Here is a 57,671-nt window from a genome sequence, read left to right as displayed (position 1 = left end):
AAGACGTCTTAAGTTTAATCATTAATAAGTAAAGCCTTCCTTTATAGGGGGCTTTGTTTGTTCTTTATTCATTGTTCACTTGTTCCATAAAATAACGTAACTTCCTTCATCGATTTGTCTCAGACAACACTTAAAATTTTTTATCCCAAAGTGGTTATTATTTCCTTTTGTCTTTTTGAGATCTGCTTGTTGTAATGAAAACAATCAAAAGCGCAATAATTGCTATAAAAGCAAGGATGCTAATAATAAGTAGAAAACCTGGTAGCGCAATTGTTGGCATTATTAACCTCCATGAATTATTAAAAGATACCCTTTTAATTTACATACTAGAGATAGCTTAGTAAATAGTTTTTTAGAAACTCCCTCAATAATTTTTATTGTTTTATCAATTCAGTAGTCATAAGAATTATTTATAAAAAAAACCGTCCCCTTATAAGTAAAGGTAAGGACGATTGTAGGGCTGACTATTCGTTTACTCAGTAACTATTGTATATTTCTACTCTTCTATTTGTATACAAAACCATTTGTTATTCACTCTGCAATCCTGTAACTTTATTTGCAATCAATACATATGCAAAGACACTGCACCCAGTAGTCCAGCTTTGTTACCAAGCGACGCCTTTACTATTTCTACCTCGGAGTAGCTTCCTATTATTAGTTCTTTAACTTTACTATTTACCAATGATACTAATTTGTCCTGCTCCATTATTCCGCCACCTAAAATAATGGCGGGTGGATTAAAGATATGTGTTAATGAAACTAAGCCATAAGCTATATCAATTATCCACTCATTTAATATTTTCTCTAATTCTATATTTCCTTGTTCAAGCTCTTCAAAAATTACTCGACCATTCACATACTTTTTTTCAATCTCTTTTGCTTTTTCCACTAATGCTCTAGTGGAGGCATACATTTCGTAGCATCCAAGACGTCCACAAGTACACTTCTTGCCACCCGGTTGTAAAATTATATGACCAAACTCGGCTGCACAGCCATTAAAACCCTTGTATACTCCTGATTTTAAAACAATTGCACCGCCTATACCTGTTCCATAGGTTAAACATAAAAACTCTTCAAATTTTTTACCTACACCATAATATTTTTCTCCTAATGCAGCAGCATTAACATCATTTTCAACAAACACAGGGACATCGAACTTAGCTTCAAAAATATCCTTTAACTTCAACCCAGTAAATTTAGGTATATTTTCATTTGCATAAATGATTGAGCCATCTTTGCTATTAACTTGCCCCGCAGTACTAATTCCAATGGCTTGAAAATCCTCATAATTGCTCGTTATTAACTGCATTATTCTTGTAATTAAATGGTCTGCTCCCATGTTTGCTTCTGATTCGTATTCTCTAAAATTTGATATGCTCCCTCTTTCATCAGAAAAGCAAAGCTTAATTGATGTTCCTCCAATATCTATAGCTAATATTTTCATAAAGCTTCATCCTTACCCATTGGATTTCATCGCTTCTACAAATCTTTTAGTAATATTCATCGGTCTTGTTATTGCAGTTCCAACAACCGCTGAGTATGCTCCTAGTTCAAACACACATTTTAGTTCCTCTGGTGTCCAAATCCCACCTTCTGCAATAACTGGCATAGGAAAATCTCTCACTAGTTTTTCTATTAGCAATTTATCGGGCAGTACTGTACCTTGAGTATATTCTGTGTAACCACTAAGTGTTGTGCCTAAGCAATCAAATCCTAATTCATAAGCTTGTTTTCCTTCTTCATAAGTAGAGCAATCAGCCATGAATAGTTGATCACTATACTGTTTTCGAATAGCTGGAAAAACCTCGCTTATTACTTTACCGTCTGGTCTCAATCTATTAGTAGCATCAATCGCTATAATATCGACGCCTTCTCGATAGAGTAGGTCTATTTCTTTTTGAGTTGGTGTGATGAAAACATCTGATTTACTATAGACATTTTTTATAATTCCTATGATTGGCAAATTTACGGTTTTTTTTATTTCTTTAATATCTTCAATACTATTTGCTCTAATCCCTTTAGCGCCACCCATCATCGCTGCATAAGCTATTCTTGCCATAATGTATGGACTATGCAGCGGCTCATCAGGAAGAGCCTGACAAGAGACGATGAGTTCATGATGGATAGAATGTAAAATTTCCTGTTTAGTTTTCATTTATTAACATCCCCACACTAAATCGTTTGATATTTCACAATTGCTTCTTCAATTTTCTTTTTAATGTCGTCAATTTTTTTAATATCTTCTCCAGTTACTGCCTCTAAAGGACCTCTTACACTGCCGATATTTATTCCGCTTAGTTTTAAAACACCTTTTATAACGGAATACATTGAACCATTCAATGAACATAGTGCGATAATAATGTCATTAATATCATGTTGAATTTTTCTGGCATCTGAGAAGTTACCTGCTGAAATAAATTCCTCTGCTTTTAGGAATAACTCTGGCATCACTCCATATGTCCCACCAATCCCACCCTCTGCACCTATTAATCTACCAGACACATATTGTTCATCTGGACCATTAAAAACGATAAAGTCTTCATGGGATGCTGCTTTAAATCGCTCGATATCCATAACTGGCATAGAAGAATTTTTCACGCCGATTAGTTTGTCATTTGTTAATAATCTTTTCAGTAACGGAACAGAAAGATTATAGCCAGTTGTTTGAGGAATATTGTAAATGATAAAAGGCAAATCTGTTGAATCCATAATTTCCGTCCAGTACTTTTCAATTGCACTTTCAGGGAGCTTGAAATAGATTGGAGGAATAGCAGATAACGCATCATAACCTACTTCTTTTGCATACCTCGCTAGTTCAATGCTTTCCTTTGTTGAAGGTGCTCCGACATGTGCGATTAGTGTAATTTTTCCCTGCAGGTTTTCAGCAACACATTTTAGTGTTGCTTTTCTTTCATCAAGCGTTTGATATATACACTCTCCGGAGCTTCCTCCTACATAGAGGCCTCGGATACCTTTTTCATAGAGATGGGTACTTAAATTTTTTATTCTTTCTAGTGATACTTCTCCTGCCTCATCATAACAGGCATAAAAAGCAGGTATAATTCCTTTAAACATATTTAGTTGCATATTCTTTCACTCCTTATTTGATAGAACCCATCGTAATTCCTTGTGTAAACGACTTTTGGAATAACATGAAAATGATAATCATAGGTACTGAAGCTAATGCAGCACCTGCCATCATGACTCCATAATCTGTTTTATATTCTCCTTGCATCGTGGCAATGCCTAAGGGCAAAGTCATCATATCAGTCGAACGTGTAATTACGAGTTGACTAAAATAATCATTCCAACTTAGCATGAAAGTAAAAATCGCCAGTGCACCTATAGCTGGTTTTAGCATCGGTAGTACGATATAAAAAAAGGAACGAATTTCACCACAGCCATCTATTTTTGCTGCTTCTAAAAGTTCATTTGGTATTGTTTGCGAGAATTGCTTCATCAAAAAAACACCAAATGGCCAGCCGATTGCTGGAATGATAAGTCCTTTATATGTATCAACCCAGCCCAAATCGGTTAGCATCGTAAACAATGGAACTAAAATCACCTGTTTAGGTAGCGCCATAGCAGCGATCAGTGCGATAAAAATCAGCTTGCGACCAGGGAATACTTTTTTAGCAAGTACGAAGCCTGCAGTTGCACTTACAAAACATACGGCAATCATCTCAGCACTTGCGATAAAGAAACTATTAAACGTCCAACGCCAAACTGGATTGCTAAATAATGTTATCCAATTATCAAGTATAGGATTAAGTGGAAACCATTCTGGTGGAATCGTGATTGCTACAACTTGAGATTTGAATGCACCAGTAACAATCCAATAGAGTGGGAAAATAAAGAACAGTCCAGAGAGGACTAATATAATAGTTGAGATTATTTTAAAAACGCTTAATTTACGTAACCATTTTAAATTTCCAAGTACATTATTTTTCTTCTTAATCTTTAATGGAGATGTTATTCTCAAAACGTTCCCTCCTTTTAATACTCCACATCATTTCCTAAGTATTTAAATTGAATAATTGAAATTATTCCAATGATGATGGCTAGAATGACACCCATGGCAGAAGCTATACCAAAATTACCTAGAAGGAATGCCTGTTGGTAAACACCATACATCACTGTCGAAGTACTATAAATCGGTCCACCAGAGGTGAGTAATTGTATAAGAGCAAAGCACTGAAATGAATTTATAGTCGTAATGACAATTACATATAAGCTTGTAGGCATTAATAATGGCCAAATAATTTTCCGGAAAATTTGCCCTGGTGTAGCTCTATCAATTTGTGCCGCCTCTATATAACTTGTAGGAATATTACCTAAGGAAGCAACATATAAAATGATTGGCTGACCAACAGATGTCGTGATTAATATTACGGTTATGGCCATTAATGCAGTTTTTGGATCACCCAGCCAGGATTTTGGATCCATACCGAAAAAGTTTGTCACATAGTTAAGTAATCCAAAGTTTGGATGATAGATCCAACCCCAAACTACTGTAACACTGACGACAGAGGTAACTGCTGGTAGATAAAATATACCTCTACAAAATGATCGGATAAATTCACTTTTCTTGTAAATCGACATCGCAACAAAAATAGAAAAACCAATTACTATAGGAACTGCAACAGCAACTAATACAATCGTATTTATAACTGACTTATGGAAGGTTTCATCATGATATAGCGTTACATAATTTTCCAAACCAATGAATTCAAAATTCGTAATGCTATAATCAAAAAAACTCATGTATATCCCTCTTAACATTGGATATACAACAAAAATGAGGAAAAATGTTAACGCTGGTAACAAGAACAAATAACTCATCAACCAATCTAGCAATTTGTTTTTGTTTGGCTTACGAATAGTTGCTAACAATTTTCTACCACCCCAATCCTAATTCTTTTATAGAAAGGAGCAACACATCAAAGATGTTGCTCCTTTTTTGTTTTTCCGTTTTAGTTTGCAGACTTTGCTTTTTCAATCGTTGCATTTGCTTTTTCCGCAAAATCATCTAACGCTTCTTTTGGTGTTTTCGTTTCAAGAATTGCTTCCTGCAACGCTGGGAACCAGAAAGTACGAATCTCTGCATAACCATCTGCAGTTGTTGGAGGATCTGTTATAAACTTACGTGCTAGTTCTGAATAATCATACTCAGAACCTTCATACAGACCAGTAACTGAGTTACGAGCTGATAATCCTCCTGTTTGGATAAGGTTTTTCTTGCCCCATTCAGGATCGTTCACGATGAAATCAATTAGTTTCTTAGAAGCCTCTATTTTTTTGTCGTCCTCATTATTGAAGACAGCTAAACCCCCAAGAAATGGCTCTAGCTTCGGATCTGATCCATCAGGAGTTGGATAAGGTAGTAAAACATCTTCAAAGTCTTCTGTTTTATTTGGAGCAAACAATGATTTTAGTACAGCAGAATAGTTAATAGCGAACGCCATTTTCCCTTGTAGGAATAAATCGTTATGATCTCCTGCCTCAAGTGAAGCAGCACCAGGTGCAACTAGACCATCCTTCGAAGCCTGCACTACCCACTCAAGTCCTTTCACGCCTTCGGCAGAGTTAATCGCCACTTTACTATAATCCTCATTTAAAAATCTGCTTGCACCTAAGTTTGTAATATAGCCTCGTGTTCCCTGGTCTCCTGCTACACTCTTTGCATAAAACCCAGAGGGAATAATACCTGGTGCTTTTTCTTTAACCGCATTTAATGCTTTCTCGTATTCCTCAACCGACCATGTACGATCTGGTCGATCTAAAGGTAACAAATCTAGTTCACCGATTTCTTCGAATAATGTTTTATTAACAGCCATCATGAATGGTCCTGTATTGAATGGGTACATATATACTTGGTCACCGACCATCGATTGCTTTAATAGAGCTGGAGAAATATCGTTCATTACATCAGTTGGCATCATGTCATTCAACGGTGCAAGCAAATCTTTCTTGCCCCAGTCAATAATTCTTCCAGGAGCATCGTAAATTACATCAGGTGCTGTATTCGTAGCAATTGCTACATTCAACTTTTCAGGTCCGCCTTCAAAAGTCAGCATTTCTAAATTCACTTTAATGTCAGGATTCTTTTCCTGAAAAGCAGCTATAATTTCTTCCTCATACTTTCCTACTTTTCCATCTAAAGCCTGGAAGTTCGGGAAATTCCACCATGTTATTTCTACTGATTTGCCGTCGCTAGATACCGGAACTTTTGTTGAATCATTCTCCTTTTCATTGTCGTCCCCAGCCTCCTGACTACACGCTGCCAAAAACATTGATACGACAAATGCAATTACGATAAACAAAATGAACCTTCTTTTTGAACCTTGCATAGTATCCCCCCTAATACAATTATGGAAATATCGGTAAACGCTTTCATTTCCTGTTTTTATCTTAAAGTCAAAAATAAAACTTCACAATCCTTTGTATTTTACATTCATACACCTATTCTGACATGTATACTTGAAAAATATATAATTATTGGAATGTTCATATAATTAGTATTGGGAAAATCTTCTTTATCGTGTACACTATAGCAAATACAAAAAATGCTCTAGTTACAAAATCTTCTAAAACAATAACTACTAATTAATCATTTTGGGGGAATATGATGTATAAATTGATGATTGTTGAAGATGAACCTATCATTCGTTCTGGATTAAAGCATTATTTCGATTGGAAGGAATTAGGCATACAAACAATTGTTGAGGCAGAGAATGGCAAAGATGGTGTAGATATAGCCTTAGTTGAATTGCCTCATTTAGTCATAACAGATATTCGAATGCCGGTGATGGATGGTCTTGAGATGATCGGTAGTCTTCGAACCAAACTCCCTGAAACCTTGTTCATTATTTTAACTGGCCATAGTGAGTTTGAGTATGCACAAAGGGCCATTCAATATGGAGGTGTTCATGATTACTTACTCAAACCGTTACAATATGAAAATAGTTTTTCAGTTATTAAGGAATGTATAGAAAAAATCCGTGTCAAACAACTTGAATCCAAAGTAAATACGGAGAAAAATATAGATTTACTTGGGACATCTCAACTTTTGAAAAAGATGGAGTTCCTTACTCAAGAGGATCTACAACTTTTTAAGAAAATTGAATCCTATATAAAAAAACATATCAATCAAGAATTAACGCTCAATATGGTTGCTGAGCATTTCTTTTATAATCCATCCTATTTAAGCAGGTTATTTAAAACAAAACTAAACATGAATTACATGACCTTTGTAAGCGAAATCAGAATTGGATATGCTTTAGAATGTCTGAAAGAATCTAAATACTCCATTACCGAGGTTTCTCTTATGTGTGGATATAAAAGCTATAAGCACTTCGTAAAATTATTTAAAAGTGTCTCGCAAATGACACCTACGGAATATAGAAAACAGTTAAGGATATAATGTGATGATCCTATTGAAGCGACTTTTTCAACTTTTTCAGTTTAAGCATGTTAATTATCAAATCTTTGTCATGATGATTATAACAATTACTATTCCACTACTCATTTTGTCTGTTATTATTTATATTTTTTCTATACAATCAGCTAAAAATGAATATCAAAATAGTTCAAACCTTATTCTTAATAATTTATCATTTAATTTCGACCAATACTTACGAAGTGTAGAGATCGGTGCTCTTACGGCTCATATGGATAGTAGGCTTCAAAATGCACTAGAAAATTGGGGGAAAACTGACTCGGAAAAGGACTATGTTCAAAGTATAGAATACGAGAATGCAATTGAAAGCTTCATAAGTAGTATTGAAATGACTATTGAGAATGTTGATAGTGTGCAGATCTTTTTAGATAATCGCGTTTTTTATTCTAGCTTTAAAAGAGCTGTTTACGATGTTAGTAGCCTTTCGAGTGAGGAATGGTATCAACAAACTATGGAACAAAAAGGTAAGGTAGTTTTGTTTGGTACACATGAGCCATTTCATCGACCAAATTCGAATGAGTCAGTTATATCCATCGCCAGAGTCATAAACAAAAGCGGTACTAGAAATCCTTTAGGTGTTCTACTTATAGATATCCGTTTAGATTCATTACGGAATATCTTAAACTTATCCGAGAATAGCAATCGAAATTTTATCATTCTCGATGATATCGGCAAGGTTGTCTATGCCTCTGATCTAAATCAGATCAATTCTGATAAGACATTTAAGACACACACTTTGTTAGGCATTTCTGACTCTAAGGAGGATACCGGTAGCTTCTATGCGGAGATAGGTGGAGTTAATTCTTTTTTTAACTACGTTACTTCTCCATACTCACAGTGGACAGTTATTCAATATATTGATGAACAGGAAATGACGAAGCACGCGAACCTACTTCGTCAGGTTATTTTGTGGTTGGCACTATTTTCACTAGCAATGGCTATGTTATTCATGGTGATCTTATATTCCCGTGTTACAAAACCGATTATCTTTTTAAGTAAGCAAGTGAAAAAAATAGGGAGCGGAAAATTCGATGTAAACCTAACTAGCGACCGTCAGGATGAGTTTGGAGGCCTATATCAAGGGATTAGCAAAATGGTCACTGATTTACAGGCGTATATTGAGCGAGCCTCTTACTTAAAAGCACAACAGCAACTTGCGCATTACCGAGCACTAAAAAGTCAGGTAAATCCACATTTTTTAGCAAATGCCTTAGAATCCATTCAAATGAAAGCAGTTATAAACAAACAAAGAGAGATAGCTGAAATGATTGGATTACTAGGACAGTTATTTCGAATCACTATACAAAGTGGTAAAGAGACTATCACAGTGGAAGAAGAATTGACTCATATCCGCTTGTACATACAAGTACAGCAAATGAGGTTCGGAGATAAAATACAGTATTTAGAAAACTTAGCACCACAAAGTGGTTCAATACAAATAGTACATTTTTCTCTTCAGCCTCTAGTTGAAAATGCAATTGTCCATGGCCTAGAGCCCAAGCTTGGAGCCGGTATATTAGAAGTATCTACTACTTTCTTGGACAAGGATCTTCTCATCATGATTCGAGATGATGGAGTCGGGATAGACAACAAGCAACTTCGACAATTACGAGCTTATTTAGACGAATCCTCTAACACATTAACGGAAAAGCATATCGGGCTCAAAAATGTACATGAACAAATTCGCTATTATTTTGGAAACAAATATGGAATTACCATTGATAGCGTTTTAGGTGAAGGCACTACTATAACTGTACGAATTCCAGCACTTTCGTGATACGAAAACTCTATTATGGATTCTATTCTTCATTTATGGGGACCAATTATTAAGAAGTGACCTATATATTCGATATTAAATAAAAAAGCGCAAACACTTGAAGTTCAAGCGTTTGCGCTTTTAGGATTCTATTGGTTCCATTATTTTATTTAAATAGATTAATTGTTGTAATAATAATTGGCATTCCGAAAACATCGATTAAGAATGCTCCTACAATCGGCACGATTAGGAATGCTTTGCGTGATGGACCAAATTTAGAAACAACTGCAGACATATTGGCCATTGCGTTAGGCGTTGCTCCTAGGCCATGTCCAAGGAAACCCGATACCATAATTGCTGCATCGTAATTTTTTCCGAGCAATCGAAAAAGAACGAACACTGCGAATAATACGATGAAGATTACTTGTACTAAAACGATGATAAATAACGGTAAGGCTAAATCTGCGATTTCCCATAGCTTTATGCTCATTAATGCCATAGAAAGGAAAATACCGAGGGAAATATCACCAATTAAATTGATTTCTTTCATGTTGATTAATTCAGGCTTGAAACGATCAACGATATTACGAACGATTACTGCTATGAACATAGCACCTACATAACCAGGTAATACAAACCCTGTTAAAGTAGAGAACAATTCCCCTGCATATGTACCTGCCGCCATACAAAAAGTGATTAAGAAAACTTGCATCATGAATGATTTTTCTGTAATCGGATGTTCTGATTTCTCAACATATGCTTCCGTTTCTTCTGAAGATGGCTTTAAGTTAAATTTGCGGATTAAGTACCCGATAACAGGACCACCAACAAGTCCACCAGCTACTAGTCCACATGTAGCTGCTGCCATTCCAATTGATACGGCAGAAGGAACGCCTAAGCCTTCAATTGTTTCCCCAAAAGCAGCAGCGGCACCATGTCCCCCTTCCATGGATACAGCTCCAGCCATAACACCGATTAATGGATGAAGATCCATTACTTTCGCTAAAGAAACGCCAATCACATTTTGCATTAAGGCTAAGAATCCACAAGCCAACCAATAGATTACTAGCAATTTTCCACCTAACTTAACAAGTTTAAAACTCGCGCCGAGTCCAATGGTTGTAAAAAATGTAATCATGAAAATAGATTGTAGTGAAGTATCTAATGTAATTTCGATAATGTCGAAACCCTTCAAAATCGTCGCTAAAATAGCGAATAGTAAACCTCCCACAACAGGAGCTGGAATACAAAAACGATTTAAAAACCCAACTCTTTTAACTAAAAATGAACCTATTAGAAATAATGTTACTGCTAGACATAGTGTTGTAATTTGATTTATAGCCATATACATTCCCCTTTGGTTATTCGAAGCTATTCATAATTACTTCATTAATAAAGTAAGCCCCCAATTTTGCTGTTTGATTGTTTATATCGAGTGTCGGATTAACTTCACAGATACTGAAACTTACAGTGTTTTTATGCGAAATCATCTGACGTAAAATGTCACGAACCTTTAAAGTGGATAAACCAAATGGAGATGGTGCACTGACGCCTGGAGCTTCTGCAGCACTTAAGACATCCATACAAAGAGTAACGAGTAATACATCATACGCATCCATGAACTTATTTAAATCCTTAGTAAACTGAGGTGAATCCAATTGTTCATCTAAAAAATACTGAACATTATAATTAGCCGCTGTATCAAATAATGCCGTCGTGTTTCCATATTGTTGGATGCCACACACAAAATAATGTGCATTTGGATCCTCGTCTAAAATTTGCTTAAACATAGTGCCAGAAGAGGTTTGATTGTCATAAGAACGCATATCAAAGTGCGCATCAATATTAAGCAAACCTATGGAAGCGTCTGGGCCTACTGCTTTACGCACCCCTAAATATTGCCCGTATAATGTTTCATGCCCGCCTCCAAGTACAATTGCCTTTCCCTTAGTTAAAATGTCAGAAACTTTATCTCCTAGTTCCCGCTGCGCCTGCTCTAGTTCATGGCCCTCACAAACGATATCTCCCAAATCGAATAAGGAATTTATATGAATATGATTACGCCATGGCAACGATGATAACTGCTTGCGTAAAGCAAGAGGAGCTTCTTTTGCACCAGTACGCCCATTGTTACGTCGAACACCTTCATCGCAAGAAAAACCTATCAATCCAACTATTCCTTGTTTAGTTATGGATTCCGTTTTAACAATTTGATGATAACGAAAGTAAGTCGGTTCCGTTTCATGATCTATGCGGCCTTGCCAAACACTCAAATCAGTTTTTTTTAACAATATGTTTCGACTCCTTATAAACTGAAAAATTCATGTTTTCATTATATTTATATATATTTATAATAACAAATACTATTTTTTTATATTATAATAGTTTAAAACTATAAATGAGGTGTGAAATGGATTTACGAAGGATGTATTACTTCAATGCTATAGTAAAATATCAAAGCTTTTCAAGAGCAGCAAAAGCCTTACATATATCACAACCTTCATTAAGTAATGCTATAAAAACACTGGAAACAGAAATCAATGCACCGCTCATAGAACGTACAACCAAACAATTTCGATTAACAGAATTAGGTTTACAATTCTATGAACGTTCGAAAAGTTTACTTGCTCAATTCGAAGTAATGGATACCGAGTTAAAAGAGTTTGCAAAAGGCGAGCAGTTAGAAATTCGATTAGGCATGATCGAGTCAGCAAATTACTGGTTTTCACAAGTAATTATTACCTACCAAAAACAATACCCACAAAACCAAATTACATTAATGGATACATTGTATAATCAAACCGTCCGTCAAGCGTTATTGGGTTTAAACGTACATGGTGTCATAACTAATCAGTATATTGTAGATCAGGAAATAAAAAGTGAATTGTTATATACCGAGCCTTACGTCGTGTTAAGTAAAAAAGATCATCCTTTTGCTACGAAGGAGAAAATATCACTAAAAGACTTTGCAGAAGAAGCATTGATAATAGGTATGCCAGAATTTCAAACGAGTGCACAAATACTAAAAGCTTTTGAACAGGAAAATGTCACGCCGAATATTCAATATAAAATAGAAAGATTTGAAATGATAAAAGTATTGGTAGAGGAAGGGCTAGGAATTGCCCTCCTGCCTGAACACTATGTCAACCACCATTTATCAAAAAGCTTAATATCACGCCAAGTACAAAGTAAGTTTCTAAATCGAAATGTGTATTTAAGCACTATGAAAGACCGCACTTTTCCGGAGAGCATATTAAAGCTATTTGACCTAATAAAGACAATGCACTAAATAAATACAGCAATAATACAAACGCTCTAGAGAATTACTGAGCGTTTGCTTTTTTTAATGAAAATGAAAAAAATCTTACGGATTAACATAGTTAATTATATAAAAAACCCTTCAAATTTTCTTTCTTATAATGGGAGCGAGCAGAACGTTTAATATTTCAGTCTGATATTTTTAAAAAAATTTCTATTCTTTATGATTAGCTTTGCCAGAAGGCACTTTTGCCAATTGGTAGATTGCAGGAGTAATTAGATTATATTTTGGATCTAGCAATACGGAAATTTTACGTTTGCCTCCCAGAAAGAATGCAACAATAGCAAGACAAATTCACTCAATCGAAGTCAGTGTATTGTAGTATTATAGAATAACAGGCATCCTGAATAAAAACAGGGCAAAATGAAAAGTATATGTCTAAATCCACTTTTCTTACCGAAGGATGATAACAGGAAATCGCTAATGAAAAAAAGATCAGGAAATTAAAACAAGACTGTCTATTTTCACGATAAATAGATTGAACAGGAGATGATTTTGTTTGCGCTTATGGCACCAAAGTTTACTAAGGAATTTGCCAAAATCTCAGCTGTTGGCACAGTGGCGTGAGTTAAATAGTATATTTGCTAAGGAAGACAGACATATTTTGATAAATTATATTTATGACTATCCGAAAGAGGATTTGTTTGCCTATACACAACTTGTTCTAAATGAAATGCGTGCTCGCAACATTAATATTAGGACGCTAGATAAAATGGAGCGTTATTTCACAGATGTACCTTTTGAACAAATAACGGATCCATTCGTTCATCATCATAACGAGGAATATTTCGAGATATGTTATTTTAATCTAAAAGAAAAATACATGCGAGGACAAAAGGATTTTGATGCGGAGCGGTATGAGGCTTTAACGGAAAAGTATGAAGAAATTTGTTCGTCCCAGTGTAGTAAACAATCATGAAGGTTCGTTTGTTCGAACTAACACGATTGTTTCTAACACAGAGACACCTTTATGAGTGAAGTTTATTTGTTTTTCTTTTTTAATCTGTCCTCATAAAACACATTAAAGTTAGGGTCTACAACACCTATGTTTAAATATCTAGCCTTATAGTCTCTTAATAATTCAAAGAATTTTTTACTTAAAAATAACAAGACAATTAAGTTTACAAAGGTTGGAATTGCTGTAGTGATATCCGCAAAATACCATACCGCTTTACCTGGTAGATTATAAGTAACCGCATACACAACCATTAAAAACCCTGGTATTGGGTAAAGCCATTTAAACCATAGTAAAATCTTATATTTTAACGTTAACTTCTTCTCATCTCCAAAGACGTGTCTTAATAGAATTTCATAATACGTATACCAACCAGTAGATGTAGTCAGGCCAAAAAGAAATATTGAAATAGTGATAACATATCTACCTAATTCACCAATCCCTATTTCAAAAGCAGATAGCGTTAAGGCTGCCCCATCCAGTCCAGATGACCAAACACCAGTAATAATGATTGTAAATGCCGTAATAGTACAAACGATGATTGTATCTACAAATACTTCCACTGCACCCCACATTCCTTGTTTAATAGGATGACTCGTTTTAGCTGTAGAGTGAATCATTGGAGAAGTTCCCCAGCCCGCTTCATTACTGTAGACAGCACGAGCTACCCCCATCCGAATTACTTGGGCAATTGCCGCTCCAGCGAATCCACCTACAGCAGCGATACCAGTGAAGGCACTTTCAAAGATTAAACTAAACACCGGAATGATCTCCGAATAATTCTTAAAAATTATAAACAGCCCTGCCAATACGTAGAAAATACACATAAATGGAACGAGTCTACTAGCAATTTCACCAATACGTTTAATCCCACCATAGATAATAATATAAATGAGAACTAAATAAATAAAAGAAGCTGGAATCATACCAATATCAAAAGAAGAGCTTAATGCCTCAGAAATCGTATAATTTTGAAGAGTGATAAAGAATGTAGTAAAAATTCCAATTCCGAAAAGTATAGCTGGTACTTTCCAATATTTAAAGTTTTTTTCTTCACCAAGTCCCTTTTCCATATAATAAGTAGGTCCTCCAAAAGGATCACCTTTTTCATCGGTATTGCGATAATAAACCGATAGAGTTACCTCTACAGTTTTAGTAATCATCCCTAGCAATGCAGTAAGCCACATCCATAATACAGCACCTGGTCCTCCTATTGCTATAGCTGTTGCCACTCCACCTATATTCCCTACACCGACACTGCCACCAATAGCTGTACTTACAGCTTGAAAAGGTGTCAGTATACCCTTAGAATCCTCTGATTTATCTCTTTTCTTAAATAAATCGCCGAAAGTCACCTTAAAAATATGAGGCAAATAACCAAATTGGAATAGTTTACTACCAATTGAAAAGTAAACTCCTACAAACAAGACCGTGAAAATTAGTGGAAGACCCCAAAGCCAGCCTACTATTGTTTCTAATATCGCGTCCATGCTTCATCCCCCTATTAAATTATTTACATACGCTACTTTCTGTACTTGATAACACCGCCAATTACTGTCATCTCAACTTCTGTTTCTAAAAGTTCATCTGCACATTCCATACTAAATGGATTTTTGTTGAGTACTGTCATATCTCCAAGCTTTCCTCTTTCTAGCGTTCCTTTCATATTCTCTTCATTCGTAGCATAGGCACCCCCTACCGTAAAAATTTTAAAAGCTTTATACATGGAGAGTTTTTCTGCCTCATTATAACCATTATGATTTTCCCCAATTTTTTTACGGGTAACAGCTGCATGAATTCCTAATAAGGGATTTAACGGTTCGATAGGTGCATCTGAGCTTCCGGCTGTAATGACACCTTTTTCTAGCAACGTTTTAAATGGATAAGACAAATTAGCTCTTGACTCTCCTAACCTATCAACAATCCAAGGATAATCGCTTGGTACAAATCTAGGTTGTATATCGATTATGCGATTAGGACTTTTTAATCGTTCGATTAATTGGTCATTTAGAATAGACACATGGATCAATCTGTCCCTGTAGGCAACTGGCTTCAGTTTGTCGAGATTATCCAGAACATCTATCAAAGCCTGGTCACCGATGGTGTGGACAGCAATCGGCATATCAAATTCTCTACAATTTCTCATTAGTTGCAATAGCCCTTCCTTCTCATACATAGCGTTCCCGTAATTACCTGGACTATCTGCATAGGGCTCGGACAAAAGTGCCGTTCTACCTCCCAATGCACCATCTGCAAAGAACTTTATAGCACCAATCATCACTTTATTGTTTCCATACCCTGCATACATTCCTGCATCCTTTAATTCTTCCAGGTATTTATAGTCCATTAAAAGATTGCTTCTAGGACCAATCCCCTCTTGATTTATTAGTTCATTAAATAGCTTGTAAGTTTGCTTAGCACCATTCAAGTAAGTTGGGTCGTTCGTATGAATACCTGTTAAACCAACTCTTAAAGCATCCTCCAGCCCCCACTTTAAAGCATGCTTAAGCTGTTCATAGCTTTTAATAGGAATACGATCTGTAATAATAGTAGAAGCAGTTTCAAGTAATAGTCCAGTGGGTTTATTTGTTTCGGTGCTTGTAACTACTGTTCCTCCATACGGTACAGACAGCTTATCATGATAACCACTTTGCTCTAGAGCTTTTGTATTCACTAGAAATGCATGACCACAAACTCGCGGAAGAAATAATGGAGAGTCGGGTGAGACATAGTTTAGTTCGTCAATTGTTGGAATTTGTTTATCAGGAAATATATTCTCATCCCAGCCCCTCCCTAATATCCATTCTCCAGGTTGAATTGACCTAGTCTTATTGCTTATTACATTAAGAAGCTTCTCTTTTGACTCTATACCTGTCAGATCTAGCTCTTGAGCATTAATACCAACGCTCGAAATATGTAAATGACTATCTATTAACCCTGGAAACGCATATTTACCGTCCAAATCTATGACTGTTGTATTATCCCTTCCCCATTGAAGCATCATGTCTTCATTGGTTCCTAAATCTATAATTTCTTCATCTTCGATTACTATAGACTGTACAAGAGGTTCTTCTAAATTCATCGTAAAAATATTTCCGTTTGTATACATTATTCTCATATGACATTTCTCTCCCCTTTTCATCATAATTTGATTCTATTAATTTATTTTAATATTCAGATAAAATTAATTCAATTTATATTATAGAATTTATTAAGAAGAGCAGATTAGAACTAGGTAGAAATATATCTACTATAGCTAAAACACTATGCTGTTATAGGTGAATGAGGATGGGGTTTTGTTTTTCTAGCTATGAGACTAGTTGACAGAGCAACAGACAAAATGGTCATGATTGAAAGCAAAAAGGAATCCATAGACAGCAATAATCCACCTACAACTAATACTAGTGAGTCAATAACAAAAATATTTATACCTACGTTTACACCCGTCTTTGCACTTATAAACTGTGCAACTAAATCAGTCCCCCCAGTACTTGTCCGATATCTAAGCATAAAACCTATACCGATTCCCACTAGTGACCCACCAACTAAAGCACTAGGAACAGATTCCAAGATCACTAGCTGACTAAATGGTTTAAATAAGTCAATAAAGAAAGAAGAAATGATCATTCCATGTAGACTGTTATAAAAATATTCTCGATATTTATACCAAGCGACAACAAAGATGGGAATACTAAATAGAATAATTGTCGCACCAGTCTTAACTCCCCACAAATAGTTAAAAATTAACCCTATACCTATGACTCCACCATCTAGTATTTCATAGGGAACTAAAAACAGATTGATACCCAGGGCTATAAAGATACTGCCAAAAATAATAACTAAACCCTTTTTAAATAAATACATATTAACCTCCACTGTCTGGATATGTATTTAATTTATGATTGGAAAGAGGACAAAATGTCTAATTTCAAATCGTTATTCGGAATATAGGCTAATAAACCAAATAGAAAGAGATTTATATTTGTGTGTTGTAGATAAGATGCTATTAAGATATTAACTCAATTAAAAAAAGGCTAGCTGTGATAGTCACTAGCTAACCTATTAATAGCAGAAGTAATTAGATACAATCGCACTGATAGTATGCACCGAAAATGGATATTAACTTTGAATTGTTCCCCTGATAAACTTGGAGAATAAAGATCTTTCACCATTCCATAAACCCCTTTCTTTTTTTGCATAATTAGATATCAGAATTTTTTAAGATGATATCTCTTGACTGCTCGTCACTGAACTAACCTCCTAAAGCAATTTACAAAATGAATAATATATCTTTTGATGCAAGATGCTATTTTTAAATCTAAATAATGTATACATAATTTTCTATTTATTCCATCATAAAGTCAAATATTTCTATGAAAAATTGTAATATCAAAGATAGGCTAGTCAAAAAAAATTGCCTTATCCTCTATCTAAAAAAGCTTTCCATCCTTTTCAGGATGGAAAGCTGATTATTTTAATATATTCTTTTTATGCCATTTAAAGTACTTTTTATTTTCTTCTTTTCTATTAATGCGCATCTTCGAATGAATTCGATATTTATCGTAATCCCTTTCTTCTATACGGTTAGAAATATGGATTTTTCCTTGACCATCAAATGCTATATACCCCTTCTCATATAATGCCTCATGATTATAACAAAGCAATATTCCATTATAAGGGTCTAGCCTTTCTTCCTCAGTACTATCCTTCCAAGGTTTTGATGGGCAAGGATGTAATAGTTCAGGAGAGTCGATGTTGCAAATAGCACATTGGTTATCCCATAAAGGGGAAAGCGTCTGCTTAAATTTCTGAAGTCCTTTGCGAATTTTTACTTTTGCTTCAGACTCCATTACTGCAATAATTTGTAGAAGTCGATTAGTTTCCTTTAATAGAATCGAACTAATAGCAAATTCAAGCTGCTCCTGTTTTTCGAAATTTGCATTGTTGTCAGCTATTAACTCTAAAAGTTTAATGGCCAATAGTTCATTACACGGGTAAAGATATCCTTGGTTACCATCCCCGTTTTCTTGAAAGGCGTAATATTTTATCGGAAGAAATAGCTCTATCTCCTGAAAATTATCCTTAATATTTAATGGAGTATTTAGTTCCTCGTATGAAGTTTCTACCTTATTACCAACTTTTTTATAAAGAGCATCATAGGGACTTTCTGCTTCGTAACAATCTTTTTTAGCAATACTGACAGCTACAATGTCACCTTTTACGTAATGAAAAATACAATCCCCTGCTTTGACTTCCTTCATTCGCTCCCAAAAATGTGGATGCATACCACTTTTATCGACCTGTTTAGACCAAATAATGTTATGTTCTTTTTCTTCTATATACGTTTGTCCTTGCATGACGATATAAAAATTCATATATATGTACCTCTACTCTCTTAATCCATATATATATTATAGCAAAAAATTATCAATGCATTATACGATCAGCTCTCTTCCAATTTTAGTTAGATTGATTTGGTTAGAAGGCCGCCTTCGCTATAAGATATATGAACACTGTCTTTGTTGAAAAGAGCAGCTAGCGGTTATACTCTCACTTAGCTTTAGGCGGATTCATCGGATTCGCTTGACGAAAATACTGAAACAAAGGGCGAACGGTCATAAGTCTTTGTTCATTGGATTTAATACTTTTAAAGAAACAGGTTTCTCTTACCATCCTTAACAAAAATAAGTGAAAAAAATATATGAAAATAGCTTCGAGAATATGATATGGTAGAATATCTAGAACTCTAATATAGAAGGTGAAGAAGTGTTAGAAGTAAATGAAAGTAAGTTAGATCGATATATAGTGCATTATGTAGGCGATTCACTTGTTTTAGGTGACGAAATATATTTACAACCAGAGGTTATGCTAGAGGCTGCATTCACACAATTGGCATTTAACAAAGTAGATTTTGAGCAACAATATGATTTCTTCCATCAAACAGACCTAGGGCTAAATGAAGTTTACACATATGTAAATAGCATTTTTGATAACAAAAATAATTTCCTAGAGCAATCAAAAAATATTGCAGTTCATCTACAAAGCGTTTCTCAGCATCCTAATATAAAAAACGGAGAATTATTTATTGGATTGTTTGAAAACTGCATATGGAATACAGAGACTAAAAAAGCTCTTACTATCGTTAAAATCGATGAAAAAGAGATGTATTTAGATATTAAAAATGAACAAGACAAAGTAATAGTAAACGGTGTAGATGGGATAAACGTAAGGAAAATTAACAATATAGCAGTAATCATTGATATGGGTCCAGATGCAGCCCCTGCAATTTTCATGAAAACAAAGAAAAAGGAAGATGTTGTTTACTGGCAGGAACGTTTTCTAAACATTAGAGTGGCAGATGAACACTTCCATAAAACTAATTTAGCGTTAACAGAATGCAAAAAACTAATTGTTAAAGAAGAGAGCTTCACTAATACCGAAAAGCTTGGACTACTAAACAAAACGCTTGATTACTTTAGAAATGAAGAAGCATTTGAAGTTGACGAATATATTGAAACAGTATTTGACAATGCAGATCAAGCTCAAAAAGATATAATAGTTAATTCAGTGAAGCCATATGAAACTGTCATTTCAGAAAGTGCAATTGCTAAGGCAGAAAAAATTTATAAGAGAAAAATTAAGCTGGATTCCAACATTGAAATTCAAGTGAATGTTCGGGATATTGATCAGGTAGATCAGCTTATAGAAGTTGGCTATGATGAGGTTTCCAAGCGAAAGTTTTATAAGATTTATTTTCAGGAGGAAGTGTAGAATTATATTGTCACTGCTGAGAAAAGCTAGGGGCTGCCCAAGCTACAATATAATTTTAACAGAGTATTACATGGGATAAAATAATCATGATAGCTTTTCTCGAATCAGCGAAATAACCCTTTATACTTGCCATGTCAATTTCTCTCCTCGCCCGAGTTAATAACGTTAAATCTAAAAAAAAAGCTATCTCAAGGTGTGATTAAGTCATCCTTGAAATAGCTTTTTTCATATTATTACTTAATAATCGTAGAAGCAGATTCCACTGTTCCAGATTTCTGATGTTTCTTTTCACTTTCAGTTACATATAGGGCACATGTTAAGTCACCTGTACAATTGACCATTGTTCTTGTCATATCAAGTAATCGGTCTATACCTATGATTAATGCGATCCCTTCCACTGGAAGATTAACAGACTCTAGCACCATCGCTAGCATAATCATACCAGCCCCTGGGACAGCTGCTGTACCGATTGAAGCAAGCACGGCTGTCAAAACAACAGTAAGCATTTGGACAAACGATAGATCTACTCCATATACCTGAGCAATAAAAATTGTCGCAACCCCTTGCATGATTGCTGTTCCATCCATATTAACTGTCGCTCCCAGAGGCTGAACAAAACTACTGATCCCTTTTGGCACTCCCAATTTTTTTTGTGCAATCTCCATAGATATTGGTAAGGTCGCACTGCTACTAGAAGTACTAAACGCCACTGTTAAAGCAGGTAAATATTCTTTAATGACCTTCAACGGATTTTGTTTTGCTAAAAACTTAAGTGCGGAACCATAGACGATAACTGAATGAACTAGTAATGCTAAAAAGACAACTACCATATACATAAACATTACTTTTAGAGCATCAAAACCTTGCTTCCCTACAGCTGAAGCTAGTAATCCAAATGTGCCAATTGGTGCAAACTTCATCACTAATGTCACTAAAAACATCATTAATTCATTGGCCTGCTCCATAAATCTTTGGACACTTTCCACTTTGCTTCCTAAATAGCTAATTCCTAAACCAATAAATACCGCAAAGAAAATAATTTGTAGCATGTCTCCACTAGCCATTGCTTGAACAGGGTTAGCTGGAATTATTCCTAACAATGTTTCAGAAACTGGTGGTGCTTCTGCAGCTTCGTACTCAACTGATCCTACATCAAAATTTTCACTGTCCCCTGGTTGGAAAACGAGTGCTAATACTATCCCTATAGTAATCGCTACAGCGGTTGTTGCTAAAAAGAAAAGCATTGCCTTTCCGCCCATACGCCCTAACGATTTTGGATCTCCTATATTAGCAACCCCTACAGCTATTGAGAAGAATACTAAAGGCACTATTAACATCTTAATAAGATTCAAAAAGATTGTTCCTAGTGGTGTAAACAAATAACTATCTGCCGTTTTAAAAAATTCTGGTGCTACGATATTTAAAATTACTCCGACAACCGCACCAAGTACTAAAGCCCACAATATCCTAGTTGCTAATTTCATTCAATCACCCTTTACTAAATATATAATCAAAAAATTATTGGCAGCTTAATAGAATATTAGCTAAATAGATTATTCATTGTTCTAGTTGAAGTATTCTGCATTAAGTAATTTTTCCGACAAATTATTATGTAAAAATATTATAGTTGAATAAATTTCATAATTTCTGTTTTTATGAAAAAACACGAACAATTACATGCTTTTCTAACAATATAAACTATTTCATTGAGGTGAGCGATAAGCCAACACCGCCCTCCGCTACAATGAACAAATAAGAAATGTGCATGTTTAAATGCTTAAGTGTTATTTATGAAATTAACTCAGCCAACTTTACAATATTGTATTATCACCTAGAATCAACGAGTAACTAATTTTTGTAATGCTAAATTTCCATAAAAACCAATAATCTTCCAATAACAACTAAATCTATACTTACTAATATATAAGTACCACAATTAACTACAATCTAATCTAAAAATAATAAAAAAATTAGAAATCTATTGGTTACTTCATTTTTGTTAAATAAATATCTCAGTTCGATACACCTCTCTATAAAAAAATAGCATCATTCCCAATAAAGAGAGTGACGCTATTTAAGATTGAAGCTTAAATAAATATCCCAACTAAGGTTGCAGTTAAGAAAGAAACCATGGTAGAAGCGACTAATAACTTAAGACCATGTTTTGAAACGATAGAAGCTTTTTCTCCGTTGATAGCTTGTAGAGAGCCACTAACTATTCCAATAGAACTGAAATTCGCAAAGCTAATTAAGAATACCGAAACTACTGCAACTGTTTTCTCAGAAAGATTAGGAATTTGATCTCTGAACTGAAGCATTGCTACAAATTCGTTTGTTGCAAGCTTCGTACCCATCGTTTGACCAGCTACTAAAATTTCGCTTGCAGGTACACCCATTAACCAAGCAATCGGCGCAAATACATATCCTAAAATTTCCGTAAACGTTAAACCGATCGCAGCTTGGAACCCTGCGTCTATTAACGCCATTAATCCTACGTAAGCCACTAGCATAGCTGCTACAATTAAGGCCACTCTACCTCCATCTAATGCTCCCATTGAGATAGATTCAAAAAGAGATTTTGCTTGAGATGCTTCTTTAATGTCGATAACTTCTTCTTCCTTAGAAGAGTCAGGAGCAATAATTATACCAATAATCAAACCTGACAAAGCATTTAGAGCCATTGCACCTAAAACATACTTAGCAGGTAACATAGTGATATAAGAACCCATAATGGATGCAGATGCAGATGCCATAGATGTGATCGTCATGACAAACAACTTGTTTTTGTCCATTTTAAGCACGTGTGATTTAATAGCTAAAATTCCTTCTGATTGACCGAAGAAAATATTATTTACAGCATGGAATGTACTAACACGTGAAAGCCCTGTAATTTTAGACAAGAATCCTCCCAAATATTTAATAATAAGTGGTAGTACACGTAAGTAAGTTAAAACTGAAAGTAACATAGAAGTAAAAATTAAAATTACTAATACATTTATAAAGAATACTGAGCCGCCTTCTGGGACCCAACCTCCAACTACGAAGTTTACCCCTTCACGCCCTATATTAATAACTTTTGTAAAACCATTACCAATACCTTCTATTACAGTCAGTCCGACAGTTGTCTTGAACATGATTAAAGTTAATACGACTTGAAGAACTAACATAACTCCAACAGCTTTAAAATTAATCGCTTTCTTATCATTACTAATTAAGTAAGCTAATCCAAAGACTACAATTAATCCTATTATTCCTATTAAAATTGACATTCTCTATACCTCAATTTTTATTATTTTTTTTTGATCATACAACTTGTTGTATTTTCTTAGCTCGTCTTAGCATCAAGGTATCAAATGAAGAAATTATAAATTTTTAGAAAACCATTTGTGACCGCTTTCAAAATGATGTGAAATGCATATTTTTGTTGACTTAACTTTGCCTACTCGTTTCACTTATCTTGTAAGACAGCAAACAAAAACGCTTACAAATAATTCGAATGAGGCTTCCTTTAAAAACCATCATTTTACCTTCAATTGCTTTTGATACTTTTACGTCATTTTGTCATTCTACATTGCGAATATTATAGAAGTCAAATAATTGATATTTTAAAATCTTTAGAATGACTAAATGCCTAATATTCTAAATTTTCCTTTGAATTGATATAAACGAATTAGTTATTTAGTCTTTTTTCTAATTATTAGAGTATATATTAGTTCAAATTTCTCAACAAAAATAAAGGAAGAATGAGTATTTGCCATACATCATTCTTCCTTTATAGGTTTATTTTTATATTTTTTAAGCCATAACTTTTCTTTTACCAACTAGATAATATACTAAAAAGCCAAAAATATTCGATAAAGCAAATATGATAATCCAAGCAATATTTAACCTCTTCTGATGATAAGCGTTGATGGTTGCCCAAATTGTGAACAAAGTCCAATAGATTGTTACTCCTACAAATAAAATGATTGTCATCACTTTACTAAACACTCTTTGCTCCATACTAACGAACCACTGATCATCTCCATTCCCATATGGATAAAAGGCTGGCTTTAGCCATTCAGGGGACCAAACTGCTTGATTAAATTTATAGTCTGGAGTTGCTTCTTCAACATATTCAAATACATTCGAGTAGTCGCCAGGTTTCTCACCCTCTTTGACTCCCCTCACATCAAATATCTTAACAGTAGTTATGAAATCAGTTTTTATTATAGAGTTCTCTATGGCCATTATCATTTCAGGTGTAATAGTGGTTTTGTTTTCTAAAACTGTTGCTATCTCTGTTGCTACATTAGATATTTGAGACGATTGCTCTTCTGCATTTTGCCAAAGCCAACCAAAAACCGATAAAAATAAAACAAGGAAAGCTAGTGATAAATATAAAATCCATTTAGCAAATACTTGTTGGGCTTTAAACATTTCACCTAGAATGGTACGAATTTCTTTTTCCTCTCCGAATCTGGATATGGCTATTTTAACAGCTTCCTCTTCAGTTATACCTTCTTGTTTTAAATCATAGACAGCTTCTAGTAAATGAGTTCTCATCTCAGCTTTCATTTCAAGAATCTCTTTCTTATTTCCTTTTGTGTTTTGATAAACAGAATTAACAAATAAATCTACTTGTTTCAAATTAATCTCCTCCTTCCAAAAAAGAATCCATTATTTTTTTTACAAATAACCATTCATTGCATTTTTCCTTGTAGCCCACTTCTCCAAGGGAAGTAAGCTTATAATATTTTCTTCTTCCACCGGGCCCTTGTTCATCACCCCAATAGGACTCTATCCAATTGTTTTTCTCCAATCTTTTTAAAGACAAATAAAGTGTTCCTTCCTTTAGTTCAAAAAGATTGTTACTTTTCTCTCGAACGATTTTAGCGATTTCATATCCATAGCGATCGTTTTTCTGTAACAGAGATAATATGAGTGTATCAATATGCCCCTTCAACACCTCTTTATTTATTTCCATTTTTTACACCACCTTACTATTATTTATAAATTATATTACCTAATAATACAAGGTATTATTTATTTAGTACTAACCAAAAAAAATAGCATTGCGACTGCAATGCTATTTTTATTAAACTATTTTACATAAAGCCCTCTAACCACAGTCCTAAGAAAGTACCCACGTAGTTTCCAATTATATATCCCAGTGTTCCAACAATTAAGATTGGTCCTACTAGATTACTCCATCCCTTTGCAATTGCCAGTGCTGCGGCTGTAGTGGGACCCCCGATATTTGCATTTACTGCTAACAGTGTTTCCTCAAGTTCAAATTTAAAGACCTTCGCACCTACCAAAGAAACGATTAAGTTGATTGCTACAATGATAAAAGCAAAAATTAGCAATAACGGTGCATTTTCAATGATCAATGGAATGGAAGCAGGAATACCAATCACTACAAAGAAAATATGGATGAGATAAGTTCCAATCTCTTGGCTTCCACTTAATGAATCGAAGAATTTTGGAAACAATAAAAGAGCTAGGAAAGTGAATGTCGTTAACATTAAATACTGATCTCCTATTAATCCGTTTAACAGGTTTAGTAGAAAGTTTACATCTTCTCCAGAAGGAATAAGAGTATCAAACCAAGTAGATACCTTTTTTGCTAAAATAACTAATGCAAATGCCGTTCCTACTGACAAAGCTATATCCTTTAGGGATATCTCCTTCGCCTTCCAATAGGCTTTTGACTGATTAACTTGATCCTTATTACTTCGAGATTCTAACTCATCTATATGTGGCGTTTTATACTTTTTACGGAAAAAATGCATAGTAGGAATAATCATTAATATAACAAAAAGAAGCGCCATATTTAAGTTGTCTGCAACTACCGCCGATGAAACTAACTCCCCCGGCGTTTCAAACTTAGCAGACATTGCCGCAAAGTTAACCCCTCCACCTATGTAGCTAGCACTGAACATAGCAGCAAGCTTATTGAGTAATGGTATATGATCCTTTAATATAAAAAATGCTATAATTGTTCCAGCAACAGTACCTACCGAACTTATTAAAAATATCATTAAAAGTCTGCCGCTTTCCTTAAACAGCTTTTTAATATTCACATGAAATAATAGTAATGGTATTGCAAGTGGAACAATAATGCTCCATACCGAATCATAAACAGCGGATTCAGTTGGTATGATCCCCGTGTTAGATAAGAGTATGGCTATCAATAAAGCGATAATGGCACCAGTTATTTTCGCCGCCCAGCTAAATCTTTGCTCCAAAAAAATACTCAATGAAGCAACGATAACAATGATTCCCCAAAGTGTAAGTGTATCATCTGCTTGGATTAGTGTATTTCCCATAAATTCCTCCTAGTTTAGTTAATTTCATAATAGTACTTTACCAGTAAACACGAACTTTGCTCCACGAGTAATTGGAGCGGCAGGCGGTGATGGCTTATTGCTCACCCCACGGATAGCGTCCGCCTAAAGCGTAGAATCAATTACATTTTACTCGTTGACAGCATTTAGATATTATTATTCTCTTCTCGATTGTTCGTGTTCTTTATAATTATTTGAATTATGAATTTAACTCATTTGAATATAAATTTTATGTATTATACTTACCCTCTAGAAAACACCAACTTTCTTTTCCTTTTATTCTATTATATTCGTAATATTTAAATTTTCAAAATTTTATTTCCCTCGAGTTATTGGATAGCTTTCAATAGTTGTATTATAATTTAGTATGCTATATTAATGCAGAACTAAATTAGTTATATAAGGAGCAATACATATGAAAAAAATCATGAACCAACCTGAAAACCTTGTGATGGAAATGTGTAATGGTTTAGTCTTAGCACATCCAGAGCTAGAATTTTTAAAGAAGTACAAAATTATAAAAAAGAAAGCTATCGATCACAACAAGGTAAGTATTATTAGTGGTGGCGGTAGTGGACATGAGCCCGCTCACGCTGGATTTGTAGGTAAGGGTATGCTTGATGCCGCTGTGTGTGGAGATATATTTGCTTCACCATCTCAAATACAGGTTTATCAAGCCATTAAGGCTACGGCTGGCCAAAAAGGTCTTTTGATGATTCTCAAAAATTATAGTGGCGATATGATGAATTTTAAAAATGGAGCTGCTTTAGCTTCTGAAGATGGCATTCACGTTGAATACGTTAAGGTGGATGATGATATTGCAGTAGAAGACAGTCTTTATACTGTAGGTAGACGAGGAGTTGCAGGTACTGTTTTCGTTCATAAAATTGCTGGAGCAGCTGCGGAAGAAGGTAGAGAGCTATTAGAGGTCAAAAAGGTAGCTGAAAAGGCAGCAGCTAATGTAAGGAGCATAGGTGTAGCTCTTACCTCTTGTACCGTACCTGCAAAAGGTACGCCAACCTTTAAATTGGCAGAGGATGAAATAGAGTACGGAGTAGGAATTCATGGTGAGCCAGGAATAAAGAGAGAGAAAATGCTTTCCGCAGATGAATTGGCAGAACGAATGACCATGGACCTTTTAAAAGATCTCGGCGTGAATGAAAAGGATGAGATTGCGGTATTAGTCAATGGGTTCGGTGCAACTCCACTACAGGAATTGTATTTGTTAAATAATTCAGTTGTACGAGTGCTATCACGTAAAAATATTAAGGTAAATCGCATTTTTGTAGGCAATTATATGACAAGCATTGATATGGCTGGTGCCTCCCTTACTTTCATGAAGTTAGACAATGAATTAAAAAACTTACTGTCTAGTCCTAGTGATACACCCTCATTTAAAATAGTTGGACCGATTGATTCAGTCGAATATACTGAAGTTTTTGAGGAAGAAAGCGAAATGCCAGTCTCATTTAAAACAGAAACTAATGAAGATTTTTCTGTGATTCAGAATGAAAGATTATCATTACCTAACATGATCTACCTTGTAGATAAAATGAGTGAAGTAATAATAGATAATGAAGTACCTTTCTGTGAGTTAGATTCTCATGCTGGAGATGGAGATTTCGGAATGAGTGTTGCAAAAGGATTCAAGCAATTGAAGCGAGAGTGGAGTGATATTATACAACAGCCCGAACTTACGATCGGTTCCTTTTTACACTCATGCTCTCTCGTTATTATGGAGTATTGCGGTGGAGCATCAGGCCCAATTTGGGGCTCAGCTTTCCGTGCGGCTGGAAAAATAACTGATGGCAAGATGGAATTAACTATAGCTGAGTTTGCTGAAATGCTACAAGAGGCAGTGAAAGGAATTCAATCGACTGGAGAGCGTTCATTTGGTAGAGGGGCAGAAGTTGGAGATAAAACATTGATTGATGCGTTAATACCTTGTGCTGATTCATGGATGGATAGCAGTTCATCTAGCACAACATTTAAGCGAGCATTTGAACAAGGAGCTGCTGCTGCCGTCTTAGGTGCAGAAAAGACCAAAGACATTGTAGCTCGTATGGGTCGTGCTGGAACAGTAGGTGAACGAAGTCTTGGTTATCCAGATGCAGGTGCTTTTGGATTAGGGGTCATTTTTAGCGAGCTTGCTCGTTCCATTAAATAGAAAAAAATAAACAGACCTATCACTTGATTGTACTAGTGATAGGTCTTTTCTTTATATAGGAAATCTAAAGAATTAAAGCCTACTTTAAGACAGCCTCTTTAGTTACTCTAGTTTTTCTCTTTCTAGACAGAAACCTTTCTATACGAGGACGATTATACCGTTGAACTATAATAATTGGTAAGTTAAACAAAAAAGCATATGCTACCATAATCCAGCCTGCCCATGCAGGATTCCAAAGGAAAAATAGACCGGCCGGCACGATTGAAACCCAATGGGTCAACTCTGCTCTTTTAGTCTCAATAACAAAAAGTTTAAGATAACGTTTATCGTTGCTAGCCAGAATGTTCTTTTCAAATCCCTTTCGTATTATCTTTGATCCATCAGGGATTAAATGCTTCCACAGCCTTACACTAAAAAGTCGTTCCCATAATTCACCTGATTCTTCCCATTTCCTCAATTTATATAAAGAATTTTCTTTTTCAAAAAAATGAACAGGAATTAGTGCCATAGAAAGCGAAATCACAATATGGAAAAATGCCCATGCTCCAATATCTATTAAAATAGTCCAAAATACAGGGAGATGTATTATTTGCATTCAACCACCCCTACAATTTGATTTTTCTACCCTTCCATGTTACTACACGTAAAACCTTAGTTCGAAATAGGGACCACATAAAAACACCAGTAAAAAAGAAGAATAGAATAGGATAAAAGATAAATATATAAAACTGAAAATTACCCGTCCGACTAGCAAGATAATAGGCTTGAGTCATGAATCCAACATAGCAAATTAGAGCTATGGAAATCCATGTTAGAGAATTAACATAAGCAGCCGTTATAAACAAAGCTAATGGAAGGAAACCTCCACTCATCCATATGCTAATAAGTGTCATAACAAACGGATGGGTCGACTGGGAAGCTGTTCCAAAATTCTTTGACCAGCCTTCTACAAGTGACTTCATGCCTTCTGGATACATTTGAAAATGAAGTACACCCCTTCCCCCCAAACAATGAACTGGAAGACCAATTTTTCTAAAGGCTTTCGCAAGCACAAAATCATCCATTATTGCTTCTCCTACCACAAAATGTCCGCCTGACTCCATATAATCCTTTCTAGTAGTCAAAATACATGGACCAAATGCTCCTGCACCTTGTAATCGATTACTCCAAAAAGTAAATAGATTCATACCTGCCATCACCATAATATTGAAGATAGCCGAAAAGTTTTCATAAAGTTTATGGACCTTGTGATAAGGCTGAATGGATAAAATCCCTCTAGCGCCTTGCGTCTGAAAACTTATAGCCAAAGATTTCAAATTATCCTTATGTTCTAACCTTACATCAGCATCTAAAAATAATAACCATTCACCAGTAGCTGCCTCAGAACCTATCCAGCAAGCTGCGGATTTTCCTTTCCATCTTTGGTAATTTTCATGAGTTTGTTTAACTATAGTCCCAAACTTTTTTGCAATTTGTACAGTTTTATCTGTAGATTCATCATCGACTACTATAATCTCCTTTGGGATAAGTGATTGTATTTGTAAGGACTCGAGCAATGGCTGTAATCGCCCCTCCTCATTTCTTGCTGGGATTATCACAGATATAGTAGGCTGTCCAGATAGCTCTTTGTCCGTTTGTCCCGAGAGAGGGATTTTCCATAGCATAAGAAAACCACACACTATAGCCATAATGATTATTGCTAATGCAATTATGAACAGAACGTCTATCATTAGCCCCACCTCTTCCTTATGACTCTTTTCTGTCTCTCTCCAAAATCATCTCACTAACCTGCTGACCGCTAAGTGTAACCATGGGCATTCCCCCACCCGGATTGACAGTACCACCAACAAAGTACAAATTGTCATATAGCTCACTATGCTTTGCATTTTTAAACCCATGATTTTTCTTTTTAGAGGAAACCGTCCCGTAAATAGAGCCACGGTGTGAATAATACGTTCGCTCTATATCATGTGGGGTCCACATATCTTCAGTGACAATATGCTGCCGAAGACCTTCTAATCCCATATTTTCTAGCTTAATGAGCACACGTTCTCTTAAAGCCATGTAATCTTCTTCAGTAAATGGCTGGTCCTGGAGATAAGGAATATGAGGCAATATTTTAATGTTTTCGTGACCCTTTGGAGCCTGTTTCGGATCAGTCTTGTTTGTATTCACTAAGTATATTGTTGGATCCTGGGGCAGCTCATAGCGATGGAAAACTTGATCCATTTGCTCCTTTAAGTTATCGGAAAAGAAAAAGTTATGATGGGCAAGCTGTGGGTATAATTTATTCACACCTAGATGCAACACTAACCCCGAGCTCGAGGGCTCAAATTTCTTTTCTAGCTTCTCTATATACTTTGGCTCTTCCTCCAATAATTTTTCATATGCAGGAATGACCTCCATATTAGAGATAAAATAATCTGCTGTTACCTTTTTACCATCCGCTAGCTCTGCTGCAGCAATTCGTTTATCTCCATCTCTATGTAAACGTTTCACTTCTTCTCCAGTATGGAAGGATACACCAAGCTCCTTCCCAAGCTTCACCATTCCACTTGCAATTCCATGCATACCTCCTGGAACATACCAAACACCTTGTGCATGCTGCATGTAAATCATCATATTTAACACAGCTGGTGCATCATATGGGGAGGAACCAACATATTTGATAAAATAAGAAAGCATCGTACGTAAATTAGGGTTGCTTACTCTTTTCTTTATAGCATCATACATAGTCGAAAAATAATCAAAGCCTCTTAGTGACTCTATAAAACCATGCTGCCGAAACACATCCATTGTACTGTCCAACCCTTTTCCAAGATACCCTTCTTCTGTCACATCATAAATCTTTTTAGCGTAATGCAGAAATTCTTGGTATTCCCTCATATCCTTTGCTGAGAGGTTCATGTTTTCCTGTGCCATTTTTTCAAGGTCCCCGTAAAGGTCAATTGTTGTTCCGTCTGTAAAAAAAGATCGCCATTCATGCTCTAATCTATAGGCAGAAATGTAATCTGACATTTCGCGGTTGCTGCGCTTAAATAGTCTTTCAAAGATATGTGGCATAGTGAGAATGGATGGGCCTAAATCAAACCCGAATCCCTCCTGCTCCAACCGATTCAGTTTGCCTCCTAAATGTTTGTTCTTCTCATAAAGGGAAACGGAGTAACCGTTTTGAGCAAGAGAAATAGCAACAGATAACCCCCCTAGACCACCTCCTACTACAACTACAGTTTTTTTACTTTTGCTCATTAAGATGACACCTGCCCTTTCATATCATAGCAAGTTGCTTGATGAATTTTCTTCATTTCTAGAGGGGATACAAAATTTCTAGTGTGAAAACAGTCATAATCATTTTTACGGATTGTATTTAATATGCCGCGATAGATTCTAGCAGCAAGTAGCACCTGAAAACGGCTATCCTCATCAAAGTAAAAGATTGATTCATAGAAATGATCATATAATTCTTCTGCACGATGAGCTAATAACTCCCAAATTCGAATGAATTGGATGTTTATTTTTGCATTTTTCAAATCATACTCACTATATAACTCTGATTTTAATAAAGATTCTGGTAGATAAATTCGGTTCTTCCTACTGTAATCTTCCCCGATATCACGAAGAATGTTAGTAATTTGCATAGCTATTCCAAGACTGATAGACTGCTCCCTTAAATCTAATGTTGAATCCTCAGCAATTATAGGTAAAAGCATTAACCCAACTGTTCCAGCAACATAATAGCTATAATTCTCTAGTTCTAAGAGGGTTTTTGGCTTTTTAAAATCAATATCCATTCTTTGACCCTTCAATTGGTCATAGAAAGGCGCTATATCCATATTGTATCGATTAAATACATCCCGAAGCGCAAGCCACATCGGATGGTCGATTTCCTTGCCTTGCTCGAATAACCGTAACTCTGCTTCTAACTGATCTAATGATACCTTCTGGCTAACCTTTGTATTGTTTTCGTCGACACTGTCATCAGCCTTCCTACAAAAAGTATAGATTGCAAATACTGCATTTGCTTTCTCCTTTGACAATTGTTTAAATGCAAAGTAAAAACTTTTCGAGTTACGTTTAATCATTTCTTCACAATAGCGATAGGAATCTTCTATAGGTGAGACCCTTTTTGCAACCAAATCTTTCGCCTCCTTCTATCTTTTCGAAATTTGAAAACTATCAAGTATTCACTCTATTTTTATATAAATAGAATCTTTTAATTTGTCACAAGTTCTGGTAAACCAGCTTCATTTTTTTCTTTAATTCCATCATCTAAAAGCAACTCTTCGGTAGCAATTTTAGCAGATAGTAAAACTATCGGTACTCCTGCACCCGGATGAGTACTACTTCCAGTAAAGTACAGATTCTCACAGTTTTTTGCTTTGCTCTGCGGTCTCATGTGATTACTTTGTGTAAGAGTTGGTTGTAGCCCAAAGCAAGCACCATTATAAGCATTGAACTTAGACTCAAAATCCCTAGGAGTCATATAAGTTTCTGCGACTATTTCTTCTTCAATATTTTCGAATCCTTTAACATTCTTTAATGACTGCATTACTTTATTTCGATAATATTGAACCGTCTCATCGGTCCATTCATATTTCGAGGAAGATAGCTCAGAAACTGGAACAAGGATATACAGACCATCCTTTCCTTCTGGTGCCAGACTTGGGTCTAATTTAGAGCCAACGTATACATAGAAAGAAGGCTGTTCTAGCTTGTTACCATCAAAAATATCGTTTAAGTTCTTTTCTAGCTCATCGGCTATAAAGAAATTGTGTACATTGTCTAATTCCTCGTATTTCCGATCCATTCCTAAGTACATAACAAAGCACGAACACGAGTATTTCATACTATCGATTTTTTTATCTGTATATTTTCCCTTCGCTTTAGTATCCTTCACTAAATTCTTCATAGCGTAAGGAAAGTCTGCATTGCACATAACGTAATCAGCTAGAATTTCTTTTCCATTGACGCGAATACCATAAGCTTTTTGTTCTTTTATAAGCACCTCATCTACAGATGCATTGTAGTAAACTTTGCCACCTAATTCCTTGAACAAACGCTCCATCGAAGAAGCCATTGTATACATTCCACCCTTGATAAACCAAACTCCGTAGAGCATTTCAATCATTGGAATAATAGTATACAAAGAAGGTCCATTGTAAGGTGACACTCCTATGTATAAAGTTTGAAAGCTAAGAATTTGTTTAATACGCTCATTTTTTACGTATTTCCCAATAAAATGGTCTGCACTATCAAACGTTTTTAACTTAAACATTTGTCGAATCGTTTTTGGATTATAAAAATCCGTAAAATTTCGAAAAGGTCGTTGAAGAAAATGGTTTTTTGCTACAAGATAACGCTCGTATATTTCCTGTAAATATTTTAAAAATCCCTTCGAATCTTCCTCAGAAATATTCTCCAGTGTTTTCATCAACTCAATCAAATCAGAAGAAATATCATATTTTTCCTGTGCTTTTGCTCCAAAGTACGTAGAATACATTGGGTCCACTTTTTGCATAGGTATGTAATCGTCGGGATCTCTTCCAGTTAGTTCAAACACTTCTCGGTATAGCTCAGGCATCATGACAATACTTGGCCCCAGATCAAATTGATAACCATTCATGTCTATTCGGTGCATTTTCCCCCCAGGTAATGCCTCCTTTTCATATAGCTCTACTTCATATCCTGCATGCTGGAGACGAATAGCACTCGCTAAACCAGCAACACCTGCTCCTATTACCACGACTTTCTTTTTACTATTTGGCATTGTACATTCTCCTTCTCTTTTCTTTTAACCTGTCTATACTTTTAGCTTGGATGTTTGGATGTTTGGATGTTTGGATGTTTGGATGTTTGGATGTTTGGATGTTTGGATGTTTGGTTATTTTATTTAATTATTCACAAACCTTATACAAAAGTCAAACCTTTTGTATAAGGTTATTTTAAAATAAGTTATACAAACATTATATACGAATTATTAATTTATCGTGTCAGGAAAATAAAATATTTTCAAGAAGACAAAAAACACCACGCTTTTTAAAAGCATGGTGTTCTTTATAAAAGTAAGTTAACTTACCTTTTCTGTTGATCATTTTTTGATGTAGCTTTATCAGCCTTTTTAAATTCTTGCTGGTACAAAACCTCTTGAGTTGAAGTCAATCCATTGTCTTTTACGGTCAGTTGCTCATGTGGCGGCTTACGATCTGGCATTTAAACACTCCTTTCTAAGTATTCATATTATGTTGTTCTTATGGAAAGATAGATATACAAATAATATGAGGCAAATAAAAAAGGTGTAATACACATTCATTTATCTTAAAGGTGGATTAAGTTTCCTAAATAGAAAAACCATCTCCAGAAGTGTATATTAAGTGTTACGAGAGCTTAGACAACTTCGCCAAGAAACTTCAAATAAGACATAGATATATAATTACGGAGAATTTTTGTAAACATAAGTTAAAAAGTTGGTCTTTTAAAATATAGTCTTTACTGAATTTTTTTCTAAAACAAAGAATATAAACCAATCACACGAAATGGAATGAGTAGGTCTAGAAAATAAAAGATTAATCTCCAATAGAACTTTCTTTACCAATAAAATATCGAGAGGTTGTACTTTTTAAGACATAAAAAAAACACCAATTCTATTTTGATAGAATTTGGTGTTCTTTAATAAACCATTACGGTCCAATAGGGCAAGGTTTACCTGGAATGCATTTTATAGGAGTACCGCCGCCAGCTTCCGGTGCAGGTACTTGTGCGCTAGCACTTGTTCCAAACGATAAACTCAAAACTAATAAAATACCTAAAATTGAAAACATCGATTTTTTCTTTTTCATGAATTAAACACTTCCATTTCCTTGATATTTTGTCTTACACTTCTAATTTCTACATTATTCGTTAAAACCCTTTTTATTTTTAGAATATTTTTAATTTTAACTAAAAAAAGAAAACTATAACCTGTAAGCACCTTATATAAATATATTAGGTTGGTATATTCACCATGCACTCGCTTTCTTTAGTTCAGTCTTAAACTAATACAAATTTTATCTCCTAAATTTGACTTACATTTTGCTGCGAAAAGATCTCCATTACATCTCTAAGTGTTACCTTGTTTTTTAATGGGTTGTTGCCTTACTGCCTTGTAGAAATAAGCTAATTTCTGTGCTTACTTCAAAAATACTGTTTGTCTTTGATTGTGTATAACCTGACGGCGCGTAGTACCTTAGAATACATACACTCGAAAAATATCAATAATCGGCAATTTGAACACTAATTTGCGACGCTATGTTACGAACTTTGTATCATCATTCTTTAACCCTTACCTTTTTAAGGACACCCTAAAATTCTAGGGCCTAGTGCCCGCAAAAGCTGTGATTTTCTATTTTAAAGTTCCTTTAATTGTTTACTCAATGTATAATAAAACTAAACTCGAAGGGACTGAACTATGCGCAGATGGCAATATTTTTCATCCAACTGATTAAAAAATTGGAGGTAAAAGTATTGATAAATGAACTACAAACTCAAAGATTACATTTAAGGAAAATGGAAACATCAGATTCACCTAGCTTATTTAAAATTTGGTCTGACCCAGATGTTACTAAATTCATGAACATCTCTAGCTTTACACACGAAGTTCAAGCAGAAGAAATGATTGAAATGTTTAAGGAATTGGCTCAATCTAGCAAAGCTATTCGTTTCTGTATAATTGAAAAAGAATCCAGTGAAATAATTGGCACGTGTGGTTTAAATTCGATAGACTTTGAAAATGAGAAGGCCGAAATAGGTTATGAAATTGCTAAAACCTATTGGGGCAAGGGATATGCTACAGAGGCTATTTACACGTTGAGTAATTATGCTCTAGAAACATTAAAAATAAATAGAATTGAAGCCAAAATAGAACCTGCAAATGTAAATTCAATTAACGTTTTAAAAAAATTAAATTTCACATTTGAAGGAACATTAAGACAATACGAAAAATCAAAAGGAAACTTAATAGACATCAATATTTATTCACTATTAAAAACGGATTGAAGTTAAATTTTTCTTACCTATATCTCTCGAGATATAGGTTTTTTTCTCATATTGTTGTCCTATTAGGTGCCCTTATTTTCTATCCTAAGTTACTTCACAGTTTGGTTCTAATACGCCTTAACACTACAATGTTTTTAAAATTTTCATCCAATTATCAATACCTGCATAGGTTTGGATTACTACATTATTTTTATCTATCATGATATTATGTTCTCCTAAAACTTATACTTATTCCACCAATGTTAACCTTAGATATGATTTAGTCGTTTGTAAGGTTTGTTTGATTGGATGACCTCATGGGATTCAACCACAATTACATTGTATCTGTTGTAATATCCTTTTTAAAATCTACTCTTGTAATCTCTAAACAGTTTTATGTATCCATTGTATTCTGTAATTGTTCTTTCTCTAAATCCACTTAACTGCATTTACTGCTACAAGATCTCCATTACATCTCTAAGTGTTACCTTTTTTTTATGGGTTGCTGCTTTACTGCGAGTTGAAATAAGCTAATTTCCTGCTTACTTCAAAAATACTGTTTGTCTTTGTCACACTGATTCCTCCATAAATTTAAGATAGAAGAATCAGTGTAGGGACAAAAAAAGGATACTGTCACAGTGTTATAATCTGTGTTAGCATCCTTTATCTGTATCAAGCCCTGTCACATCAAAGCTTGAATTGTGTTTAACTGTACGTCCCAGGAGAGATTCGAACTCCCGACCGACGCCTTAGAAGGGCGTTGCTCTATCCAGCTGAGCTACTGAGACAATATTTTCTTTCCTTAATAAAATATTGGAAAGACAATATATATTATCTAATAATAATAGGATAAAGTCAAGAGGAATTCAATTTTTTTATAAAATAATTGGAAAGGAACTCAACTTTATCCTTACTCTCTATCGCACTACCTCTAAAATATTGTAAAATTCCCTGCTGAGATTCTGCACCTAATCAAATAATCATTAATCTATTCGACAGTTTCTCTGAATGATTTTCTACCTGAGTATACCTTATTGACATCTACGGTAAGATTACTAATCGAGTTCTCTGTTAACGGTACTTTTCCATCCTTTTGGATCTTTCTCCAAGCTTCTAGATCCTTTCGATACATATATTCTGACAGTCGATATATATCCACATCTATATCCAATGCTTCTAAGTAAGTTTCTTCAACTTCTTTTTTTATTTGCTTCTTTACAAAAGAGCGTACCTCCTTCTCTGTTATTGTACCTTCAAAACCACTTAACAAAGCGTTCATATTTAATTTAATATCAAATTTTACTTCTTCCCCTTGTATTTTCGGCTCTACATCTATTTTCAGATTATCTATTACAATCGTAACAAACTCATCCTCCCGAGGAACTGTGATTTCTCCTCTTTTTGTTTCCTTGGACATCCATTGTAGACCATTAATTTTATCCCCTGTTATAAATCCTTTAAGATCCTTTGGTGTAAGAACACCTACACCATCAAACTTTGGCAATTTATCTTTTTCTTTTTCAGAATTCCATTTTTCATCTATTTTTATAAACGGAATGTTCACTTCATGGCTAGGTTCATTTAATCGGATAACTAGTTTTCGAAAGTCTATTGGCTCTACAAAAGACTCTTGCTGATAGGAGCTCATCGGGTCTGCAAGCTTAAGTCGCGTCATTGCATTATTGAATAATGGATTAAGCAGTAATACTTCCTCCACAGGATCTTTCGTCGCATAAACCCACGTTTGGTATCTAATCTCTCGGTATCGTAAAAAAGAGTTTATGATTGTATTCGCTCGCCCTTCTTTTAATGCCTCTTCTGAAAAAACTAAATACGTCATATGTCCCCAAAATAGTTTTAAGTCCATGGATTGATATAAATCAAAGAAAGCCTCTTCTACGGTGTTGCCTTTAGCCCTACCAACTTCCGCTTGGATAGCATCCTGATTTGGTTGCTCTGTTTTTGCAATATTAACGAAATCTACAATTTGAGCAAATACCTCATATTTACCGTCTTTGTAATCTATACCTACTCCGTATATATACCGAATTTTGTTAGGCTCATCCGAGTCCCAGCAGCTTGTTAATAGAGGAAGGATGCAGCAGATTATGCATAATTGTTTAATTCTTCTTTTCATCTTCTGCTCCTCCGGTTCGTGTTGCATCCTGCGGATCAAGTGAATGAGGACGGTCCTTATATTCAGTAGCTCGTGGCCTGAATAAAGACTTTTTAATAGTTGACCAGCTGAGGTCCGTTGCAATATTCATATAAGACACACCGAATATTCTCATGCTTGATAAGTAGAGAAGCAAGAGATACAACGAGACGAAAAAACCAAACAATCCAAGTATAGATGTAATGAGAATCATAATGATTCGTACAACACTAACAGAAGTAACAAGGGATTGATTGACAAGTGTAAAAGTAGCGATAGTAGATATAGCAATAACAACAATCATTGCCGGACTTGTTAAACCTGCACGAATTGCCGCGTCCCCAACTATTAGCCCACCTACTACGCTGATAGTTCCTCCTATAACACTCGGTAAACGTAGACCCGCTTCTCTAAAAAGCTCAAACATGACTAACATTATAAGCATCTCTAACGCAGAGGGCAGCGGGAGCCCCATATTGTTTTGGACAACTGTTGCCAGTAACTGAAAGGGCATTTGATCTTGATGAAATGTAGTCAACGCTAACCAAAAAGCTGGTAATGCAACGCCTATCATAAGACCTACTATTCTCAGCACCCTTTCTGCCGTGCTAAAAGCAACTGGATATTCTATATCCTCTCCTGCCTTTAACAGCAAAAATAAATTCACAGGAGTAATTACAACATAGGATACTCCATCTACTAATATTAGAAACCTTCCCCTTACTAACGCTTGGATTGCAAAATCTGGCCTTCCTGTATAATCATTTTTAGGAAAGATAAGTGACTTCTTGTTCACTCTTTCCATAAATAACTCTCCACCAAAGACGATATCTATATCAATCTTATTAATCTGGTCTAAAATATCCTGGAGTATATCCTTACTAGCAATGTCTTCCATATAAAGGATAGCTACGGTTGTCTTAGACCTTTTACCTACTTCCATTTTCTCAACACTTAAAGAATTGGTAGGCAATCTTTTTCTTATTAAGGCGATATTAACCGATATATCCTCAATGAAATTATCTCTTGGTCCCTTAATTAGTACTTCCATTCTGGACTCTTCTGGACTTCTATTGGGCTTCTTTGAAATATTGCTTGAAAACGTTAGATTTCCATCCTCAAAATATAATATTAAATAACCATTAAATAGCTTTGTGATAACTTCTTCCTTTGTGTTTAGTATTTTTAGTTCAGGAATATGAAGTTTCTCTAATATTGTTTCCTCAACCGATGTTTGCTCTATCTGAGTGCATGTCTCTTGTACTCGTGGGACAATGACTTCATTCAAAAGCTGAAGATTTACCATAGAGTCACAGGTGATAAAATGAACTTTAAATTGTCCATAGGTATACAATTGAAAATTTACATCTGCATTCTTTTTAAATAGATTTTTGTATGTTTGAAGATCCAGTGCTTCCTCTGTCGGCTTCACTATGCTTCACTCACTTCCCTACGTTTTTTCTTTTTCTTTTTCTTCTTCTTTTTCTTTTTCTTTTTCTTTTTATTAAATAAAGCTACGATAAACAAGAAAATGGATACTAAAAAAAAGAATATGAAAGTTATTATCAGAAAGTAATTACCTTTAAAGTTAAGAAATAAATTGTCACTTATTATGGTTAAAACTAGGCATATTGCGATGAACACTGGAGTAATGATAAACCATACATGTTTAACTTTTTTTATATTAAGCAGTTCAATAGCAATGAATAGGAGAAGTCCCACGCGTATAAATGCTCCTGTCAACCATTGATAGATTGAAAAAAAGTCTAAATGCTCGATAAACTGACCGATTGACACTAAACCCCATTCTTCATAGGCTGGATAGATTTGTTTACCTGCCTCTGTTGGTCCAAACTCTGTAATAGCGCCAAGTAATGGTCCCAAAGTTAGCCCCATTAACAAAAACAATATAATGGCAAAATGATACCATTTCATCTTTTCCTTCATATGCTGCTGTAAAAATAGAAGCAGTACCAATTCTACAAATCCGGCCGCAGGATAAACAGTCGCTTTAATCACGGGCTCCCATCCATGTTCCAAAAATGGTCTTAATAATGAATAATCTTTCACTTGAATATTGACGAATGCTACAAAAAAACCTAATACTAAAACACCAAATAAAACAATAACATTTAGGATTGCTATAGTTTGAATGTTAGTAGTAGCTAATAGGATGCACAAAACAATATAAATTATTAATAAAACAAGAATTGACGTGGTAGGTAAAAATGTTGTTTTCATCCATTGAATAGCTTCTCGCATCGTTACTGCAGCCAATACGATTAAGAAAATACTTACAACATATCGAAATAGGGTACTCATTTTGGGACCTATCGCTTCTTTTAACCATTGGGTTAACTTTTGCTGACCTATTTGTTTATGAACATAATAAAGTAGAAAAATCCACCCAAATATAATAATCGTTGCTAAAATGACGGACATCCATCCATCTCTACCTCCAATTTTTAAAATGGGAGGTAAAATTGTCACATGATTTTTAAGCCCAATCATAGTCATTGACAAGGCAACAATATGTATAATACTAATCGGTCCGACTCTTTTCATTTTCATACCTTCTAACGTTTTATAATACTTACCAGTTTTGACAACTTTCGAAGTGTTTATAAGGATGAAATGTAAATTTGCAAATTAAATTTTTTATAGCAAACTGACTTAAATATTCAAATTAATAATTTAATCCCTATCATTTTCACTTTGCTATTGCTTTCAGGCTTGATGGAAATGAATGCTAGCTTCCCTTAATGTTTTATCTAAAAAAAGAACGTATTCGGAATAGAATCACGAATACGCCCTTCAATTTAAAAAACAAACTAAGTTCTTTACCTATTTTCTTTGTAAAAACGACGGAAGATATTTTCAAAGTCCTCTTTAATAAATGTTTCTTCATCACTATAGTCCATAGACTTATAAGTGAAGGGAGAGTCTTTTTTATACTCTTTTAATATTATTGTTTTTCTTGGCCAATCATTGTAATCATGATAGGTTTTAGGTAAATCAAGTGTGACCGGCTCCATAAAAGGAATATGTCCCTTTTCAGACTTCAGGAATAGGACTTTCAATTCCTTTTCATAAAAAGCATCAATATATTCTTTTTCTGATACACTCTCTAGATGATCCTCACCAATTACAAGTAATTGAAATGTTTCCTTTATAATATCATTAGTCAATAGTTCTTCTACACTGATAGAAGTGTAGGTGACATTATCGTATTCAGGAAGTGACACTTCACCCACTACTCCAATATCAATCGGTTCAGTAGAAATTAAATTCCCTTGTGAGCAACCTACAAGCAATATTAAAATAGAAATAATAATAGCATAAAATAAACCCCTCATTTTTTTAGGAATTTTAAAAATATCGCCCATTCTCCCACTCCCTTTATTGGTTTATATTGTAAATTCAATTATATATTATCATGTACTAAATTTATATTTCTTTAGTTATCTATTTCATAATATAATCCAAACAAAAAGAGCAAGTTGATTTTAGTCAACTTGCTCGTGTACATTCTATTATTTTATTCAACTATTGAATAATTACCATGCTCAGTAGAGATCACATACTCAGGCTTAGGTGGTTTTCCACCATGCTCTTTAATTTTATTTTTGTGTCCTGCAATATGCTCCGGGCTCTTCTCCCATGCCTTCCATGCTTCTTCAGATTCCCAGCGTATAATCATCACTACTTCTTCCTCACCGCGACGAACATTTTTCACTAACAGCTCACGGCTGATAAAACCTTCACGTTGCTCTATTAAAGAAGGTCCTTGATCTGGTTTTTTCTTGAAACGCTCCAGCACCTTATCTGAATTTCCTTCTGTCACTGTCCACTTGCGAATTTGTACGAACATTGTCATCCCTCCATGATATATTACTATTAAATTTGAAAGTTATTGTTTTGTTTCTAAATCCTGCGATTCTATACCAGACTCAGACGCCTGACTTTCTTCAACTTCTACTAATTCAAATAACTGTGCAAACTCATCCATTAACATCTCAACCGCCTTCAACTCACCCACTAAAACTGGATTAATTGATTGCAATTCAGGTGTTTCTAACTGTTTCTTCAAAGAAGTAGATTTGGTATTCATCATTTCATAAAAGGCAAGAGCTCTACCTCGTCGAAACGTTTTGGCACCTCTTCTTAAATCATGCTTACCTTCCTGTTCATTTCCTTCTTCGCAACGGCCACCACGTCTACCTCTATGGGATTCATTTTTCATTTAAGAACCTCCAATCGTATACATTTGTATACTAATGTTATTGTATACAAATGTATACGATAAGTCAATTAATTAAAAAAACTCTCCTGTTTCATAATTTCACCACTACTCATCCTTTTTAAAATTCTCAACTGATTTATTTATCACTCATTCCCTAAATATATAGTTCATTACTAATTATCAGAAATGATGTGGTCGAAAACCTTGGCAATTAAATTGAAATCCATTTCAAGGTAAGAAATACTTTACTTTATGTCCGGTATACTTTACATTTAATGAAATGAATCGCGGGAGGGAAAAAATGGAGGTCAAGAATCGATTAAAAGAACTGAGGGCTAGATCCAACCTTACGCAAAAGGACTTGTCGGAAAAAGTAGGTGTAACACGTCAAACCATTGTCTCACTGGAAAAAGGGACCTATGTCCCTTCGCTGTTATTGGCAATGAATATATCTGAAGTATTTCAGGAGCCGATTGAGAAAATCTTTTATAAGGGGGATGGCAAGTGAAGATTGTTTTATTTGAAAGTATCAGCAAGATCATTGTTATAAGCGTATTTGCATATGCAGTGGCATTTGCGTTTGAAAACATCTGGTTAATGGACGAATTCGAACGGGGTTTGGCAAACGGTGAAATACTTTTAGTTAACGTGAAATTTAGTTTATGGCCATTTATAATCAGCATCTTGTTAATGTTGCTCCACTCCATTCTGTCTGTAAAATTGAAACCAAGAAAACGGGCTGACATCCTTTTGAAATTCGGAGAGTTTCAAGAAGCTGATGAACGGGAGTTGATCATCACCAATAAAGCAACCAAGGCTTCTCATGTTACTTTTACACTGACTGTAATGTCGGCAATGGTAATTATGATACTTTTCACAAGTCACATTTATCTTCATCCTGCATTTCCTATATATTTATTTGCAGGAACAATAGTGGCTTCCAGCATTGCTTATGCTATTACATGGTGTATAGAATATTATAAGTAAAAAAATTGCACTGAGGGTAAACTCAGTGCAATTTTACCATTATATTCCATAATAAAAAACATTATAGTATTGGAAATCCTCTTCTACAATTTCTTTTACAAATGAAAAGAAAATTTCGCCAAAAACTGCCTCGTTAGTTTAAATAGTAAACCACCATGAAATCTACATTGTTTTAATTAAATATTATCACCTTACTTTTTAACCAAAGCACTCACTTGTATTTAACTGATACAAGTACATACCATCAAGATATTACCATCAGGATCTTTAAAGGAAAACTCTTCTAAATCAGGATGAATAATAATTTCAGTTACTATCTCCGCACCCATTTTAGTGACATGGGCAAACGCTGCGTTAATGTCAGAAGCACTAAGATTAAAGAGTGGCTGATTTGATGGGATAAATTTATAATTTTCCTCAAAAATATGGTTATCAAGGGTTATTCCAGGGCGTCTGTCACCCATATTTAAAGTATATACAGGTCCTATATGATTCCCCTCTCTTACTTGCAACCCAAGTAATTCACTGTACCATTTTATTGAACGTTCTAAATCCGACACATGAACAAAAATTGTATCAATCCTATTTTCAATTGTTTTAAACAAGTGAGCACCTCCAAAGATTTGATATCAAATAATTCTATATAACTATTAAACAATCCTGCTAGTAAATTTGATAATCAATTCCTGAATGCTAAACATTTCGCTTACATTGTTATGAGGAGTGATAGTACAATTTGTATCCGAAAAGGCTGGTCATAAAGATGTAGAAACGCATTTAATTATTATTTTCTAGTGTTAAAAGAAATGACTAAAAAGGAGGAAAAAAATCTTTAGATACTCCCCTTCCAACACAGACGTAGGCTATAGAATATGTTACAAATATGTAGTATTGGTATTCAAAATATAATAAAATCCTCTAATGTTAAATAAATAGAAAAAACGCTTTAAAATGTTGTTACAACAACATTTTAAAGCGTTTAATCATTTTTAAAACCTATTCAATTACATTTATTACGTCCCAGGAGAGATTCGAACTCCCGACCGACGCCTTAGAAGGGCGTTGCTCTATCCAGCTGAGCTACTGAGACCAAGTACTCCCCCACCACACAGATAGGAAAGACAAGATTTATTATATAATCATAACAAAAAAATGTCAACGGTATTTCAAGAAGTTTTTAAATTAACATTTTCAATCAGTTTATGTTCCGAAGAAAAGAATAGAACTTGCCAAAGGTTTTCTTTCTTTTCTACGATAGAATAACTTTTTTCTTTGCGTCCCCTTGGCTCATGTAGACTTCCAGGATTGACGAACAGGATACCGTTTTGTAACTCTGCACCTAGCATATGAGAATGCCCAAAACAGACTACAGTAGCGCCCACTTCCTGCGCTCTATAACTCAGTGGCAATATTGTAGATTTTACTTGGTGTCGATGTCCATGTACGACCAAAATCTTTTCATTGTCCAAAGTAATGAGTTCCTCTTCGGGAAAGCTAGAATAGTAATCACAATTACCTCCAACAATGAAAATGGATTTCCCCTCAAAGTAAGAGGCATCTAATTCACTGTCTCCACAATGAATTATTGCTTGTACTTCATCTTGATGGACTTGAATTACCTCTTCCATCGTTACAGTATCCTTATGTGTATCACTCATAATCAATATTTTCAAGAAAATTCACCACCTTATAATAAAGCGGTTAATTTGGATTGTAATTGCTTGATAGCATTTCCTCGGTGAGAAATTGCTCCTTTTTCTTCAGCTGAAAGCTCGGCCATCATTTTATTCTCGGATGGAACAAAGAATACAGGGTCGTATCCGAATCCGTTGTTTCCTTTTCTCTCTTGAGCAATGGCACCTTCGCATGTTCCTCTAACAGTAAAAGGTTCCATAGTTGGTGATGCTACAGCAATCACGCAAACGAAGCGGGCTGTTCTTTCGGATTCTTTTGTGTCTCTAAGCTCTTCTAGCAGTTTTGTAATGTTTGCCTCGTCACTCTTCTCTTCCCCAGCATAACGAGCAGAATAGATGCCTGGACGCCCATCCAGTGCATCTACCTCCAGCCCACTGTCATCTGCAATGACGATTGACTGTAAATGTTCAGCCAAGGCAGTAGCTTTTAAAAGTGCATTTTCTTCAAATGTAGTTCCTGTTTCTTCTACATCCATGTCCTCTGCAACGTCATGTAAAGTCAGAACTTCATACCCTAATGGGTTGAATAATGCTTCAAAATCCTTTGCTTTTCCTTTATTTTTTGTTGCAATAATAATTTTTTTCATTCGGTTATCGATCCTTTCTCTCCAATTTTAGATGCAAGGTCTCCTAATGCAGATCGTTGGATATCCATTAATTGTTGAATACCTATTTCTCCAAATTCAAGAAGCTCTAACAGTTCTTTTTTCGAGAAGGTTGCTTCTTCTCCGGTGCCTTGTAATTCCACATACTCACCGCCGCTAGTTTGAACAATATTCATATCAACAGATGCTGAAGAGTCTTCCACATAATTCAAATCAAGAACGACACCAATCTCATCGACGATTCCTACACTTGTTGCAGCTAAGAATTCTACGACCGGGAACTTAGCCAGCTGCTTTTGTTCATAAAGTTTTCCTAATGCAATCGTTAAAGCAACGAATGCTCCAGTTATACTTGCAGTTCTAGTTCCACCATCCGCTTGAATTACATCACAATCTACCCAAATTGTTTTTTCGCCTATTACTTCTAGGTCCACTACAGAGCGCAATGCTCGTCCAATTAGACGTTGTATCTCCATTGTACGACCTGTAACCTTCCCTTTGGATGATTCACGCTGAGTGCGTGATTCTGTTGCACGTGGCAGCATAGAATATTCTGCAGTGATCCAGCCCTTGCCTTGTCCTCTTAAAAAAGGTGGTACTCGATCTTCTATTGTTGCATTACAAATTACCTTTGTATTACCAACCGTTATCAATACTGAGCCCTCTGGATGCATTAAATAATTTGTTTCAATCGTTACATTTCTAAGCTGTTTTGATTCTCTTCCATCAAATCTAATCATAATTTTCTCCTTTTTCTCACCTGAGCAAAAGAAAACCCCGCTATTTGAGGATTCTCCTAACAGGGTCAATTAAATGAAATTGTTCTAACATCTGCGTTCGACATTTCTAACCACTTTTCTACAATTGTTTTAAAGATAGGAACAGATCCGGTTGTATAGAAAATCGGTTCCTTCGCTTCTTTAATAGGGTTCTGTAAATGATGATACTCTAAGTACTCCAGTACATCCTGGGCAGTTTCTTCTGCTGAGGAGAGAACATGCACGTTCTTTCCAACAACACTCTCGATATGTTTTTGTAGTAAGGGATAGTGTGTGCAACCAAGGATTACTGTATCAAAATGCTCTGATTTTAAGGGCTCTAAAGCCTCTATAACCATTTTGTGAGCAAAATCACCCTCATATTCATTACTTTCTACAATTGGCACAAAAGTAGGGCAAGCAAGGGGAATTACCTTACTTGATGTATTTAAGGCAGCAATCGCCTCTTCATACGCCCCACTTTTAATAGTACCGCTTGTACCTAAGACTACGATTTCGTTTTTTTTAGTTGCCTTAATAGCTGCTCTTGCACCTGGGAAAATAACGCCAATTACAGGAAATGGCATTTTTTTACTTAGTGAATTAAGAGCCACTGCTGTCGCAGTATTACATGCTATCACGAGCATTTTTATATTCATTTTAGACAAGGCAATTGCCATTTGCCATGTGAATTTACGAACTTCACTGCCAGTTCTAGGTCCATAAGGACATCTAGCTGTATCACCTATATAAATAATTTCTTCGTTGGGAAGTAGTCGCATAATTTCTTTTGCAACTGTCAAACCTCCCACACCAGAGTCTATCACACCGATTGGGGCTTTCACGTCAATTCCTCAGTTCTTTTTCATCTCTTGATGTAATTTTGCTAATAAAGTTGATAATGCTGTTGCTTCGTCTTGATCAAATTGTTTTAGCACGTCTTTTAAATACTGCTGTCGTTTGTCAATTACTTCTTCGATGATTCGTTCGCCTTCTTTTAATAAATGTATCCGTACGACACGACGATCTTGCTCGTCTCTTACTCGCTGGACCAATTTGCTCTTCTCCATACGGTCAATTAAATCCGTTGTGGTACTAAAAGCTAAATACATTTTATTAGATAAATCCCCGATTGTCATGTCTCCAATTTCAAAAAGCCATTGAAGTGCCACAAATTGGGGAGGCGTTATCGTATAAGAATTAAGGATTTGTCGCCCTCTCTGTTTGATAATCCCTGATATATGCCGAAGCTCTTTTTCTAAAAAAGCAACATCTTCGTGATTTAACTCAACTTGATTTTTTTCTTCTGCCATTAATAACTTCACTCCTCAAAACAATGCGTCCTACTTATTATTGTGACTTGTTCTGAGGAAAATGGCAAGGATTCAAATCAATTCAATGATAATTCTCCAAGTCTTAATAGTTCAACAATTGCTTGTGATCTACCTGATACACCTAATTTTTGTATCGTATTAGATATATGGTTGCGAACTGTTTTTTCACTAATAGACAGCTGAATTGAAATGTCTTTTGTAGAATTATCTTCTACTAATAACTGAAATATTTGACGCTCTCTGCTCGTCAATATTGATCGTTGCTGATTACCATCGTACAATGCCATAGCCCCCTATCCACTCTCCTACTAACGTATGTAGCAAGGGGATGGTAGGTGACGGCTAGCTGATACTCTTTTGAAAAACTTCTCTTTCCTCTTCCGTCCATTTTGCAGCTTTTCCAGTTCTTTTATCAATTTGGACGATAGAGCCTCTACCTGTGAATACGATTTCCCCTTTTACATTCTTTGCCATGTAATGTATATCAACTGATGATCCCCCAACGGAATTAGCTTTTACATAAACCCGAAGCTTCTCATCAAAAAAGACTTGCTTCTGGTAATCGCATTGTAAATCGGCAACAACTGGTATCTTATCCCCTTTAGGATTTAGCCAGTCATTCATAAGCATTATATTTTTGAAGTATTCAATACGCGCGTATTCGAAGTATGCAAAAGTAACCGTATTATTTAAATGTCCGTACATATCCGTTTCTGAAAACCGTACACTCACCTCTGAGTAAAATGAAAATTCCTTTTCCCATGCTTCTAAGTTTTCTATGTATGCTGCTCTCATCTAATAATCCCCTTTATAAAATAGTTAGCCTATATCCATTAAATGAATAGCCATTCATTTAATTATATCAGAAAATTAAAAATCTAACTAATGCTTAGAAATAAAATTTTAAAATGTTACAGCTATTTAGCGACTCCAATCATAAATAGTTCTATCCGGTTATAAAATTTCGCGAACGGTCATAAATTTTTCTATCCGGTCATAAACCTACGGCGAACGGTCATAAATTTTTCTATCCGGTCATAAACCTGCGTTGAACGGTCATAAACAACTCTGCTCATTACTCACGGTAATCTAAGATTTTCCCCATAAGAAAAAGCCTAGAATCTTAAATTCTAGGCTTTTTCTATCTATATTAGTCAACCATATTGTCGCTTCCGAAGAAGTTTTTGAACATTTGAACTGTAGTATCACGGTTCAATGCAGCGATAGAAGTTGTAAGTGGAATACCTTTTGGACAAGCAACAACACAGTTTTGTGCGTTACCACAGTTTGCAAGGCCTCCGTCTCCCATAATTGCATTCAAACGCTCGTCCTTATTCATAGCTCCAGTTGGATGAGCATTGAACAAGCGAACTTGTGATAGTGGTGCTGGCCCGATAAATGAAGCATTATCATTTACGTTTGGACAAGCCTCTAAACATACACCACAAGTCATACACTTAGATAATTCGTAAGCCCATTGACGTTTACGTTCAGGCATACGTGGACCCTCTCCAAGGTCATAAGAACCATCAATTGGAACCCATGCTTTTACTTTTTTCAAAGCATCGAACATGCGGCTTCTATCTACTTGAAGGTCACGTACAACAGGGAAAGTACTCATAGGTGCTAATTTGATCGGTTGAGTCAATTGGTCAATAAGTGTTGAACAAGATTGACGTGGACGACCGTTAATAACCATAGAACATGCTCCACAAACTTCCTCTAAGCAGTTCATGTCCCAAGTTACTGGAGTAGTAGCTTTACCATCTGTGTTCACTGGTCTTTGACGAATTTCCATTAAAGCGGAAATTACGTTCATATTTGGACGCCAATTAACTTCGAATTTTTCCCAGTAGGGATCAGATTCAGGAGTATCTTGACGGTATACTTCTATTTGAACTTTTTTGGTTTCAGTTGCCGTCACCATAATTAGTTTGCTCCTTTCGTTGATGAGTAATCACGTTTACGAGGAGCAACAAGTGATACATCAATTTCTTCATAATGAATGATTGGAGCCCCTGTAGCTGGATCAAACTTAGCCATAGTAGTTTTCATGAATTCTTCGTCATTACGTTCTGGGAAATCAGGTTTGTAATGTGCTCCACGGCTTTCATTACGTTGAAGTGCTCCTAACGTGATAACACGTGCTAAGTATAACATATTTTTCAATTGACGCGTAAATGAGGCACCTTGGTTAGACCAACGTTGCGTATCATCCATGTTAATATTTTCGTATCTTTCCATTAACTCTTGGATTTTCTTATCAGTTTCTTCTAGCTTGTCATTATAACGTACTACTGTTACGTTATCGGTCATCCACTCGCCTAGTTCTTTATGAATTAGGTAAGCGTTTTCTGTACCTTTCATAGCTAGTGTTTGATCCCACTTCTCTTGCTCAAGTTTTACTTCATTTTCATAAATTGAAGCATCCAAGTCTTCTGCATGAGTTGCAAGGCCTTTCATGTATTTAACTGCATTAGGGCCAGCTACGCTTCCTCCAAATACAGCAGAAAGTAATGAGTTAGCTCCTAAACGGTTAGCTCCATGTTGAGAATAGTCACATTCACCAGCAGCGAATAGACCAGGAATGTTAGTCATTTGATCGTAATCTACCCATAATCCACCCATTGAATAGTGAACTGCTGGGAAAATTTTCATAGGAACTTTACGAGGATCGTCCCCAGTAAATTTCTCATAGATTTCAATAATTCCACCAAGTTTAACGTCTAATTCATGCGGGTCCTTATGTGAAAGATCTAGATAAACCATGTTTTCACCATTAATACCTAATTTTTGGTTTACACAAACATCAAAGATTTCACGAGTCGCAATATCACGTGGTACTAGGTTACCATATGCAGGATATTTCTCTTCTAGGAAGTACCATGGTTTGCCGTCTTTGTATGTCCAAATACGTCCACCCTCACCACGAGCTGATTCTGACATCAGACGTAGTTTATCATCTCCAGGGATTGCAGTTGGGTGAATTTGAATGAATTCCCCGTTTGCATAGTAAGCTCCTTGTTGATATACGATACTTGCTGCAGAGCCTGTATTGATAATAGAGTTAGTTGTTTTACCGAAGATGATCCCAGGTCCACCTGTTGCCATGATTACTGCATCTCCACGGAAAGCACGGATTTCAGATGAGTTAAGGTTTTGCGCTTTAATACCGCGACAAGTACCTTCATGGTCTTTTATAATACCCAGGAATTCCCAGCCTTCGTACTTCGTTACTAATCCTTCTACTTCATAACGACGAACTTGCTCATCAAGCGCATAAAGTAATTGTTGACCAGTTGTTGCACCAGCAAATGCTGTACGGTGCATTAAAGTTCCTCCAAAACGACGGAAGTCCAATAAGCCCTCTGGAGTACGGTTGAACATAACACCCATACGGTCAAATAAATGGATGATTCCTGGAGCGGCATCAGCCATTGCCTTAACTGGGGGTTGGTTTGCTAAAAAGTCTCCACCATATACAGTATCATCTAAATGCACTGCAGGTGAATCACCTTCACCTTTTGTATTTACAGCTCCGTTAATACCGCCTTGAGCACAAACAGAGTGTGAGCGTTTAACAGGAACTAATGAGAATAGATCTACTTGTGTGCCTTCTTCAGCAGCTTTCATTGTTGCCATTAAGCCAGCTAATCCACCGCCGACAACAATAAGTTTACTTTTTGCCATGCTATTTCACTCCTTAAATTTATAGTAGCTTAGGTGTAGAAGGGTCTTATACGAATGCTAAAAGTGCTTGTACACCAACTACAGATAACGCTAAGAAGATTACTAATGTTACATAAGTTGAAATTCTTTGAGATTTTGGTGATTGTGTAATTCCCCAGCTTATAAGGAATGACCAAATACCGTTAGCTAAGTGGAATGTAGCTGAAACTACCCCAACAATATAAAACGCTAACATCCAAGGATTCGATAAGATTTCATTCATCATATTGAAGTTAACTTCTTTTGCACCAATTGCTTTTTGGAAACGTGTTTCAAAAATGTGCCATGCAATAAACACCACTAGGAAAATACCTGTGAATCGTTGTAAAATAAATAACCAGTTTCTTAATGTGCCATATCTATTTGGATTATACTTAACAGTAAATGCAATATAGATACCATAAAATGCATGGAATAATAAAGGAATATAAATTACGAAAATTTCCAGCAATAGCACAAATGGAAGGCTTTCCATAAAATGAGTAGCTTTGTTAAAAGCCTCTTCTCCTCTTGTAGCAAAATGGTTAACTACTAAATGTTGCGTCAAAAATAATCCGACTGGAATAATCCCTAGTAAAGAATGTAATCGACGCATGTAAAATTCGCGATCTTTCGACAAAACAGTAACCCCCCTCAGATTTCCAATTAGCGATGATTAAATTATTGTAATAGAACAATAAATCATCACATGTTCACACCTTCTTGTTACGAATTTATGACATATCCATTGTACTCTCATCATTTTGGAGCGTCAAGGTATGTTTCTTTATTTTATTCATCTTTCAGACACATTTCCCTATAATGATTAGATTAACTTTTCACAAAGTATTCCATCCCCGAGAAAAATTTTATGTTAAAATAGATTCATAGTTTTTTATTTACATTTTCTTTTAGAAAGAAGGGTTGCTACTTGAATGAAAAAGAACATTCACATGTAACTTCCTTTGGATACGAAATAATAAGAGATCACGTGCTTGCTTCTATTCTCGGAAAACATGAAAAAGATATTTTATACTGGGCAGGTAAAGACCTCGCTCGTAAATTTCCTCTCTATTCAATGGAAGAAGCCATCTCTTTCTTCCAAGAAGCTGGTTGGGGAAAGCTTGAATTAGAAAAAACTTCGAAGGATTCGGCTCATTACATATTAGAAACCTTTAATTTGCCTCAAAGTGGGATTAACAGAAGTCATAGACTAGAGGCAGGTTTTCTTGCGGAGCAGCAACAAAAAATTGGCGGCTATGAGACCGAGTGCTATGATGAGCTTGTCAAAAAAACTGGAATGGTCACTTTTCATATAAAATGGGATTTAAAAAGTTCGCGATAAAACAGCATGTATACAAAAAAGAGGATTGTAGGTAAAACGACAATCCTCTTTAAATATAGAATTATCGGCTGATAGCCAATTCAAATTCATTATGAAGGGCATTAGCAGCTTGGATCATATTCCCCTGAGGTACTACTACAGAAACTTTAATCTCTGAGGTGCTTACCATTTTGACAGGTATGTTCTCCCTACTAAGACGGTCAAACATTTGGGCAGCAACACCTGGATTAGATACCATTCCCGATCCTACTATCGATACTTTAGCTAGGCCAACCTCAAAATCAGCAAAAGTAAAACCTAAAGTTTTTTTATTTGTTTCTAAAACCTCAATTGCTTCTGAAAGTGATTCCTTTTTGATAGAGAACGAAACTGTTGGCTTAATGCCCTCAACGATTGATTGGACAATAATGTCTACGTCTATATTATTATTAGCGAGTGTAGTGAAAATGGAAGCTAGCGAACCATTAAAAGGCACTTCATACTCTATAGTCAAACGTACTATATCTGATTCAAACGCTACCCCACGTACTACTAAATTTTTTTCCACATCTACTTCCTCCTTTAAAATTGTTCCTTCTGTTTCTTCATAGCTTGATCGTACTCTAAGTGGTATTTTATAATTTTTTGCAAACTCCACTGCTCGGGGGTGCAATACTCCAGCGCCTAAATTGGCTAACTCTAACATCTCATCATATTCCAACTGCTCTAGTTTTCTAGCATCTAATATATAACGAGGATCTGAAGTATAAATGCCATCTACGTCTGTGTAAATATCACATATTTCTGCATCTATCGCAGCTGCAATAGCGACGGCAGTAGTATCTGATCCTCCTCTTCCTAAGGTAGTGATTTCCCCCTCCAAAGAAATCCCTTGAAATCCTGCGACAATTACTACTTGATTACCATCAAGATATTCATTTATCTTGTTGCCATTTAGTTGACTGATTTTCGCATTTCTATGTACATCGTCTGTTTGGATGCCTGCTTGCCAACCTGTGAGAGATAGGGCTTCCACACCAAGTGAGTTCAATTGTATTGCAAGCAAGGACATCGTCACTTGTTCCCCTGTTGACAACAACATATCCATCTCTCTTTTTACAGGACTATCGGTGATTTTACTTGCCAACAAATTTAAATCATCAGTTGTTTTACCCATTGCAGAAACAACTACTACAATATCGTGGCCTTTTTCTTTTTCATTTTGAATCCTTTTTGCGATATTCGTTATTTTGTCGAGAGTGCCTACAGAAGTTCCGCCAAATTTCATAACAATTTTACTCATTAACCTATCTCCCCTTTTGTCTCTGTCAGGATACAATAAAAAAAGCTTTCCACAAGATTGCGGAAAGCTAACTCTTCTCATACACGGTCAAAAAACAATTGCCCATGTGAGATAGCCCTCCAGAATATATATTCTGACAATCCTGCATCTCTTAAATACAGAACCAACATAGAAAAGGAAAAGCTTTTCTATATTTCGGCGAACAACCCTTTCCTAACCCCTCAATGGATCTTTCATCCTCATGATTAGTACTATTGCAATTCGCACCTCTATCTTCACTGTTTGAATAGTGAATATTAAATTGTTTTAAAGATAACACAAGATTATTCAGAAGACAATAAATTTTTCTGAAAATGAGCAATTAGATTATCTGCTAATTTACTAGGAAGCCCAGATTCGATTAACTCTTCCTTAGATGCAGCTTGCATTCGTTTAACGGAGCCAAAATGCTTGAGTAGTAGTTTTTTTCGCTTTGGTCCGATTCCTTCTATTCCATCTAATGAAGAAGCAATAGTATGCTTCCCTCTTTGTTGACGATGGAATGTGATAGCAAAACGATGGACCTCATCTTGAATCCTTTGTAATAAATAGAATGCCTCGCTAGTTCGCTTCATAGGTATAATCATTAAGGGATCACCATAAAGCAAAGAAGAAGTTTGGTGTTTCGTATCCTTGGCTAGTCCTGCAATAGGTATATCTAAGCCCAATTCATCTTCAATAATTTCGCGAGCAGCCTCTATTTGTCCTTTACCACCATCAATAATGATAAGGTCAGGAAGTGGCAGTCTTTCTTTTAGTACTCTTGTGTATCTTCTTCGAACAACCTCGCGCATCGCTCCATAGTCATCATGCTTGGCTGCTGTTCTAGTTTTATATTTACGATAATCTTTTTTATATGCTCTGCCATCAACAAAAACTACCATGGCTGAAACTGCATCTGTCCCATGGATATGTGAATTATCAAATGCTTCGATTCTGCTTGGCATGCTAATTCCCATCAATTGACCTAATTCCTCTACAGCCCCAACTGTCCGCTCCTCTTGACGTTCGATTAAGTGAAATTTTTCTTTCAATGCAATTGAAGCATTTTTTTGAGCCAGATCTACTAAGTTCTTTTTTGCTCCCTTTTGTGGAATAATGACCTTCATTTGCAGCAGCTCAGACGCCAAATCCAAATCGGTAGTATTTGGGACGAATATTTCCTTTGGCTTGATGTGTTCAGGTTTGGCATAAAACTGGCCTAGAAACGTAAGAAACTCTTCCTCCGGGTCACGATACATCGGGAATAGCGACACATCTCTTTCTATCAGTTTACCTTGGCGCACAAAAAAGACTTGGACGCACATCCACCCTTTGTCTACTGAATATCCGAAAATATCACGGTTCGTGAAATCATTCATCGTCATTTTTTGTTTTTCCATAACTTGATCAATGTGGGCAATTTGATCGCGGTATTCCTTAGCTCGTTCAAACTCAAGCTGTTCCGCTGCAGCATTCATTTTTTCTGTCAGTTCTTTCTTGACCTTTCCATGTCCACCATTAAGGAAACTAGAGATTTCGTGAATTATTTCTGTGTATGTTGGTTCATCAATTTCCTTTACACATGGAGCTAAGCACTGACCAATATGATAGTAAAGACAAACTTGACTAGGTAGCTTTTGACACTTTCTTAATGGATATAGTCTATCCAGCAGCTTTTTCGTTTCATGGGCAGAATGGGAATTTGGATAGGGTCCAAAATATTTCCCTTTGTCCTTTTTTACTTGTCTTGTAATAATTAGCTTTGGGTTCTTTTCCCCTGTAATTTTTATATATGGGTACGTCTTATCGTCCTTGAGCATGATATTGTATTTTGGATCATGCTTTTTGATCAAATGGAGCTCCAAGATCAATGCCTCTAGCTCAGACGATGTAACGATATATTCGAAGTCCACTATCTCTTGTACTAATCTTTGAGTTTTTCCATCATGTGAACCGGTAAAATAAGATCTTACACGATTTTTTAATACTTTTGCTTTTCCTACATATATAATAGTGCCTTTTCGATCCTTCATCAAATAACAGCCCGGTTGATCTGGTAGGATTGCACATTTCTGTTGAATTAGTTCGTTCATCTCATCACCTGTTTAAAAAAACCGGGCGCCTTAGAGGACCCGGTTTTTATTATTATGCGTTTTTCTCAACGAATTGAACTAGTGCTTCTTTTGGTTGGAAACCAACAGCTTTGTCTACTGGCTGACCATCTTTAAATAACACTAATGTTGGGATTGACATGATACCGAATTGACTTGCAGTCGCTTGGTTCTCATCTACGTCAACTTTAACGATTTTAACTTTCTCGCTCATTTCAGCATCCATTTCTTCTAGAACTGGAGCAATCATTTTACATGGTCCGCACCATGTTGCCCAAAAATCTACTAATACTAATCCTTTTTCAACTTCTTGTGAGAAGGTTTGATCTGTTCCATGAACAATTGCCATATATAATTCCTCCTTTATTAACTCTAAATAGATTATAGCAGACAAAAAATGCTTCATCTACAATTTAGCTTACACACGTAAATTTCATTTATTCACACAAAAACTCGGCCCATAAAGAGCCGAGCATTTTTTATGCATTCACTTTAAGCTTTTTGAATTCTTCTGTTAGCATCGGGATAACTTCAAACAAGTCTCCGACAATTCCATAGTCAGCGACTTTAAAGATATTAGCTTCTGGATCCTTGTTAATCGCCACAATAATTTTAGAGTTAGACATACCTGCTAAATGCTGAATTGCTCCAGAAATACCAGC

57 protein-coding genes, 2 tRNA genes and 1 riboswitch (2 of these 60 running past the window's edge) are annotated in these 57,671 nt (G+C 35.5%); of the genes, 11 read left to right on the top strand and 48 right to left on the bottom strand.

The features are described from left to right. Nucleotides 1-12: the final stretch of a Ku protein gene (locus tag ACQKNZ_RS09045; protein WP_154310520.1), read on the top strand. 816 nt of this gene lie to the left of the window's left edge; 12 of the gene's 828 nt are visible here — the last part of the coding sequence; its start codon lies beyond the left edge, outside the window; it ends in the stop codon at nt 10-12. A gap of 145 nt (nt 13-157) precedes the next feature. On the opposite strand, the gene ACQKNZ_RS09040 is transcribed toward ACQKNZ_RS09045, so the two are convergent. From ACQKNZ_RS09040 to ACQKNZ_RS09010, 7 genes are all read right to left on the bottom strand, one after another. Beyond that, a complete protein-coding gene (locus ACQKNZ_RS09040) occupies nt 158-280 on the bottom strand; it encodes a hypothetical protein (protein ID WP_255475373.1) in 123 nt (40 codons plus the stop codon). Between the two features lie 282 nt (nt 281-562). Further along, nucleotides 563-1,444 (bottom strand): ROK family protein, encoded by an 882-nt coding sequence (locus ACQKNZ_RS09035; RefSeq protein ID WP_427659271.1) that lies wholly within the window; start codon nt 1,442-1,444, stop codon nt 563-565. A 12-nt stretch (nt 1,445-1,456) separates the two neighbouring features. Next, a complete protein-coding gene (locus ACQKNZ_RS09030) occupies nt 1,457-2,155 on the bottom strand; it encodes an N-acetylmannosamine-6-phosphate 2-epimerase (protein ID WP_427659269.1) in 699 nt (232 codons plus the stop codon). A gap of 17 nt (nt 2,156-2,172) precedes the next feature. Next, nucleotides 2,173-3,087, bottom strand: coding sequence for a dihydrodipicolinate synthase family protein (locus ACQKNZ_RS09025; protein WP_191696805.1), 915 nt, complete (start codon nt 3,085-3,087; stop codon nt 2,173-2,175). Nucleotides 3,088-3,100: 13 nt separating this feature from the next. Further along, nucleotides 3,101-3,982 carry a carbohydrate ABC transporter permease gene (locus tag ACQKNZ_RS09020; RefSeq protein WP_225321658.1) on the bottom strand — a complete coding sequence of 294 codons (882 nt, stop codon included), beginning with the start codon at nt 3,980-3,982 and terminating at the stop codon, nt 3,101-3,103. A gap of 14 nt (nt 3,983-3,996) precedes the next feature. Beyond that, nucleotides 3,997-4,893: a carbohydrate ABC transporter permease gene (locus ACQKNZ_RS09015; protein ID WP_427659266.1), complete on the bottom strand. Its 897-nt coding sequence runs from the start codon at nt 4,891-4,893 to the stop codon at nt 3,997-3,999. An 80-nt stretch (nt 4,894-4,973) separates the two neighbouring features. Continuing rightward, on the bottom strand, nt 4,974-6,350 hold the full coding sequence (locus tag ACQKNZ_RS09010) for an ABC transporter substrate-binding protein (protein WP_191696804.1): 1,377 nt from the start codon (nt 6,348-6,350) through the stop codon (nt 4,974-4,976). A 278-nt stretch (nt 6,351-6,628) separates the two neighbouring features. Here ACQKNZ_RS09010 and ACQKNZ_RS09005 point away from each other — a divergent pair, with 278 nt between their 5' ends. Both ACQKNZ_RS09005 and ACQKNZ_RS09000 read left to right on the top strand, forming a co-directional pair. Beyond that, a complete protein-coding gene (locus ACQKNZ_RS09005) occupies nt 6,629-7,423 on the top strand; it encodes a response regulator transcription factor (RefSeq protein WP_191696803.1) in 795 nt (264 codons plus the stop codon). A gap of 13 nt (nt 7,424-7,436) precedes the next feature. Further along, nucleotides 7,437-9,236, top strand: coding sequence for a cache domain-containing sensor histidine kinase (locus tag ACQKNZ_RS09000; protein WP_427659263.1), 1,800 nt, complete (start codon nt 7,437-7,439; stop codon nt 9,234-9,236). A 145-nt stretch (nt 9,237-9,381) separates the two neighbouring features. On the opposite strand, the gene gltS is transcribed toward ACQKNZ_RS09000, so the two are convergent. Continuing rightward, nucleotides 9,382-10,566: a sodium/glutamate symporter gene (gene gltS / locus ACQKNZ_RS08995; RefSeq protein ID WP_191696801.1), complete on the bottom strand. Its 1,185-nt coding sequence runs from the start codon at nt 10,564-10,566 to the stop codon at nt 9,382-9,384. 10 nt (nt 10,567-10,576) lie between these two features. Further along, entirely contained in the window at nt 10,577-11,488 is a 912-nt protein-coding gene (gene hutG / locus ACQKNZ_RS08990) for a formimidoylglutamase (RefSeq protein ID WP_427659260.1), read from the bottom strand. Between the two features lie 137 nt (nt 11,489-11,625). On the opposite strand from hutG, the gene ACQKNZ_RS08985 reads away from it, so the two are divergent. Together ACQKNZ_RS08985 and ACQKNZ_RS08980 are read left to right on the top strand one after the other, a co-directional pair. Next, the gene (locus ACQKNZ_RS08985) at nt 11,626-12,504 is read left to right on the top strand and encodes a LysR family transcriptional regulator (RefSeq protein ID WP_427659258.1); all 879 of its coding nucleotides are present in this window, start codon (nt 11,626-11,628) and stop codon (nt 12,502-12,504) included. A 529-nt stretch (nt 12,505-13,033) separates the two neighbouring features. After that, entirely contained in the window at nt 13,034-13,453 is a 420-nt protein-coding gene (locus ACQKNZ_RS08980; RefSeq protein ID WP_144535609.1) for a pyrimidine dimer DNA glycosylase/endonuclease V, read from the top strand. A 62-nt stretch (nt 13,454-13,515) separates the two neighbouring features. Here ACQKNZ_RS08980 and ACQKNZ_RS08975 read toward each other — a convergent pair whose 3' ends face one another. The 4 genes from ACQKNZ_RS08975 to ACQKNZ_RS08960 all read right to left on the bottom strand — a co-directional run bounded on the left by ACQKNZ_RS08975 (nt 13,516) and on the right by ACQKNZ_RS08960 (nt 18,864). After that, nucleotides 13,516-14,979, bottom strand: a complete 1,464-nt coding sequence (locus tag ACQKNZ_RS08975) for an alanine/glycine:cation symporter family protein (protein WP_427659256.1) — start codon at nt 14,977-14,979, stop codon at nt 13,516-13,518. 32 nt (nt 14,980-15,011) lie between these two features. Then, complete coding sequence (locus ACQKNZ_RS08970; RefSeq protein ID WP_427659254.1) at nt 15,012-16,598, bottom strand: amidohydrolase; 1,587 nt, start codon at nt 16,596-16,598, stop codon at nt 15,012-15,014. Between the two features lie 155 nt (nt 16,599-16,753). Further along, nucleotides 16,754-17,353 (bottom strand): YitT family protein, encoded by a 600-nt coding sequence (locus tag ACQKNZ_RS08965; RefSeq protein ID WP_427659252.1) that lies wholly within the window; start codon nt 17,351-17,353, stop codon nt 16,754-16,756. Between the two features lie 605 nt (nt 17,354-17,958). After that, nucleotides 17,959-18,864, bottom strand: coding sequence for an HNH endonuclease (locus ACQKNZ_RS08960; RefSeq protein WP_427659250.1), 906 nt, complete (start codon nt 18,862-18,864; stop codon nt 17,959-17,961). 391 nt (nt 18,865-19,255) lie between these two features. Here ACQKNZ_RS08960 and ACQKNZ_RS08955 point away from each other — a divergent pair, with 391 nt between their 5' ends. Next, the gene (locus ACQKNZ_RS08955) at nt 19,256-20,260 is read left to right on the top strand and encodes a hypothetical protein (RefSeq protein ID WP_427659248.1); all 1,005 of its coding nucleotides are present in this window, start codon (nt 19,256-19,258) and stop codon (nt 20,258-20,260) included. A 233-nt stretch (nt 20,261-20,493) separates the two neighbouring features. Here the strand turns inward: ACQKNZ_RS08955 and ACQKNZ_RS08950 are convergent, their stop codons facing one another. From ACQKNZ_RS08950 to ACQKNZ_RS08930, 5 genes are all read right to left on the bottom strand, one after another. Further along, a complete protein-coding gene (locus tag ACQKNZ_RS08950) occupies nt 20,494-21,744 on the bottom strand; it encodes a dicarboxylate/amino acid:cation symporter (RefSeq protein WP_427659246.1) in 1,251 nt (416 codons plus the stop codon). Between the two features lie 603 nt (nt 21,745-22,347). Next, entirely contained in the window at nt 22,348-23,529 is a 1,182-nt protein-coding gene (locus tag ACQKNZ_RS08945) for a NupC/NupG family nucleoside CNT transporter (protein ID WP_427659244.1), read from the bottom strand. A 526-nt stretch (nt 23,530-24,055) separates the two neighbouring features. Next, complete coding sequence (locus ACQKNZ_RS08940) at nt 24,056-24,889, bottom strand: permease prefix domain 1-containing protein (protein ID WP_427659242.1); 834 nt, start codon at nt 24,887-24,889, stop codon at nt 24,056-24,058. Nucleotide 24,890: 1 nt separating this feature from the next. Beyond that, the gene (locus tag ACQKNZ_RS08935) at nt 24,891-25,226 is read right to left on the bottom strand and encodes a PadR family transcriptional regulator (RefSeq protein WP_144535586.1); all 336 of its coding nucleotides are present in this window, start codon (nt 25,224-25,226) and stop codon (nt 24,891-24,893) included. 121 nt (nt 25,227-25,347) lie between these two features. Beyond that, nucleotides 25,348-26,571: a DUF819 domain-containing protein gene (locus ACQKNZ_RS08930; RefSeq protein ID WP_427659240.1), complete on the bottom strand. Its 1,224-nt coding sequence runs from the start codon at nt 26,569-26,571 to the stop codon at nt 25,348-25,350. A gap of 433 nt (nt 26,572-27,004) precedes the next feature. Between ACQKNZ_RS08930 and dhaK the strand changes: the two genes are divergently transcribed. Continuing rightward, complete coding sequence (gene dhaK / locus ACQKNZ_RS08925; protein WP_427659238.1) at nt 27,005-28,756, top strand: dihydroxyacetone kinase subunit DhaK; 1,752 nt, start codon at nt 27,005-27,007, stop codon at nt 28,754-28,756. Nucleotides 28,757-28,835: 79 nt separating this feature from the next. On the opposite strand, the gene ACQKNZ_RS08920 is transcribed toward dhaK, so the two are convergent. From ACQKNZ_RS08920 to ACQKNZ_RS08890, 7 genes are all read right to left on the bottom strand, one after another. Next, complete coding sequence (locus ACQKNZ_RS08920; protein WP_427659236.1) at nt 28,836-29,351, bottom strand: glycosyl-4,4'-diaponeurosporenoate acyltransferase; 516 nt, start codon at nt 29,349-29,351, stop codon at nt 28,836-28,838. 10 nt (nt 29,352-29,361) lie between these two features. Continuing rightward, on the bottom strand, nt 29,362-30,486 hold the full coding sequence (locus tag ACQKNZ_RS08915; RefSeq protein ID WP_427659234.1) for a glycosyltransferase: 1,125 nt from the start codon (nt 30,484-30,486) through the stop codon (nt 29,362-29,364). Nucleotides 30,487-30,502: 16 nt separating this feature from the next. Beyond that, the gene (locus ACQKNZ_RS08910; RefSeq protein WP_427659232.1) at nt 30,503-32,005 is read right to left on the bottom strand and encodes a phytoene desaturase family protein; all 1,503 of its coding nucleotides are present in this window, start codon (nt 32,003-32,005) and stop codon (nt 30,503-30,505) included. Then, complete coding sequence (locus tag ACQKNZ_RS08905) at nt 32,005-32,892, bottom strand: phytoene/squalene synthase family protein (protein WP_427659230.1); 888 nt, start codon at nt 32,890-32,892, stop codon at nt 32,005-32,007. Before ACQKNZ_RS08905 ends, ACQKNZ_RS08910 begins: the two co-directional genes overlap by 1 nt. 77 nt (nt 32,893-32,969) lie before the next feature. Then, the gene (locus ACQKNZ_RS08900) at nt 32,970-34,523 is read right to left on the bottom strand and encodes a phytoene desaturase family protein (RefSeq protein ID WP_191696793.1); all 1,554 of its coding nucleotides are present in this window, start codon (nt 34,521-34,523) and stop codon (nt 32,970-32,972) included. 305 nt (nt 34,524-34,828) lie between these two features. After that, nucleotides 34,829-34,966, bottom strand: coding sequence for a YfhE family protein (locus ACQKNZ_RS08895; protein ID WP_144535575.1), 138 nt, complete (start codon nt 34,964-34,966; stop codon nt 34,829-34,831). A 467-nt stretch (nt 34,967-35,433) separates the two neighbouring features. After that, a complete protein-coding gene (locus tag ACQKNZ_RS08890) occupies nt 35,434-35,592 on the bottom strand; it encodes a hypothetical protein (protein WP_427659227.1) in 159 nt (52 codons plus the stop codon). Between the two features lie 664 nt (nt 35,593-36,256). Between ACQKNZ_RS08890 and ACQKNZ_RS08885 the strand changes: the two genes are divergently transcribed. After that, nucleotides 36,257-36,787 carry a GNAT family N-acetyltransferase gene (locus ACQKNZ_RS08885; protein ID WP_427659225.1) on the top strand — a complete coding sequence of 177 codons (531 nt, stop codon included), beginning with the start codon at nt 36,257-36,259 and terminating at the stop codon, nt 36,785-36,787. Between the two features lie 693 nt (nt 36,788-37,480). Here ACQKNZ_RS08885 and ACQKNZ_RS08880 read toward each other — a convergent pair. From ACQKNZ_RS08880 to ACQKNZ_RS08850, 7 genes are all read right to left on the bottom strand, one after another. Then, a tRNA-Arg gene (locus tag ACQKNZ_RS08880) sits at nt 37,481-37,554 on the bottom strand. A gap of 200 nt (nt 37,555-37,754) precedes the next feature. Further along, nucleotides 37,755-38,903 carry a Ger(x)C family spore germination protein gene (locus ACQKNZ_RS08875; RefSeq protein WP_427659223.1) on the bottom strand — a complete coding sequence of 383 codons (1,149 nt, stop codon included), beginning with the start codon at nt 38,901-38,903 and terminating at the stop codon, nt 37,755-37,757. Beyond that, on the bottom strand, nt 38,887-40,353 hold the full coding sequence (locus ACQKNZ_RS08870) for a spore germination protein (protein WP_427659221.1): 1,467 nt from the start codon (nt 40,351-40,353) through the stop codon (nt 38,887-38,889). Before ACQKNZ_RS08870 ends, ACQKNZ_RS08875 begins: the two co-directional genes overlap by 17 nt. Continuing rightward, complete coding sequence (locus ACQKNZ_RS08865) at nt 40,353-41,486, bottom strand: endospore germination permease (RefSeq protein ID WP_427659219.1); 1,134 nt, start codon at nt 41,484-41,486, stop codon at nt 40,353-40,355. Before ACQKNZ_RS08865 ends, ACQKNZ_RS08870 begins: the two co-directional genes overlap by 1 nt. 275 nt (nt 41,487-41,761) lie before the next feature. Continuing rightward, nucleotides 41,762-42,277 carry a hypothetical protein gene (locus tag ACQKNZ_RS08860; protein WP_427659217.1) on the bottom strand — a complete coding sequence of 172 codons (516 nt, stop codon included), beginning with the start codon at nt 42,275-42,277 and terminating at the stop codon, nt 41,762-41,764. Between the two features lie 182 nt (nt 42,278-42,459). After that, a complete protein-coding gene (locus ACQKNZ_RS08855) occupies nt 42,460-42,792 on the bottom strand; it encodes an antibiotic biosynthesis monooxygenase family protein (RefSeq protein ID WP_144535561.1) in 333 nt (110 codons plus the stop codon). A gap of 39 nt (nt 42,793-42,831) precedes the next feature. Further along, nucleotides 42,832-43,164 (bottom strand): hypothetical protein, encoded by a 333-nt coding sequence (locus tag ACQKNZ_RS08850; protein ID WP_340844576.1) that lies wholly within the window; start codon nt 43,162-43,164, stop codon nt 42,832-42,834. Nucleotides 43,165-43,465: 301 nt separating this feature from the next. Between ACQKNZ_RS08850 and ACQKNZ_RS08845 the strand changes: the two genes are divergently transcribed. Then, entirely contained in the window at nt 43,466-43,672 is a 207-nt protein-coding gene (locus ACQKNZ_RS08845; RefSeq protein ID WP_144535557.1) for a helix-turn-helix transcriptional regulator, read from the top strand. Next, complete coding sequence (locus ACQKNZ_RS08840; RefSeq protein ID WP_144535555.1) at nt 43,669-44,151, top strand: hypothetical protein; 483 nt, start codon at nt 43,669-43,671, stop codon at nt 44,149-44,151. Before ACQKNZ_RS08845 ends, ACQKNZ_RS08840 begins: the two co-directional genes overlap by 4 nt. Nucleotides 44,152-44,372: 221 nt before the next feature. On the opposite strand, the gene ACQKNZ_RS08835 is transcribed toward ACQKNZ_RS08840, so the two are convergent. The 12 genes from ACQKNZ_RS08835 to ACQKNZ_RS08780 all read right to left on the bottom strand — a co-directional run bounded on the left by ACQKNZ_RS08835 (nt 44,373) and on the right by ACQKNZ_RS08780 (nt 52,890). Further along, the gene (locus ACQKNZ_RS08835; RefSeq protein ID WP_427659214.1) at nt 44,373-44,756 is read right to left on the bottom strand and encodes a VOC family protein; all 384 of its coding nucleotides are present in this window, start codon (nt 44,754-44,756) and stop codon (nt 44,373-44,375) included. 411 nt (nt 44,757-45,167) lie between these two features. Further along, nucleotides 45,168-45,241: transfer RNA gene (locus ACQKNZ_RS08830), tRNA-Arg, on the bottom strand. A gap of 76 nt (nt 45,242-45,317) precedes the next feature. Continuing rightward, nucleotides 45,318-45,824, bottom strand: coding sequence for a metallophosphoesterase family protein (locus ACQKNZ_RS08825; RefSeq protein ID WP_154310488.1), 507 nt, complete (start codon nt 45,822-45,824; stop codon nt 45,318-45,320). Between the two features lie 14 nt (nt 45,825-45,838). Then, a complete protein-coding gene (locus ACQKNZ_RS08820) occupies nt 45,839-46,432 on the bottom strand; it encodes an XTP/dITP diphosphatase (protein WP_144535551.1) in 594 nt (197 codons plus the stop codon). After that, the gene (gene rph / locus ACQKNZ_RS08815; protein ID WP_427659211.1) at nt 46,429-47,190 is read right to left on the bottom strand and encodes a ribonuclease PH; all 762 of its coding nucleotides are present in this window, start codon (nt 47,188-47,190) and stop codon (nt 46,429-46,431) included. The genes ACQKNZ_RS08820 and rph overlap by 4 nt, the downstream gene beginning before the upstream one ends. A gap of 65 nt (nt 47,191-47,255) precedes the next feature. Continuing rightward, a complete protein-coding gene (racE, locus tag ACQKNZ_RS08810) occupies nt 47,256-48,053 on the bottom strand; it encodes a glutamate racemase (RefSeq protein WP_144535547.1) in 798 nt (265 codons plus the stop codon). Between the two features lie 9 nt (nt 48,054-48,062). Beyond that, nucleotides 48,063-48,521, bottom strand: coding sequence for a MarR family winged helix-turn-helix transcriptional regulator (locus ACQKNZ_RS08805; protein ID WP_427659209.1), 459 nt, complete (start codon nt 48,519-48,521; stop codon nt 48,063-48,065). 77 nt (nt 48,522-48,598) lie between these two features. Next, nucleotides 48,599-48,823: a helix-turn-helix domain-containing protein gene (locus ACQKNZ_RS08800; RefSeq protein ID WP_225215939.1), complete on the bottom strand. Its 225-nt coding sequence runs from the start codon at nt 48,821-48,823 to the stop codon at nt 48,599-48,601. A gap of 61 nt (nt 48,824-48,884) precedes the next feature. Then, nucleotides 48,885-49,337, bottom strand: coding sequence for an acyl-CoA thioesterase (locus ACQKNZ_RS08795; protein WP_427659206.1), 453 nt, complete (start codon nt 49,335-49,337; stop codon nt 48,885-48,887). A gap of 355 nt (nt 49,338-49,692) precedes the next feature. Continuing rightward, the gene (gene sdhB, locus ACQKNZ_RS08790; protein WP_186318036.1) at nt 49,693-50,469 is read right to left on the bottom strand and encodes a succinate dehydrogenase iron-sulfur subunit; all 777 of its coding nucleotides are present in this window, start codon (nt 50,467-50,469) and stop codon (nt 49,693-49,695) included. Nucleotides 50,470-50,471: 2 nt separating this feature from the next. Then, complete coding sequence (gene sdhA, locus ACQKNZ_RS08785; RefSeq protein WP_144535540.1) at nt 50,472-52,232, bottom strand: succinate dehydrogenase flavoprotein subunit; 1,761 nt, start codon at nt 52,230-52,232, stop codon at nt 50,472-50,474. Between the two features lie 46 nt (nt 52,233-52,278). Then, nucleotides 52,279-52,890 (bottom strand): succinate dehydrogenase cytochrome b558 subunit, encoded by a 612-nt coding sequence (locus ACQKNZ_RS08780; RefSeq protein ID WP_151113595.1) that lies wholly within the window; start codon nt 52,888-52,890, stop codon nt 52,279-52,281. A gap of 291 nt (nt 52,891-53,181) precedes the next feature. Between ACQKNZ_RS08780 and ACQKNZ_RS08775 the strand changes: the two genes are divergently transcribed. Continuing rightward, on the top strand, nt 53,182-53,595 hold the full coding sequence (locus tag ACQKNZ_RS08775) for a YslB family protein (RefSeq protein ID WP_191696790.1): 414 nt from the start codon (nt 53,182-53,184) through the stop codon (nt 53,593-53,595). Between the two features lie 61 nt (nt 53,596-53,656). Here the strand turns inward: ACQKNZ_RS08775 and ACQKNZ_RS08770 are convergent, their stop codons facing one another. The 4 genes from ACQKNZ_RS08770 to ACQKNZ_RS08755 form a co-directional block, all read right to left on the bottom strand. Then, nucleotides 53,657-54,877 carry an aspartate kinase gene (locus ACQKNZ_RS08770; RefSeq protein WP_427659203.1) on the bottom strand — a complete coding sequence of 407 codons (1,221 nt, stop codon included), beginning with the start codon at nt 54,875-54,877 and terminating at the stop codon, nt 53,657-53,659. Between the two features lie 104 nt (nt 54,878-54,981). Then, nucleotides 54,982-55,157, bottom strand: a riboswitch (Lysine riboswitch). A gap of 43 nt (nt 55,158-55,200) precedes the next feature. Further along, the gene (gene uvrC, locus ACQKNZ_RS08765) at nt 55,201-56,991 is read right to left on the bottom strand and encodes an excinuclease ABC subunit UvrC (RefSeq protein WP_427659201.1); all 1,791 of its coding nucleotides are present in this window, start codon (nt 56,989-56,991) and stop codon (nt 55,201-55,203) included. A 52-nt stretch (nt 56,992-57,043) separates the two neighbouring features. After that, complete coding sequence (gene trxA, locus ACQKNZ_RS08760; protein ID WP_144535532.1) at nt 57,044-57,358, bottom strand: thioredoxin; 315 nt, start codon at nt 57,356-57,358, stop codon at nt 57,044-57,046. Nucleotides 57,359-57,488: 130 nt separating this feature from the next. Continuing rightward, nucleotides 57,489-57,671 carry the end of an electron transfer flavoprotein subunit alpha/FixB family protein gene (locus ACQKNZ_RS08755; protein WP_342577173.1) on the bottom strand. 795 nt of this gene lie beyond the right edge of the window, so the window shows 183 of its 978 coding nt (coding positions 796-978); the start codon falls outside the window, past its right edge — the gene reads right to left on this strand; its stop codon occupies nt 57,489-57,491.

Origin of the sequence: Psychrobacillus sp. NPDC093200 (assembly GCF_050280345.1) — a bacterium.
GTDB classification, from domain to species: Bacteria; Bacillota; Bacilli; order Bacillales_A; family Planococcaceae; genus Psychrobacillus; species Psychrobacillus faecigallinarum.
Note: the sequence above shows the minus strand (reverse complement) of the source record. Positions and strands in the feature narration are given on the sequence as shown.

Excerpts from the sequence above, each read along its gene's own strand:
- ACQKNZ_RS09005 (WP_191696803.1), top strand. The coding sequence starts at position 6,629 with ATGTATAAATTGATGATTGTTGAAGATGAACCTATCATTCGTTCTGGA.
- ACQKNZ_RS08920 (WP_427659236.1), bottom strand. The coding sequence starts at position 29,351 with ATGCAAATAATACATCTCCCTGTATTTTGGACTATTTTAATAGATATT.
- trxA (WP_144535532.1), bottom strand. The coding sequence starts at position 57,358 with ATGGCAATTGTTCATGGAACAGATCAAACCTTCTCACAAGAAGTTGAA.
- ACQKNZ_RS09035 (WP_427659271.1), bottom strand. The coding sequence starts at position 1,444 with ATGAAAATATTAGCTATAGATATTGGAGGAACATCAATTAAGCTTTGC.
- ACQKNZ_RS08970 (WP_427659254.1), bottom strand. The coding sequence starts at position 16,598 with ATGTATACAAACGGAAATATTTTTACGATGAATTTAGAAGAACCTCTT.
- ACQKNZ_RS09030 (WP_427659269.1), bottom strand. The coding sequence starts at position 2,155 with ATGAAAACTAAACAGGAAATTTTACATTCTATCCATCATGAACTCATC.
- ACQKNZ_RS08950 (WP_427659246.1), bottom strand. The coding sequence starts at position 21,744 with ATGAAATTAGCAACTAGGATATTGTGGGCTTTAGTACTTGGTGCGGTT.
- ACQKNZ_RS08910 (WP_427659232.1), bottom strand. The coding sequence starts at position 32,005 with ATGAGCAAAAGTAAAAAAACTGTAGTTGTAGTAGGAGGTGGTCTAGGG.
- ACQKNZ_RS08895 (WP_144535575.1), bottom strand. The coding sequence starts at position 34,966 with ATGCCAGATCGTAAGCCGCCACATGAGCAACTGACCGTAAAAGACAAT.
- ACQKNZ_RS08820 (WP_144535551.1), bottom strand. The coding sequence starts at position 46,432 with ATGAAAAAAATTATTATTGCAACAAAAAATAAAGGAAAAGCAAAGGAT.
- sdhB (WP_186318036.1), bottom strand. The coding sequence starts at position 50,469 with ATGGTGACGGCAACTGAAACCAAAAAAGTTCAAATAGAAGTATACCGT.
- rph (WP_427659211.1), bottom strand. The coding sequence starts at position 47,190 with ATGATTAGATTTGATGGAAGAGAATCAAAACAGCTTAGAAATGTAACG.
- ACQKNZ_RS08795 (WP_427659206.1), bottom strand. The coding sequence starts at position 49,337 with ATGAGAGCAGCATACATAGAAAACTTAGAAGCATGGGAAAAGGAATTT.
- uvrC (WP_427659201.1), bottom strand. The coding sequence starts at position 56,991 with ATGAACGAACTAATTCAACAGAAATGTGCAATCCTACCAGATCAACCG.
- ACQKNZ_RS08930 (WP_427659240.1), bottom strand. The coding sequence starts at position 26,571 with ATGGGAAATACACTAATCCAAGCAGATGATACACTTACACTTTGGGGA.
- ACQKNZ_RS08945 (WP_427659244.1), bottom strand. The coding sequence starts at position 23,529 with ATGTCAATTTTAATAGGAATAATAGGATTAATTGTAGTCTTTGGATTA.
- ACQKNZ_RS08850 (WP_340844576.1), bottom strand. The coding sequence starts at position 43,164 with ATGAAAAATGAATCCCATAGAGGTAGACGTGGTGGCCGTTGCGAAGAA.
- ACQKNZ_RS08965 (WP_427659252.1), bottom strand. The coding sequence starts at position 17,353 with ATGTATTTATTTAAAAAGGGTTTAGTTATTATTTTTGGCAGTATCTTT.
- ACQKNZ_RS08890 (WP_427659227.1), bottom strand. The coding sequence starts at position 35,592 with ATGAAAAAGAAAAAATCGATGTTTTCAATTTTAGGTATTTTATTAGTT.
- sdhA (WP_144535540.1), bottom strand. The coding sequence starts at position 52,232 with ATGGCAAAAAGTAAACTTATTGTTGTCGGCGGTGGATTAGCTGGCTTA.
- ACQKNZ_RS08875 (WP_427659223.1), bottom strand. The coding sequence starts at position 38,903 with ATGAAAAGAAGAATTAAACAATTATGCATAATCTGCTGCATCCTTCCT.
- ACQKNZ_RS08975 (WP_427659256.1), bottom strand. The coding sequence starts at position 14,979 with ATGGACGCGATATTAGAAACAATAGTAGGCTGGCTTTGGGGTCTTCCA.
- ACQKNZ_RS08865 (WP_427659219.1), bottom strand. The coding sequence starts at position 41,486 with ATGAAAAGAGTCGGACCGATTAGTATTATACATATTGTTGCCTTGTCA.
- ACQKNZ_RS08935 (WP_144535586.1), bottom strand. The coding sequence starts at position 25,226 with ATGGAAATAAATAAAGAGGTGTTGAAGGGGCATATTGATACACTCATA.
- dhaK (WP_427659238.1), top strand. The coding sequence starts at position 27,005 with ATGAAAAAAATCATGAACCAACCTGAAAACCTTGTGATGGAAATGTGT.
- ACQKNZ_RS08845 (WP_144535557.1), top strand. The coding sequence starts at position 43,466 with ATGGAGGTCAAGAATCGATTAAAAGAACTGAGGGCTAGATCCAACCTT.
- ACQKNZ_RS09010 (WP_191696804.1), bottom strand. The coding sequence starts at position 6,350 with ATGCAAGGTTCAAAAAGAAGGTTCATTTTGTTTATCGTAATTGCATTT.
- ACQKNZ_RS08900 (WP_191696793.1), bottom strand. The coding sequence starts at position 34,523 with ATGCCAAATAGTAAAAAGAAAGTCGTGGTAATAGGAGCAGGTGTTGCT.
- ACQKNZ_RS08770 (WP_427659203.1), bottom strand. The coding sequence starts at position 54,877 with ATGAGTAAAATTGTTATGAAATTTGGCGGAACTTCTGTAGGCACTCTC.
- ACQKNZ_RS08915 (WP_427659234.1), bottom strand. The coding sequence starts at position 30,486 with ATGATAGACGTTCTGTTCATAATTGCATTAGCAATAATCATTATGGCT.
- ACQKNZ_RS09025 (WP_191696805.1), bottom strand. The coding sequence starts at position 3,087 with ATGCAACTAAATATGTTTAAAGGAATTATACCTGCTTTTTATGCCTGT.
- ACQKNZ_RS08960 (WP_427659250.1), bottom strand. The coding sequence starts at position 18,864 with ATGAATTTTTATATCGTCATGCAAGGACAAACGTATATAGAAGAAAAA.
- ACQKNZ_RS08805 (WP_427659209.1), bottom strand. The coding sequence starts at position 48,521 with ATGGCAGAAGAAAAAAATCAAGTTGAGTTAAATCACGAAGATGTTGCT.
- ACQKNZ_RS08855 (WP_144535561.1), bottom strand. The coding sequence starts at position 42,792 with ATGTTCGTACAAATTCGCAAGTGGACAGTGACAGAAGGAAATTCAGAT.
- ACQKNZ_RS09040 (WP_255475373.1), bottom strand. The coding sequence starts at position 280 with ATGCCAACAATTGCGCTACCAGGTTTTCTACTTATTATTAGCATCCTT.
- ACQKNZ_RS08985 (WP_427659258.1), top strand. The coding sequence starts at position 11,626 with ATGGATTTACGAAGGATGTATTACTTCAATGCTATAGTAAAATATCAA.
- gltS (WP_191696801.1), bottom strand. The coding sequence starts at position 10,566 with ATGTATATGGCTATAAATCAAATTACAACACTATGTCTAGCAGTAACA.
- ACQKNZ_RS08860 (WP_427659217.1), bottom strand. The coding sequence starts at position 42,277 with ATGAGGGGTTTATTTTATGCTATTATTATTTCTATTTTAATATTGCTT.